The organism is Agromyces sp. CCNWLW203, assembly GCF_036576125.1.
In the GTDB taxonomy this organism is placed as follows: Bacteria; Actinomycetota; Actinomycetes; order Actinomycetales; family Microbacteriaceae; genus Agromyces.
Window position 1 is genome coordinate 568,661 of record NZ_JAZHYX010000001.1, and the last position, 56,513, is coordinate 625,173.

Annotated in this window: 54 protein-coding genes and 3 tRNA genes (2 of these 57 running past the window's edge); 16 read left to right on the forward strand and 41 right to left on the reverse strand. The window is 68.7% G+C overall.

All coding sequences use genetic code 11. The features are described from left to right. Positions 1-34, forward strand: the 3' end of a protein-coding gene (locus tag VPH61_RS02560) for a magnesium and cobalt transport protein CorA (protein WP_332061952.1). Its footprint begins 971 nt before the window's first position; only the last 34 of its 1,005 coding nucleotides appear in the window; its start codon lies off the left edge, out of view; its stop codon occupies positions 32-34. Positions 35-49: 15 nt separating this feature from the next. Here the strand turns inward: VPH61_RS02560 and VPH61_RS02565 are convergent, their stop codons facing one another. The 3 genes from VPH61_RS02565 to VPH61_RS02575 all read right to left on the reverse strand — a co-directional run bounded on the left by VPH61_RS02565 (position 50) and on the right by VPH61_RS02575 (position 2,940). After that, positions 50-538, reverse strand: a complete 489-nt coding sequence (locus VPH61_RS02565) for a hypothetical protein (protein ID WP_332061953.1) — start codon at positions 536-538, stop codon at positions 50-52. 102 nt (positions 539-640) lie between these two features. After that, positions 641-1,063 carry a DUF2809 domain-containing protein gene (locus tag VPH61_RS02570; protein WP_332061954.1) on the reverse strand — a complete coding sequence of 141 codons (423 nt, stop codon included), beginning with the start codon at positions 1,061-1,063 and terminating at the stop codon, positions 641-643. An 8-nt stretch (positions 1,064-1,071) separates the two neighbouring features. Further along, positions 1,072-2,940, reverse strand: a complete 1,869-nt coding sequence (locus tag VPH61_RS02575) for a DEAD/DEAH box helicase (protein ID WP_332061955.1) — start codon at positions 2,938-2,940, stop codon at positions 1,072-1,074. Positions 2,941-3,037: 97 nt separating this feature from the next. Between VPH61_RS02575 and VPH61_RS02580 the strand changes: the two genes are divergently transcribed. From VPH61_RS02580 to VPH61_RS02600, 5 genes are all read left to right on the forward strand, one after another. Continuing rightward, the gene (locus tag VPH61_RS02580) at positions 3,038-3,220 is read left to right on the forward strand and encodes a hypothetical protein (RefSeq protein WP_332061956.1); all 183 of its coding nucleotides are present in this window, start codon (positions 3,038-3,040) and stop codon (positions 3,218-3,220) included. 112 nt (positions 3,221-3,332) lie between these two features. Then, positions 3,333-3,998, forward strand: coding sequence for a GAP family protein (locus tag VPH61_RS02585; RefSeq protein WP_332061957.1), 666 nt, complete (start codon positions 3,333-3,335; stop codon positions 3,996-3,998). 76 nt (positions 3,999-4,074) lie between these two features. After that, positions 4,075-4,350, forward strand: a complete 276-nt coding sequence (locus VPH61_RS02590) for a hypothetical protein (protein WP_332061958.1) — start codon at positions 4,075-4,077, stop codon at positions 4,348-4,350. Between the two features lie 212 nt (positions 4,351-4,562). Beyond that, on the forward strand, positions 4,563-6,890 hold the full coding sequence (locus VPH61_RS02595; RefSeq protein WP_332061959.1) for a hypothetical protein: 2,328 nt from the start codon (positions 4,563-4,565) through the stop codon (positions 6,888-6,890). A gap of 24 nt (positions 6,891-6,914) precedes the next feature. Beyond that, positions 6,915-7,691, forward strand: coding sequence for a DeoR/GlpR family DNA-binding transcription regulator (locus VPH61_RS02600; RefSeq protein WP_332061960.1), 777 nt, complete (start codon positions 6,915-6,917; stop codon positions 7,689-7,691). On the opposite strand, the gene VPH61_RS02605 is transcribed toward VPH61_RS02600, so the two are convergent. The 6 genes from VPH61_RS02605 to VPH61_RS02630 all read right to left on the reverse strand — a co-directional run bounded on the left by VPH61_RS02605 (position 7,689) and on the right by VPH61_RS02630 (position 14,016). Further along, a tRNA-Met gene (locus VPH61_RS02605) sits at positions 7,689-7,762 on the reverse strand. The genes VPH61_RS02600 and VPH61_RS02605 overlap by 3 nt on opposite strands. Before the next feature lie 48 nt (positions 7,763-7,810). Next, positions 7,811-7,882: transfer RNA gene (locus VPH61_RS02610), tRNA-Thr, on the reverse strand. A gap of 100 nt (positions 7,883-7,982) precedes the next feature. After that, positions 7,983-9,905 (reverse strand): glycoside hydrolase family 13 protein, encoded by a 1,923-nt coding sequence (locus VPH61_RS02615; RefSeq protein ID WP_332061961.1) that lies wholly within the window; start codon positions 9,903-9,905, stop codon positions 7,983-7,985. A 162-nt stretch (positions 9,906-10,067) separates the two neighbouring features. Beyond that, entirely contained in the window at positions 10,068-11,087 is a 1,020-nt protein-coding gene (locus tag VPH61_RS02620; protein ID WP_332061962.1) for a sugar ABC transporter permease, read from the reverse strand. After that, a complete protein-coding gene (locus VPH61_RS02625) occupies positions 11,087-12,706 on the reverse strand; it encodes an ABC transporter permease subunit (protein ID WP_332061963.1) in 1,620 nt (539 codons plus the stop codon). Before VPH61_RS02625 ends, VPH61_RS02620 begins: the two co-directional genes overlap by 1 nt. A 77-nt stretch (positions 12,707-12,783) precedes the next feature. Beyond that, positions 12,784-14,016 (reverse strand): sugar ABC transporter substrate-binding protein, encoded by a 1,233-nt coding sequence (locus tag VPH61_RS02630; RefSeq protein ID WP_332061964.1) that lies wholly within the window; start codon positions 14,014-14,016, stop codon positions 12,784-12,786. A 262-nt stretch (positions 14,017-14,278) separates the two neighbouring features. On the opposite strand from VPH61_RS02630, the gene VPH61_RS02635 reads away from it, so the two are divergent. Then, on the forward strand, positions 14,279-15,970 hold the full coding sequence (locus VPH61_RS02635) for a glycoside hydrolase family 13 protein (protein ID WP_332061965.1): 1,692 nt from the start codon (positions 14,279-14,281) through the stop codon (positions 15,968-15,970). Between the two features lie 272 nt (positions 15,971-16,242). Here the strand turns inward: VPH61_RS02635 and VPH61_RS02640 are convergent, their stop codons facing one another. From VPH61_RS02640 to VPH61_RS02670, 7 genes are all read right to left on the reverse strand, one after another. Then, positions 16,243-17,232 (reverse strand): endonuclease domain-containing protein, encoded by a 990-nt coding sequence (locus VPH61_RS02640; RefSeq protein ID WP_332061966.1) that lies wholly within the window; start codon positions 17,230-17,232, stop codon positions 16,243-16,245. A gap of 86 nt (positions 17,233-17,318) precedes the next feature. Then, positions 17,319-17,636, reverse strand: a complete 318-nt coding sequence (locus tag VPH61_RS02645) for a CHY zinc finger protein (protein WP_332061967.1) — start codon at positions 17,634-17,636, stop codon at positions 17,319-17,321. Between the two features lies 1 nt (position 17,637). Continuing rightward, positions 17,638-18,942 carry a M23 family metallopeptidase gene (locus VPH61_RS02650; protein WP_332061968.1) on the reverse strand — a complete coding sequence of 435 codons (1,305 nt, stop codon included), beginning with the start codon at positions 18,940-18,942 and terminating at the stop codon, positions 17,638-17,640. 898 nt (positions 18,943-19,840) lie between these two features. Continuing rightward, positions 19,841-20,656, reverse strand: a complete 816-nt coding sequence (locus VPH61_RS02655; RefSeq protein ID WP_332061969.1) for an inositol monophosphatase family protein — start codon at positions 20,654-20,656, stop codon at positions 19,841-19,843. A 96-nt stretch (positions 20,657-20,752) separates the two neighbouring features. Beyond that, positions 20,753-20,837 (reverse strand) — tRNA-Tyr (locus tag VPH61_RS02660). An 80-nt stretch (positions 20,838-20,917) separates the two neighbouring features. Further along, on the reverse strand, positions 20,918-21,583 hold the full coding sequence (locus tag VPH61_RS02665; RefSeq protein ID WP_332061970.1) for a PH domain-containing protein: 666 nt from the start codon (positions 21,581-21,583) through the stop codon (positions 20,918-20,920). 12 nt (positions 21,584-21,595) lie between these two features. Further along, positions 21,596-21,760 (reverse strand): hypothetical protein, encoded by a 165-nt coding sequence (locus VPH61_RS02670; protein WP_332061971.1) that lies wholly within the window; start codon positions 21,758-21,760, stop codon positions 21,596-21,598. A gap of 211 nt (positions 21,761-21,971) precedes the next feature. Here VPH61_RS02670 and VPH61_RS02675 point away from each other — a divergent pair, with 211 nt between their 5' ends. Together VPH61_RS02675 and VPH61_RS02680 are read left to right on the forward strand one after the other, a co-directional pair. Further along, a complete protein-coding gene (locus VPH61_RS02675; RefSeq protein ID WP_332061972.1) occupies positions 21,972-22,991 on the forward strand; it encodes a LacI family DNA-binding transcriptional regulator in 1,020 nt (339 codons plus the stop codon). Between the two features lie 72 nt (positions 22,992-23,063). Next, positions 23,064-23,552, forward strand: coding sequence for a YajQ family cyclic di-GMP-binding protein (locus VPH61_RS02680; protein WP_022891219.1), 489 nt, complete (start codon positions 23,064-23,066; stop codon positions 23,550-23,552). A 49-nt stretch (positions 23,553-23,601) separates the two neighbouring features. Here the strand turns inward: VPH61_RS02680 and VPH61_RS02685 are convergent, their stop codons facing one another. The 4 genes from VPH61_RS02685 to VPH61_RS02700 are packed head-to-tail and all read right to left on the reverse strand — an operon-like array spanning position 23,602 to position 25,840. After that, positions 23,602-23,997 (reverse strand): type II toxin-antitoxin system VapC family toxin, encoded by a 396-nt coding sequence (locus VPH61_RS02685; RefSeq protein WP_332061973.1) that lies wholly within the window; start codon positions 23,995-23,997, stop codon positions 23,602-23,604. Continuing rightward, entirely contained in the window at positions 23,994-24,257 is a 264-nt protein-coding gene (locus VPH61_RS02690) for a type II toxin-antitoxin system Phd/YefM family antitoxin (protein WP_332061974.1), read from the reverse strand. Before VPH61_RS02690 ends, VPH61_RS02685 begins: the two co-directional genes overlap by 4 nt. 60 nt (positions 24,258-24,317) lie before the next feature. Beyond that, entirely contained in the window at positions 24,318-24,782 is a 465-nt protein-coding gene (locus VPH61_RS02695; protein WP_332061975.1) for a hypothetical protein, read from the reverse strand. Continuing rightward, positions 24,779-25,840 carry an alpha/beta hydrolase gene (locus tag VPH61_RS02700; RefSeq protein WP_332061976.1) on the reverse strand — a complete coding sequence of 354 codons (1,062 nt, stop codon included), beginning with the start codon at positions 25,838-25,840 and terminating at the stop codon, positions 24,779-24,781. The genes VPH61_RS02695 and VPH61_RS02700 overlap by 4 nt, the downstream gene beginning before the upstream one ends. A gap of 177 nt (positions 25,841-26,017) precedes the next feature. Between VPH61_RS02700 and VPH61_RS02705 the strand changes: the two genes are divergently transcribed. Then, a complete protein-coding gene (locus tag VPH61_RS02705; protein ID WP_332061977.1) occupies positions 26,018-26,407 on the forward strand; it encodes a hypothetical protein in 390 nt (129 codons plus the stop codon). Beyond that, positions 26,398-27,201: an HTTM domain-containing protein gene (locus VPH61_RS02710; RefSeq protein WP_332061978.1), complete on the forward strand. Its 804-nt coding sequence runs from the start codon at positions 26,398-26,400 to the stop codon at positions 27,199-27,201. The genes VPH61_RS02705 and VPH61_RS02710 overlap by 10 nt, the downstream gene beginning before the upstream one ends. Before the next feature lies 1 nt (position 27,202). Here VPH61_RS02710 and VPH61_RS02715 read toward each other — a convergent pair whose 3' ends face one another. From VPH61_RS02715 to VPH61_RS02770, 12 genes are all read right to left on the reverse strand, one after another. Further along, a complete protein-coding gene (locus VPH61_RS02715; protein WP_332061979.1) occupies positions 27,203-28,075 on the reverse strand; it encodes a type II secretion system F family protein in 873 nt (290 codons plus the stop codon). Next, positions 28,075-29,013: a type II secretion system F family protein gene (locus VPH61_RS02720; RefSeq protein WP_332061980.1), complete on the reverse strand. Its 939-nt coding sequence runs from the start codon at positions 29,011-29,013 to the stop codon at positions 28,075-28,077. Before VPH61_RS02720 ends, VPH61_RS02715 begins: the two co-directional genes overlap by 1 nt. Positions 29,014-29,027: 14 nt before the next feature. After that, entirely contained in the window at positions 29,028-30,551 is a 1,524-nt protein-coding gene (locus VPH61_RS02725; RefSeq protein ID WP_332061981.1) for a CpaF family protein, read from the reverse strand. Next, positions 30,538-31,881 carry an AAA family ATPase gene (locus VPH61_RS02730; RefSeq protein WP_332061982.1) on the reverse strand — a complete coding sequence of 448 codons (1,344 nt, stop codon included), beginning with the start codon at positions 31,879-31,881 and terminating at the stop codon, positions 30,538-30,540. Before VPH61_RS02730 ends, VPH61_RS02725 begins: the two co-directional genes overlap by 14 nt. Further along, the gene (locus tag VPH61_RS02735) at positions 31,881-32,603 is read right to left on the reverse strand and encodes a Flp pilus assembly protein CpaB (protein WP_332061983.1); all 723 of its coding nucleotides are present in this window, start codon (positions 32,601-32,603) and stop codon (positions 31,881-31,883) included. Before VPH61_RS02735 ends, VPH61_RS02730 begins: the two co-directional genes overlap by 1 nt. A gap of 25 nt (positions 32,604-32,628) precedes the next feature. Further along, a complete protein-coding gene (locus tag VPH61_RS02740) occupies positions 32,629-33,645 on the reverse strand; it encodes a pilus assembly protein TadG-related protein (RefSeq protein ID WP_332061984.1) in 1,017 nt (338 codons plus the stop codon). Between the two features lie 26 nt (positions 33,646-33,671). Continuing rightward, a complete protein-coding gene (locus VPH61_RS02745) occupies positions 33,672-34,082 on the reverse strand; it encodes a TadE family protein (protein WP_332061985.1) in 411 nt (136 codons plus the stop codon). A 66-nt stretch (positions 34,083-34,148) separates the two neighbouring features. After that, positions 34,149-34,358 carry a Flp family type IVb pilin gene (locus tag VPH61_RS02750; RefSeq protein WP_332061986.1) on the reverse strand — a complete coding sequence of 70 codons (210 nt, stop codon included), beginning with the start codon at positions 34,356-34,358 and terminating at the stop codon, positions 34,149-34,151. 298 nt (positions 34,359-34,656) lie between these two features. After that, entirely contained in the window at positions 34,657-35,331 is a 675-nt protein-coding gene (locus VPH61_RS02755; protein WP_332061987.1) for a prepilin peptidase, read from the reverse strand. A gap of 103 nt (positions 35,332-35,434) precedes the next feature. Continuing rightward, entirely contained in the window at positions 35,435-36,814 is a 1,380-nt protein-coding gene (locus VPH61_RS02760) for an FAD-dependent oxidoreductase (protein WP_332061988.1), read from the reverse strand. Positions 36,815-36,830: 16 nt separating this feature from the next. Beyond that, complete coding sequence (locus VPH61_RS02765) at positions 36,831-37,955, reverse strand: polyprenyl synthetase family protein (RefSeq protein ID WP_332061989.1); 1,125 nt, start codon at positions 37,953-37,955, stop codon at positions 36,831-36,833. Between the two features lie 75 nt (positions 37,956-38,030). Continuing rightward, positions 38,031-38,738 carry a class I SAM-dependent methyltransferase gene (locus tag VPH61_RS02770; RefSeq protein ID WP_332061990.1) on the reverse strand — a complete coding sequence of 236 codons (708 nt, stop codon included), beginning with the start codon at positions 38,736-38,738 and terminating at the stop codon, positions 38,031-38,033. A 41-nt stretch (positions 38,739-38,779) separates the two neighbouring features. On the opposite strand from VPH61_RS02770, the gene VPH61_RS02775 reads away from it, so the two are divergent. Then, entirely contained in the window at positions 38,780-40,072 is a 1,293-nt protein-coding gene (locus VPH61_RS02775) for an isochorismate synthase (RefSeq protein ID WP_332061991.1), read from the forward strand. Here the strand turns inward: VPH61_RS02775 and VPH61_RS02780 are convergent. The 3 genes from VPH61_RS02780 to VPH61_RS02790 are packed head-to-tail and all read right to left on the reverse strand — an operon-like array spanning position 40,069 to position 43,306. Continuing rightward, entirely contained in the window at positions 40,069-40,923 is an 855-nt protein-coding gene (locus VPH61_RS02780) for a polyphosphate kinase 2 family protein (protein WP_332061992.1), read from the reverse strand. The genes VPH61_RS02775 and VPH61_RS02780 overlap by 4 nt on opposite strands. 39 nt (positions 40,924-40,962) lie before the next feature. Next, positions 40,963-42,876: a 2-succinyl-5-enolpyruvyl-6-hydroxy-3-cyclohexene-1-carboxylic-acid synthase gene (gene menD / locus VPH61_RS02785; RefSeq protein WP_332061993.1), complete on the reverse strand. Its 1,914-nt coding sequence runs from the start codon at positions 42,874-42,876 to the stop codon at positions 40,963-40,965. Then, positions 42,869-43,306: a PLD nuclease N-terminal domain-containing protein gene (locus tag VPH61_RS02790; RefSeq protein ID WP_332061994.1), complete on the reverse strand. Its 438-nt coding sequence runs from the start codon at positions 43,304-43,306 to the stop codon at positions 42,869-42,871. The genes menD and VPH61_RS02790 overlap by 8 nt, the downstream gene beginning before the upstream one ends. Before the next feature lie 73 nt (positions 43,307-43,379). Between VPH61_RS02790 and VPH61_RS02795 the strand changes: the two genes are divergently transcribed. Further along, complete coding sequence (locus VPH61_RS02795; protein WP_332061995.1) at positions 43,380-43,655, forward strand: DUF4229 domain-containing protein; 276 nt, start codon at positions 43,380-43,382, stop codon at positions 43,653-43,655. 20 nt (positions 43,656-43,675) lie between these two features. On the opposite strand, the gene VPH61_RS02800 is transcribed toward VPH61_RS02795, so the two are convergent. From VPH61_RS02800 to VPH61_RS02815, 4 genes are read right to left on the reverse strand one after another with little or no spacing between them, the layout of a single operon-like run. Further along, on the reverse strand, positions 43,676-44,701 hold the full coding sequence (locus VPH61_RS02800) for a 1,4-dihydroxy-2-naphthoate polyprenyltransferase (protein ID WP_442879042.1): 1,026 nt from the start codon (positions 44,699-44,701) through the stop codon (positions 43,676-43,678). 9 nt (positions 44,702-44,710) lie between these two features. Then, a complete protein-coding gene (locus VPH61_RS02805; RefSeq protein ID WP_332061996.1) occupies positions 44,711-45,925 on the reverse strand; it encodes an AMP-binding protein in 1,215 nt (404 codons plus the stop codon). A 43-nt stretch (positions 45,926-45,968) separates the two neighbouring features. Continuing rightward, a complete protein-coding gene (locus VPH61_RS02810; RefSeq protein WP_332061997.1) occupies positions 45,969-46,919 on the reverse strand; it encodes a 1,4-dihydroxy-2-naphthoyl-CoA synthase in 951 nt (316 codons plus the stop codon). Positions 46,920-46,946: 27 nt separating this feature from the next. Continuing rightward, positions 46,947-47,132, reverse strand: a complete 186-nt coding sequence (locus tag VPH61_RS02815) for a hypothetical protein (RefSeq protein ID WP_332061998.1) — start codon at positions 47,130-47,132, stop codon at positions 46,947-46,949. Positions 47,133-47,202: 70 nt separating this feature from the next. On the opposite strand from VPH61_RS02815, the gene VPH61_RS02820 reads away from it, so the two are divergent. Next, positions 47,203-48,210 carry an o-succinylbenzoate synthase gene (locus VPH61_RS02820; RefSeq protein ID WP_332061999.1) on the forward strand — a complete coding sequence of 336 codons (1,008 nt, stop codon included), beginning with the start codon at positions 47,203-47,205 and terminating at the stop codon, positions 48,208-48,210. Here VPH61_RS02820 and VPH61_RS02825 read toward each other — a convergent pair. Next, complete coding sequence (locus tag VPH61_RS02825) at positions 48,200-48,562, reverse strand: MerR family transcriptional regulator (protein WP_332062000.1); 363 nt, start codon at positions 48,560-48,562, stop codon at positions 48,200-48,202. The genes VPH61_RS02820 and VPH61_RS02825 overlap by 11 nt on opposite strands. 95 nt (positions 48,563-48,657) lie before the next feature. Here VPH61_RS02825 and VPH61_RS02830 point away from each other — a divergent pair, with 95 nt between their 5' ends. Both VPH61_RS02830 and VPH61_RS02835 read left to right on the forward strand, forming a co-directional pair. After that, entirely contained in the window at positions 48,658-49,893 is a 1,236-nt protein-coding gene (locus VPH61_RS02830) for an MFS transporter (RefSeq protein WP_332062001.1), read from the forward strand. Positions 49,894-50,046: 153 nt separating this feature from the next. Then, on the forward strand, positions 50,047-50,472 hold the full coding sequence (locus VPH61_RS02835; RefSeq protein WP_332062002.1) for a hypothetical protein: 426 nt from the start codon (positions 50,047-50,049) through the stop codon (positions 50,470-50,472). 82 nt (positions 50,473-50,554) lie between these two features. Here the strand turns inward: VPH61_RS02835 and pulA are convergent, their stop codons facing one another. Then, a protein-coding gene (pulA, locus tag VPH61_RS02840; RefSeq protein ID WP_332062003.1) for a pullulanase-type alpha-1,6-glucosidase crosses the window boundary here: on the reverse strand, positions 50,555-56,513 show its 3' portion. It continues 119 nt past the right edge of the window; 5,959 of the gene's 6,078 nt are visible here — the last part of the coding sequence; its start codon lies beyond the right edge, outside the window; the stop codon is at positions 50,555-50,557.

Below are 56,513 nucleotides of genomic sequence, written 5' to 3' on the forward strand. Positions count from 1 at the left end.
CTACACGGTCTTCAAGTTCAAGCGGTGGCTCTGACGGTCTTCGGACGCGTCATCCCCTGGGCTTCTTCGGCCCCTTGCCCTGCCCGGGGTGGTCATCGGGCTCCTCGGGCGTCGCCGTCGGTTCCGTGAGCCCGTCGTCGTCGGCCGGGGGCTCGACGATCTCGTCGGGCGCAGGCGTCGGCGTCGGCGTCGCGATCGGCTTCGGCGGGGCCGGGGTCGGCAGCACCGGGCCGTAGTGGCTGGGCGCTGCAGGCGTCGTCGAGGTCGGTCGAGGTTCGTCGATCGACGTCGACGCCTCGTTGCCGGGCGCCCCGCCGACGGAGGACTGCATGAGAGCGATGCCCGCTGCACCCATGCCGACGACGGCGAGACTCGTGATCGCGATCACGGCGCCGAGCCGATGACGAGTGAGCCACGCGACCGAGGCCGCGACATACGGCAGCACGGGTTCGAGCAGCGCGCCGACGCGCGAGGCGGGTGCCGCACGTCGCCCGCGAGGGCGGCGCGGAGTGTCGCCCGGCTCATCGTGTTCGGACATGTTCACCTGCCTCTCCGTCGCGTTCGATGGAACGATCCGTCAACGACAGTACCCAACCGAGCCGGTCGAATCGAGACGGGGCGAGCAGTCGGCAGCCGGTGATCACCGATCGGCGGCCGGCGCAGCGGCGACGCGCGCGGCGCCGATCAGCACCACCTGCACGACGATCGCGAGCACCGCGCCGCCCGCGTAGGCGAACACGTCGATCAGGTCGAACGCGCTGCCGAGCAGCAGGCGCGACGGCGGAACGGCGTCGACTACGAGCTGCGGCAGCGCGGTCAGCTGCAGCAGCTCGAGCGCCGTCGCGAACCCGAACGCCGTCGCCGCGCTGCCCACGGCGCCGAGCGGCGGCCAGATCGCACGCAGCAGGCAGGCGACGAACACGATGTAGACGACGCTGCCGAGCACGTCGATGAGCGGCGTGCGATCGAGGAGCTGCAGGCCGAGCCCGAGCGCGAGAGCGACGGCCGAGGCCAGCATGCTTCGCACCCGGATGCCGCGGGGCGCGGCCGTCGGCGTCGCCATCTGCCGGATCAGCCCTTGTGACGCGGCTTCCGGTACGACGTGTCGCCGCCGCCATCGCCGTCACGGCCGGCGTCGCGACCCCGGTCGCGGTCGTTCGGCCGGCGCGTCGGACCGCCACGGTCGGGACGCAGCTCGATGAGCCGGCCCGAGATGCGGGTGCCGTCGAGCTTCTCGAGCGTCTCCCTGGGCAGGTCTGCCGGCAGCTCGACGAGCGAGAACTCGGGCCGGATCTGGATCGCGCCGAAGTCTTCACGGCTGAGGCCGCCCTCGTTCGCGAGTGCGCCGACGATCTGGCGCGGCTCGACCTTGTGGCGCTTGCCGACCGCGATGCGGTAGGTCGCCATCGGGCCGCTGCTCGGGCGCTGGCGTCGCTCGGGCCGGTCGCCCCGGTCGCCGCCGCGATCGAAGCGATCACCGCGATCGCGGTCGCCGCGGCTGCTCCGGTCGCCGCGCTCGGGCTTGTCGCCGCGGGCCGGGCGATCCGCCCACTCACGGTCGGCACGTCGACGCTCGGCCTCGGGCTCCAGCAGCAGCGGGGCCTCGCCCTGCGCGACGACGGCGAGAGCCGCAGCGACATCCGCTTCGGGCACGTCGTGGTTGCGCACGTAGTGGGCGATGATGTCGCGGAAGCCGTCGATGCGCTCGTTCTGGCCGAGTGCAGCGGTGATGCGGTCGTCGAAGCGCGCGAGGCGCGTGACGTTGACGTCGTCGACGCTCGGCAGCTGCATCTGCACGATCGGCTGGCGCGTGGCCTTCTCGATGCGGGCGAGGAGGCTGCGCTCGCGCGGCGTGACGAAGCTGATGGCGTCGCCGGTGCGGCCGGCGCGGCCCGTGCGGCCGATGCGGTGCACGTAGGGCTCGCTGTCGGTCGGGATGTCGAAGTTCACCACGTGGCTGATGCGCTCGACGTCGAGGCCGCGAGCCGCGACATCCGTGGCGACCAGGATGTCGAGCTTGCCCGACTTCAACTGGTTGACCGTGCGCTCGCGCTGCACCTGGGCGATGTCGCCGTTGATCGCGGCGGCGGAGTATCCGCGGGCACGGAGCTTCTCGGCGAGCTCCTCGGTGACGCTCTTCGTGCGCACGAAGACGATCATGCCCTCGAAGTTCTCGACCTCGAGGATGCGCGTGAGGGCGTCGACCTTCTGCTGGTACGACACCACCAGGTAGCGCTGCGAGATCGTGGCCGAGGTCTGCGTCTTCGTCTTGACCGTGATCTCTTCGGGGTCGTGCAGGTACTGCTTCGACATGCGGCGGATCGCCGCGGGCATGGTCGCCGAGAACAGGGCGACCTGCTTGGTGTCGGGAGTGTCAGCGAGGATCGTCTCGACGTCTTCGGCGAAGCCCATCTTCAGCATCTCGTCGGCCTCGTCGAGCACGAGGTACTTGAGCTCCGAGAGATCGAGCGTGCGCTTCTCGAGGTGGTCCATGATGCGGCCGGGTGTGCCGACCACGATGTGCACGCCGCGGCGCAGCGCCGAGAGCTGCACGCCGTAGCCCTGACCGCCGTAGACGGGCAGGATGTGCACGCCCTTCAGGTGTGAGGCGTACTTCTCGAACGCCTCGCAGACCTGCAGCGCGAGCTCGCGGGTCGGGGCGAGCACGAGGGCCTGCGGGGTCTTCTGGGAGAGGTCGAGGCGGGCGAGGATCGGCAGCGCGAACGCGGCCGTCTTGCCGGTGCCGGTCTGGGCCAGGCCCACCACGTCGCGTCCGGCGAGGAGGGACGGAATCGTCGCGGCCTGAATGGCGGAGGGGGTCTCGTAGCCGACATCGGAGAGCGCCTTCAGCACAGCACCTTCGAGCCCGAGGTCGGAGAATGTCGTCGCGGCGGGCTCAGTAGGAGCCTCCACCTCGACCGGAGCTTCGTCAGCAGTCACGCTTCAGGGTAGACCTTCTGGCTGTGAGAACGCAGCTGAGCCGCTCCGCGTCATGAATCGGCGCCTCCGGCGTCTCTTCAGTGAAGGGGGCAGAAACATGTGGGGTAGGCGCAAGCAGCAGGGTCCGGTCGAGCACGTCGAGTTCGTGACCTCCGTCGACGGCGGGCGGATGCCGGTGCGCTGCAGCTGCCCGCGCGATCACGACCATGACCGGCCGACGTCGGCGGCGCTCGCGGCATCGGGGCTCGTCGTCGTCGACGCGTACGCGTTCGCCGCCTGAGCTTTGAGCCCTGAGCTCTGAACTCTCGGCGCTGCAGCCGGTCGCCTCCGATATCGTGTGGTCAGCGGCGCTGCGAGCGTCGCCGATTGCCACCAGTCAGGGGGTGCGGCCGTTGCTGCAGGCGATAGGGCACATCCTTCCGATCGCGCTCGCGGTCGCGCTCAGCTCGGTGCCGCTCATGGCGACGATCGTGATCCTGCTCTCGCCGAAGCGCGAGTCGGCTGCGCCGTACCTCATCGGGTGGGTGCTCGGCATGGCGGCGCTGGTCTTCATCTGCACGATCTCGACGCAGGCGGTGCCGACGCCTCGTTCATCGCGGCAGCCCGACACCGCGGTCGGCGTCGCCGAGATGCTCGTCGGTGCCGCGCTCATCGTCATCGGCATCGTCTCGTGGCGCCGGGCCCGCAAGAATCCGGTCGAGGGCATGCCCGCCTGGCTCGGCAAGTTGGACTCGATCGGCCCGTGGAGCGCGTTCGGGCTCGGGGTGGCGCTGAACATCCGCCCCAAAGAGATCCTGCTCGCACTCGCCGCGGGCCTGGCCGTGCGGGGCGCGGGGCTGTCGGCTGCCGAGGCCGCGATCGTGATCCTCGTCTACACGATCATCGGGGCATCGACCGTCGGCGTGCCGGTCATCGCGACGCTCGTCGATGCGAAGGGAATGCAGCCGAAGCTCGTGGCGACGAAGGAGTGGCTGAGCCGCAACAACCGCGTCGTGACCGCCCTCATCCTGCTGATGGTCGGCGTGTTCATCATCGGCAGCGGCCTCGCGCGATTGTGACGGCGGCAGCCTGCTCGACGCCCTCTCGCCTGTCAAGCCACTGCCCACACGGACGACGCCGGCGTAGCCTGCCGGCATGCGAGTCAACGACGAGAACCAGGCGCCGGAGAATCCGGAAGGCACGAAGTCCGAGCCCGCGCCACTGAACGACAGCGAGCAGACGCGGAAGGATGTCGCCTACAGCCCGTCGAGCGAGGCCGAGACGGCGGCGAAGCAGAGCGACGTCGACCCCGCCGAGCTCGACGACGACATCGATCCCGACGACGTGCGCGCCGTTCCGGGAACGGGCGGGCCCGACGATGCGGGCGATGTCGACGTCGACCCCGACGACCTGAACCTTCCGCAGCGATAGTTGGCGATGCCTCGGGCCCGACCAGGCAGCAGCACCGCTCCGTGACCAAACGGCATGCACACAGCCGCATCCGATGATCACCCGACGCCTCCCGATGATCACAGGCCGGCGGCGTCCCGATCATCGATAGTCTCGCGCCCAGTTCATAATGACGTGACGGGAGACACTCGATGACGAGGACACCTGGCGGCCGAGCAACGATTTGGTCGGCGATGGCTGCGATAGCGACGGCGGCACTGCTCGCGTCCGGGCTGACGCCCGCAGCGGCCGCGGATGCCCCACCGCTGGTGCCGCTCGCGGGCAGCGACACCTTCGACGGCGAGGCGCTCGATGTCGCGAAGTGGCAGCGTGTGCGCCCTGTCGATTCGGCCCTCAGCGTGGGCGGCGGCGCCCTCACCATCACCGGGCTCGCGGGCGACCTCTATGGTGGCACGAACACCGCGAAGAACCTGGTGCTGCAGGATGCCCCTGGCTGGGGTAGCTGGGAGGCCTCGACGACGATCGACTTCGCGCCGACGGCGTGCTGCCAGCAGGCGGGCCTGATCCTCTACACCGACGACTCGAACTACGCGTCCCTCGCCTTCTCGGGGCGCGCGAACGGGCTCGGCCGACTGTTCTTCCTGCGGGAGGTGGGCGGCACGCCTTCCGTGCCATCGCCGATCGATAAACCGATCGCCCAGTGGCCCACGCACTACTCGCTGAAGGTCGTGAGCGACGGAACGCAGATCACCGCGCACTACTCCGCCGATAACGGCGCGACATGGAACCAGATCGGCACGCCCCTCGCGGCGGGGCAGTTCCTGAAGGTCGGTCTCTTCGCGATGGCCGGCTCGAACGGGGCCCCGGCGATCCCTGCGCGATTCGAGCACTTCACGCTGCTGCATGACGGCACGCCACCGCCACCGCCACCGCAGCCCGACGCATCAGTGGTGCCGATCGATTGGGACGCGCTCGATGACGCGCCGCTCGCCGGCGTCGCCGCCGTAGCCGGCGAGATCCTGCGGAACTCGAACGAGTACGCCCTCACCACCTGGTGGAAGAACAAGTTCGGCACGCAGGCATCCGGCTACCTGACGTTCGGAGGCACCGGGGAGCATCAGATCCGGCCCGTCGCAGCCGAGGCGGACGCCCTCGCGACCGCCCTCGTCACGGGAACGTACGACGCGTCGGTGACCGGGGTCAGCGAGGAGGAGGCGCGCGCGAAGACGGTGCGGCTGATCGGCTCGCTCGCGAAGGCGCACTACGCGAACACCCGCGGCGGATGGAGCGGCAGTACGTCGTGGCAGGGCGCGCTGTGGGCGGCGCTCGCCGGGCAGGCTGCCTGGCTGTTGTGGGACGATCTCGGCGCGGAGGATCAGCGACTGGTCGGACTCATGGTCGAGACCGAAGCCGACCGGTTCATCGACTACACGGTGCCGTACTGGACCGCCGCCGACGGCACCGTGCTCTCCCCCGGCGATACCAAGGCCGAGGAGAATTCCTGGAACTCGATGCTGCTGCAGGTGGCGACGGCGATGTTCCCCGAACACCCTCGCCACGACGCCTGGATGACGAAGAACGTCGAGCTGCTGCTCTCGGCGCACGCGAAACCGAGCGACGTGCAGGATGCCACACCGATCAACGGCCGGCCGCTCGACGAGTGGATCGACGGCTGGAACGTCGAGGAGGACGGCCGGGCCTTCAACCACAACCTGCTCCACCCCGACTACATGGCGACCATGGTGCAGCAGCTCTACGCCGGCGCGACGTCGACCCTCGCCGGCCGCCCGACGCCTGTGGCAGCGCTGCACAACATGGAGCTGCTCTACGGCAACTTCGTCGACCGTGACTATCCGATGCCGCCCTACGAGGCGCCCGGCGGCACGATCTACCGCGAGGGTTCGGGCTCCGTCTATTACCCCGAGGGCACCGACTGGGGTTCCTCGCGGCGGCTGCAGTTCGTCGCGGTCGACGCCATCTCGGCGGCGTTCGGCGTCGATCAGGAGGCGAGCCGCGATGGCCGCTACTGGCTCGAGTTGCACGGCGGCGACGCCCTCGCGATGCAGGCGCGATCGACCGACGGCCGCACGTACCTCGCCTCCGATGACGACAATTACAACGGCCGCGAGGAATGGGTCGCGATGCATGCCGCGTGGTCGGTGCTGTCACTCTGGGCTGTGCAGAACGGCGAGTTCCGGGTGTCGGATGCCGCCGCCGAGTCGCTCGATGACACGGTGGCTCCGGTGATCTCGGCGTCGGTCGATGGGGAGTCCGCACCTGCAGGCGCGTACCGTTCACCTGCGCACCTGGTGCTGAACGTGACGGATGACTCCGCCGGCGTGGCATTCGTCGAATACCGCACACAGCGCGGCGAGTGGACCGCATACACCGAGCCGATGCGGCTTCGGCCCGGCGTGTGGGACGTCGAGGTGCGCGCGGTGGATGTGAATGGCAACGCGGTGGCGCAGCAGCTCGACCGCATCCGGGTGATCGGCGCAGCGGTCGGACTGCCGGAAGCAGCAGCTCCCACCGCCCAGCCCGAGTCGGTCGTGCAAGAGTAGGAGGAAGTGAGGGAGCGGTGGCCGGTGGACAAGGCGGAACGACAACAACGGATCGTCGAATTGGTGCAGGAGCGCGGTGAAGCGCGCCTCTCCGATCTCGGGGCCGGTGTCGCGACATCCGCGGTCACCCTCCGCCGCGACCTCCGTGAGCTCGCTGCACGCGGACGCATCTCGTACGCGCGCGGTATCGCCCGCGCCAGGAGCCGGCACACGCTCGAGCCGAGCTTCCACGACAAGTCGCGCATCGCGATGACTGAGAAGACGTTGATCGGACGGGCGGCCGCCGAGCTCGTGACGGATGGGGACGCCGTGATCGTCGGTGCCGGCACCACGACGCTGGAGTTCGCGAACCAGCTCATCGGCAAGCAGATCCAAGTGTGGACGAACTCACTGCTCGTCGCCGACGCGCTCGCCGACGCCGCCACGATCGACGTGCACCTCGCGGGCGGTGAGGTGCGCGGCAGCACTCGGGCACTCGTCGGATCTCGCGCGGAGCGGTTCTTCACCGGGCTGCGGGCGCCGTTCGCCTTCCTCTCGGGCAATGGCTTCACCATCGAGCGCGGACTGACCACGCCGAACGCCCACGTCGCCGAGATTGACCGGGCGATGGCCGCTGCAGCGGCAGAGGTCGTTGCGCTCGTCGACCACACGAAGATGGGCGCCGAGTCGCTCATCACGACGGTGCCGACGTCGCGCGTGTCCCGACTCATCACGGACGATGCGGCAGGCAGTGCACTCGTGGAGCGCTGCCGCCGTGCTGGGCTCGTGGTCGACGTGGCCGACCAGGAATTCTTCCAGTAGCGAGGGCGGGACTCGAACCCGCGACACCACGATTATGAGCCGTGTGCTCTAACCACCTGAGCTACCCCGCCGGGTAGGCTTCCCCCGCCCAGCCGAATGGCCGAACCGAAGAGAACCAGAGCCCCGAGTCAGGATTGAACTGACGACCCCTTCCTTACCATGGAAGTGCTCTACCACTGAGCTATCGGGGCGCGTTGCCGCACTTGGCAACCGTACGAGGATATCACCTCTCGGCGGCACCTCCGAACCGAGACGACAACCGCTCACGAGCGGCTTCGGGGCACGCGTCGATCACGGCGATTCCCCCGACCACGACGGTGCCGAGATGCCCGGCAGGGCCCACGCGGCGAAGCCGGCTTCGTTGGTTTCGAGCGTCACCAGACCAGCGGATGCCGCGACTCGCGCCGTGCCGTACAGGGGCGCCGCGGCATCCGCTGCACTGCCTTCACCAAGCTCGACGCCGAGCGATGCCGCATCGAATGCGAGTGTCGCGGCCGCACGCGCGGCGAACACGAGCACCGACTCGTCGGCCGACTCGCGCACGAAGGCCACCGCGTCGTCGCCGACGGCGAGCCAGCGGATGCCGCCGCTCGCGAGCACCAGGTGCTCGCGGCGCAGCCGGAGCAGTGAGCGATAGGTCTCGAGCACGGGTGCGACCTCGGGCGAGGTCTCGCTCCCCCACGGCATGGGCGTGCGCGAGGCCTCGCCGTCGACGCCGGTCAGCCCGAACTCGTCGCCGGCCCAGACCACCGGGATGCCCGGCAGCGTCACCGCGAGGCCGAGTGCCGCGGGCAGCACGCCTGGCCGTGCGTGCGTCGCGAAGCGCGGGGTGTCGTGGGTGTCGAGCGCGTTCATGGTCGCGAGACGGGTGCGCCATGGGAAGCCCGCGGCGAACCGGAGGTGGGCGGCGAGGAAGTCGCCGCCGGTGAACGACGGCACCTGCCCCAGCGCGAAGCCGAGACCGCCGCCGGCCGGGCTGCCCGGCTCGAGCAGCCAGCTCCAGAGCGGCCGGGTGAACGGCGTGTACGTCATCGCGCCGTGCCACGCGTCGCCCTGGAAGTCGCTCGCGGCGTCGTTCGTCGACTCCCCCAGCAGCAGCGTGTCGGGCTTCACCTCGAGCATCGTGCGGCGGATCGTCTGCCGTACCTCGGCGTTCAGGTCGGCCGAGCCGAGCCGGCCCGTCATGTTCGCGACATCGATGCGCCAGCCGTCGAGATGGAACGGCGCTCCGAGAAACCGTGCGACGACCGAGTCGGGGCCCTCGACGAAGCGACGGCGGAGCTCGGCAGAGCTCCAGTCGAACTTCGGCAGGCTCGGCACTCCGAGCCACGACTCGTAGCCTCCGCCGTCGGCCTGGTCGCGGAAGAAGTAGAACTCGCGCTCTGGCGCCTCTTCGCCTGCCTGCGCCGCGCGGAACCACTCGTGCGCATCGCCCGAATGGTTCGAGGTCAGGTCGCCGATGACGCGGATGCCGCGGGCATGCGCCGCCTCGACGAGCCGCACGAGCGCCTCGTCGCCGCCGAGGAGCGGGTCGACGAGGTCGAAGGTCGTCGCGTCGTAGCGGTGGTTCGAGCGCGCCGGGAAGACGGGAGTCAGGTAGAGCAGGTCGACGCCGAGCGAGGCGAGGTGGTCGAGCTGCTCGCGCACGCCGTCGAGGTCGCCGCCGAACAGCTGCTTCGAGCGGCCGGGGTACTCAGGGTCGACCGGGTCGCTCCAGTCGGCCGCGATCGCCCATTCGGGCAGCTCGCCACGCGCGCGAAGTTCGTCGAATGGAGCGTCACGCGACTTCGCGAAGCGGTCGGGGAACACCTGGTACATGACGCTCGACGCCGCCCAGTCGGGCGCGGGCTCGTGCGCCACGAGCCTGAAGTCGTCGTGGTCGCGGGTCTCGACCGACGACAGGCCGAGCTGGTTCAGCCAGTGCTGTCGACCGTCACTGCCGACGAGCAGCCAGCGGTAGCCGTGCACGGGGTTTTCGACCTCGACGGCCGCCTCCCACCACTGCCAACCCTCGGCAGTGCCGGTCGACGGGAGCAGCACGGCCTCGTTGAACCGCGGCTCGCGGTCGGGGTTCGACCGGGTGCCCACCCACGACAGCGACCCGAACGACTCGGGCACGCGCAGGCGAACGCGCACGGTCTCACCGAGCGCGGGCGTCTGCGTCGAGACGTGCAGCGGGGATCCGTCGTGGTGCGGAGTCAGGGCTTCTGGCATGGGTCCACCTTTCCATCACCCACCCACGGCACCTGCAGCAATTCAGGAGCGGAGTGGCGAGTCGCGGTCTGGGTGTGAAATGCGGGGGCGCGACACACCTCCGCTCCTGAATTGCTGCAAGCGTCAGGACGAGATGGGCCGACCGACCTTGCTGCGCGCGGCCTACTTCACGGCGCCGGCGGTCAGCCCGCCGACGATGTACTTCTGCAAGAACAGGAAGAGCGCGACGACCGGCAGCGCCGCGATGACGGCGCCGGCCGAGAAGGCGCTCCAGTCGGCGTAGCGCGGGTTCGAGACGAGCTTCGTGAGGCCGACGGCGAGGGTCTGCTTGTCGGTGTCGATGAGCAGCACGGATGCCACGACGAACTCGTTGACCGAGGCGATGAACGAGAGCAGCGCGACGACCGCGAGAATGGGCGCGACGAGCCGCAGGATGATCGTGAAGAAGATGCGGGCGTGGCCTGCACCGTCGAGCTTCGCGGCCTCGTCGATCGACGCGGGCACCGTGTTGAAGAAGCCGTACATGAGGTAGGTGTTCACGCCGAGCGCGCCGCCGAGGTAGACCATGATCAGGCCGATGTGCGTGTTCAGGCCGATCGCGGGGAACCAGTCGCCGATCGCGCTCATGAGCAGGAAGATCGCGACGACGGCGAGCAGCTGCGGGAACATCTGCACGACGACGATCGAGATGAGGCCGAAGCGACGGCCCGTGAACCGCATGCGCGAGAACGAGTACGCGGCGAGCGCCCCCAGGAACACCGTCAGCACGGCGGTGATGCCGGCGATCATGAGCGTGTTGCCGAACCAGGTCAGGAACGGCACCTGCGGGTCGGTGAGAATTCGCACATAGCTGTCGAGGCCGATCTTCGAGAAGAGGGCGTTCGATCCGGTGAGCGTGCCCTGCGGGTTCAGCGACGACGAGATCACGAAGACGATCGGGAACAGCGAGAAGATCACCATGACGACGCCGACGACGTGACGCCATCCGGTCGCGAAGAACCAGCGACGCAGGTTGAACGGCTTGCGGGCGATCTCACGGCCGGCACCACCGGCACCGCCGTCAGCGCCACCGCCGGCGCCTGCGATCGAGACGCTCGCGCGGGTCGAGGCATCCGCGAACTCGTCGATCTCACCGGCGATGAGGCCGGTCGGGGTTCCGGGAACGGGCTGCTGGGCGGCCATCAGTTCAGCTCCTCGAGCGACTTGGTGCGGCGGAAGGCGATGACCGAGATCACGGCCACGATGATGAAGATGATGATCGAGTAGGCGCTCGCGAGACCGTAGTCGCGCGTCTGCCCGGTGAACGCCACCTTGTAGACCATCGAGATCAGGATGTCGGTGAACCCGACGGGGATCGGAGCGTTCGAGTCGCGCGGCCCGCCGTCGGTGAGCATGTAGATCACGTTGAAGTTGTTGAAGTTGAACGCGAACGACGCGATGAGCAGCGGCGCGACCGAGACGAGCAGCAGCGGCAGCTTGATGAGCCGGAACACCGCCCACGGTTTCGCGCCGTCGACCGTCGCGGCCTCCTGCAACTCTTCGGGGATCGACTGCAGGGCGCCCGTGCACACGAGGAACATGTACGGGAAGCCGAGCCAGAGATTCACCAGGATCACCGAGAATTTGGCCAGCACGGGGTCGGTCAGCCAGGGGATGGAGGCCCCGCCGAACAGCACCTGGTTGATGAAGCCGAAGCTCTCGTTCATCATGCCGGCCCAGATCAGCGCCGAGAGGAACGAGGGCACCGCGTAGGGGAGGATCATGAGCACGCGGTAGTACTTGCGGCCCTTCATGCGCATGTCGTTGAAGACGATCGCGAGGAAGAGGCCGAGGAAGAACGTCGTCGCGACCGAGATGAGCGCGAACGCGAAGGTCCAGAGCGTGACGTACACGAGCGGGCCGGCGAGCCGCTCGTCGGTGACGGCGCGCACGAAGTTGTCGAAGCCGACGACGATCTGCCAGCCGGGCAGCAGCTCCTCGCCGTCATCGGAGGTGAACGCGCCCGTGCCGATGTCGGAGTAGACGGTGCCGGTGTCGAGGTTCGTCATCGTGCCGGCGGCCTCGTCGTACTCGAGGTTCGAGAGGTAGAGGTAGGCGCTCGAGCCGTCTGGCGTTCGCAGCGCCCCGTCGTTCGGGTCGTCGGAGAACGGCACGGCGAGGGCGGTGATCTCGTCGGTGCGGGAGATGACGTCGGCGAACTGCAGCGTCGTCCAGCCGTCGACGGCGACCGCCTTGTCGCCGTCCATCTCGGCGTCGACGGGGGCGAGCGGCTGGTCGTTGGTACCGAGCAGCGCTTCACCGTCGGGGTCCGTCGCGAGCAGGCCGAGCGTGCCGCCCTGGTCGACGACGGTGACGGGGTAGGTCGGCGAGTCCTCGACGCGCTGCAGCGACGAGGCCATGAGCGACGAGACCGCCTGCTCCTTCGAGCCGTTGTGGCCCGTGCCGTAGTTCGTGAAGGCGATGTAGCCCGTATAGACGAGCACGAACACCTGGAAGACGACGAGGAAGATCACGCCAGGCGTGAGGTACTTCGCCGGGAGCTTGCGACGGGAGAAGTAGATCCAGTTGACGACCACGGCGACGACGGCCACGATCGCGGCGATGAACCACTGCCCGGCGCTCGCGAGGATGATGACGCCGTAGATCGCGATCGCGTCGACGAGGCCGAGCATCAGCAGCTTCAGGAGGAGCATCTTCAGCCCACCGGATGCCGCGTCGGCGATGTTCGCGGCACGCCGCTGCTTCTTCGTCGGCTTCTGCGGCGTCGCCGCCGAGACCTCGTCGTCGATCGTGGTGCTCATCTGCTCGCTCTTCTCGTCGAACGTGAGTGCTCCGGGCCGCATGCCGTGGCGGCATCCGGCCCGGAGCTTCTCAGTCGTTACTTGCTGATCGCGGCCTGCACGTCGGCGGCAAGCTTCTGCCACGTGGCGACCGGGTCGGCACCGTTGATGATGTCGGCCTCGGCGATGCCCCAGTACTGCCACACGGCACCCATCGCGGGGATCGCGGGCATCGGAACGGCCTCGGCGCCGACGGCGGCGAAGCCGGCGACGATCGGGTCTTCGGACGCGGTCTCAGCTGCGGCCGAAAGTGCGGGCAGCACGTTGCCGGCCTTGAAGAGTTCGAGCTGAACGTCTTCGGTGCCGAGGTAGTTGACGAGGAAGTCGTTCGCGGCGACCTTGTTCTTCGACTCGGACGAGACGAAGAAGCCCTTGACGCCGGCGAACGGCGAAGCGACCTCGGCGGTCGGGCTCGGCACGGTGTCGATCGCGACGTTGATGCCGGCGTCGGTGGCAGCGCCGACGTTCCACGGACCGGTCAGCCAGAAGGCCGCGGTGCCGTCGATGAAGGCCTGCTTGGCGATGTCGCCGTCGATGTCGGTGTTGAAGACGCCGGTGCCGTTCTTGCCCTGGCTGCCGAGCCACGTGGCGAACTGCTCGCCGCCCGCGTTGCCGATCTGCAGGTCGCTGGGGTCGTAACCCTCATCGTTCGAGCCGAAGACGGGAGCGCCGAACGCGGTCTGGAAGGGGTACAGGTGGTAGGGGTTGCCCTCTGCGCCCTGCTCGACGACGAACGGCTGGGTGAGGCCGGCGGCCTGGCCCTTGGCGATCATGTCGTCGAAGCTCGTCGCGGCCTCGGGAACGAGGTCGGCGTTGCGGAGCACGGCGATGTTCTCGACCGCGTACGGGAGCATGTAGGTCGTGCCCTCGTACGTCGACGCGTCGATCGCGACGGGGAGGTAGTCGGCAGCCGAGTCGCCGAGCTCGATGGGAGCCACGACGCCGTTGGTCGAGAGCTCGCCGAGCCAGTCGTGGGCGCCCATGGTGACGTCGGGGCCCTTGCCGGTCGGAACCTGCTGGATGAAGTCGTCCTTGATGTCGGCGTTGTCCTTGCCGACGAGCTCGACCTTCACGCCCTTCTCCTCGGAGTAGGCGTCGGCCGCAGCCTGCAGCGCGTCGACGCGCTCGGCGTCGACCCAGACGGTCAGCGTGCCGCTCGACGAGGCCTCGCCTTCGGAGCCGCTGTCGCCGCCTGCGCAGCTCGCGAGACCGAGGGTCGCGATGACTGCGACGGCTCCGGCGGCGAGGAGGCTCTTCTTGTTCACCCTCATTGGTGTGCCCTTCTCAGTGTGCGTGAGATCGGCGCCTTCGCCTGGTGAGAGTCGCCCGTTCCGCTGTGAAACGGGGCACCGCGCCCGAAAGGCCGTTCTTCCGTATGGAATGCTCGCTTGGTGCAAGCGATTACAGGTATACCTTGCCTCGCGCGCTTTACCAAACCGGGTAGCGCGCATTGATACCGGTTCGTAACCATCGTGTGACGTACGGAAACTGCAAGCGTTTCCATCATGTATCGAGATGACGTACAGTTTCCGCATGACTTCCGAATGGTGGCGCACCGCCGCGATCTACCAGATCTACCCCCGGTCGTTCGCCGACGCGAACGGCGACGGCATGGGCGACCTCGCCGGCATCACGTCGCGCCTCGGCGCGCTGCAAGAGCTCGGCATCGACGCGATCTGGCTCTCGCCCTTCTACACCTCGCCGCAACGCGACGCCGGCTACGACGTCGCCGACTACTGCGACGTCGACCCGCGCTTCGGCACCCTCACCGACTTCGACGCGATGATCGCCGAGGCGCATGCCCGCGGCATCCGCGTCATCGTCGACCTCGTGCCGAACCATTCCTCCGATGCGCACGAGTGGTTCCAGGCCGCTCTCGCCGCTGCGCCCGGCAGCGCCGAGCGCGCCCGCTACCTGTTCCGCGACGGCCGCGGCGCCGACGGCTCCGAGGCGCCCAACAACTGGGAGTCGGTCTTCGGCGGGCCCGCATGGACCCGCGTGCTCGAGTCCGACGGCACGCCCGGCCAGTGGTACCTGCACCTCTTCGACAGCTCGCAGCCCGACTTCGACTGGACCAACGACGAGGTGCGGGAGGAGTTCCGCCGCATCCTCCGCTTCTGGCTCGACCGCGGTGTCGACGGCTTCCGCGTCGACGTCGCCCACGGCATGATCAAGGCCGACGGCCTTCCCGACTTCACGCCTCCGGCCGAAGGCGGCAGCATGGGCGGAGCAGCCGGCGTCACGCCCGCGGCATCCGGCGTGCCCCTCGAACCCGAGATCTCGGCGGAACCCGGCGACAACGCGCCCTACTGGGGCCAAGACGGCGTGCACGAGATCTACCGCGACTGGCGCAAGCTCCTGGGCGAATACCCCGACGACCGCGTGCTCGCGGCCGAGGCGTGGGTCGACCCGCTGCCCCGCCTCGCCAGGTGGGTGCGCCCCGACGAGATGCACCAGGCGTTCAACTTCGCCTACCTCGAGACGCCGTGGAACGCCGACGCGCTGCGACACGTCATCGACGACTCGCTCGCCGCCTTCGCCGCGGTCGGCGCCCCGTCGACCTGGGTGCTCTCGAACCACGACGTCGTGCGCCACGCGACCCGGCTCTCGGTCACCGAGGCGAACCCGCAGGGCCACGGCCTCGGGCCGCGCTCGAAGGGCCTGCCCGAGTACGCACCGGGCCTCCGCCGCGCCCGCGCCGCGACCGCGCTCATGCTCGCACTGCCCGGCTCGGTCTACCTCTACCAGGGCGAGGAGCTCGGCCTCCCCGAGGTCATCGACGTGCCCGACGACGCTCGCCAGGACCCGACGTGGTTCCGCACGAACGGCGAGCGCTACGGGCGCGACGGATGCCGCGTTCCCCTGCCCTGGGAAGCGACGGCGCCCTCGTACGGCTTCGGCCCCACGGATGCCTCGTGGCTGCCGCAGCCCGAGCAGTGGGCGTCGTTGGCTCGCGACGTGCAGCAGGGCGACCCCGCCTCGACCCTGTCGCTCTACCGCGACGCCCTCGCGCTGCGCCGTGCGCGCGACCTGGGCGCCGGCACGCTCGAGTGGCTGCCGGGCTACCCCGAGTCGGTCGTGGCGTTCCGCAACGGCGACGTCGTCGTGATCGCGAACGCCGGGGACTCCCCCGTCGAGCTGCCCGAGGGTGATGTGCTGCTCTCGAGCGAGGCGATCGATGGGCGCGCGCTGCCCGCCGACACGACGGTGTGGCTCACGGCGTAGCCGGTCGCGCGCAACTCCACCAGAGTTCACTTTTCAGGACGAGGGCGGCGACACCCGCGTATTTCGAGGCAACGGCCCGCTCGTCCTGAATAGTGCACCAGGTCCCGATACCACCGGCGACAGGCAGGCAGTCAGGCAGGTGGCAGGCAGGCAGGCAGGCAGGCAGGCAGGCGGCACGGTCGCAGGCCGGCGCGATACATCCAGACTCTCGGGACATTGCACTTTTCAGGATCAGCGCCGCGTTACGTCTGTATGGCGGGACAACGTCCTGCTCATCCTGAAAAATGCGGCGACGGCGCGCCGTCGTCCTCGACCTTGAACCGCGGCAGTGCCCGACCAGCGACTCCGTACGCCTGTGCGCGATAGCCCCACCGGTGTTCTCCGCGAGCGACGATGCTGAGCAGTTGCTCACTCAACGCGTCCCAGTGGTCCATGACCATCCGGTAGCTGAGCCGGATCACGAGGTACCCGCGAATCGCAAGCTCGAAGTCGCGTCGCCGATCCTGCTCAAACTCGTCATCGCCCGAGTGGAACTGCGACCCATCCACCTCGAGCACGAGTCGGTCGCCGACGAGCAGGTCGACCCACCCGACACCGCCGACCCGCACCTGGGCACGGTGGCTGATCCGTCGCGAGCGCAACAACGTACGCACTCTCGTCTCGATGCCCGACTCCGATCCGGGGTCGGAACGGTCGATGATCCACCGACGCGATGGCATCGTCAGGTCTCTCAACGCTTCAACGTCGCCCGGCTGCAAGATCACTTTCGACCGCGCTGAGTCGAGCATCGCGATGGCGTCGGTCGGCTCGGCGCACCTGAGCATCTCCGCCAGCGCGAGCGGCAGAGGGTCGAACGCCGACGTCGGGAGGGGATGGTCGCGGTGATGCAGGCAGACCAGGTCGCGCTTTCGATCGAGCGGATGCAGCGCCCCCTCCACCAGGTCAGGAGCGCGAAGGCGCGACGCTCCTCGGCCGACACGCACGTGAAGCCTCGATCTGGATTCGACGGAGCGCGGCATCCAGATGCCATGCGTCCGCAGGACGGTCGTCGCCGTCGCAACGCCGCCGACTCGGACCGCCCGCACCACGTCGCCGTTCGCGCCCGGCGTCGAATACCACCCGCGACGAATCCGATGAATCGTCCCGGTCGCGAACGCGGCGACGATCTCGTCGCGTGCGATGCCGTGCTCCCGAAGCTGTGTGATGGAGCAAACACCTCCGGCGTTCCGGATGGCGGTGGCGACACGGGCGATGGGCGGCATCCATCGAGTCTCACGCGCTCGACCTCTTGATGACGAGTTCCACTCGATCTGTGGACAACCGGGGTCGGCCGGGGCCCATCCCGGCGCTACTCCTCGAAGTAGAGGCCCCAGTGCAAGCGGCAGCGCGGGTTGAAGTCCGCGGCGCAGACCGGGCACGACTCGGTGGCCCGGTACTCGGCCACCGAGAGCTCGGTGCCGCAGACGCCGCAGAGGATGCCGGGCTGATCCCACTCGCCGCGCGGCCGCACGACGACCGGGTGCGATTCGGCCTCGGCATGGCAGGCGTGACACGGGTAGTAGCGGTCGCAGCACGCGAATCGGATCGCGATGACGTCGACCTCGGTGGCGTAGTGCACGCACCGGGTCTGCCCGTCGACCGTGCGTCCGTGCACGTGCGGCCGCATGTCAGTTGGTGTTGGCGTACAGCCATTCGAGCGGGTCGACCTTGGTGCCGCTCATGCCGCCGAGGCGGATCTCGAAGTGCAGGTGCGGGCCGGTCGACATGCCGGTGTCGCCGGTGTTGCCGATCACGTCGCCGACCTTGACGGTGTCGCCGGTCTCGAAGCGGCGGGAGTCGTACTCCATGTGCGCGTAGACGCTCGTGACGAGTTCGCCGTCAATGATGTGGTCGATCATCATGACCACGCCGAGGGATCCGCCGGAGTCGGTCGAGTTGGCGACGACGCCGTCGGCGATGGACTGGATCTCAGCGCCGAGGCCGGGGTTGAAGTCCTGGCCGCCGTGGTCGCTCGAGCAGCCGGCGCAGTCGCGGTAGCCGAACCGGTCGCCGACGTGCACGCCGACGGCGAACGGCCACTGGATCGTGCCCGACGGGTTGTTCGTGAACGTCGCCTCGGGCCGGATGCCGGCTGCACGGGCGTACTCCTCGATGGTCTGCGTCTCGTAGCCGTCGCGCTGCACGGTCTGCGCGAGCGTGCCGCCGTTGATCTCGACGTGCTGGCCGGGCTCGGTGCCGATCGTCGCCCGCTCGAGCGCCATGGCCTGCACGTCGGCGGGCGAGAGCAGCGAGAGCGAGGGCACGGATGTCGCAACCGCGAGCATCGCCGCGAGGCTCATCGCTGCGAGTCCGCTCGACATGCGTGCGATTCGCCCGGCCCGCTTGACCGGGCGCCTGGCGGGGGGCCGGGGCGCTGCGGCCTGGGCCGGGGCCGGGGCCGCAGCAGCGGTCGCACGGCCCTTCGACCGACGAGCACCCGCGGTGTCCGAAGAGGCAGAGCGACGGGGTCGCTGCTCGGCTGCCGCGACGCCGGTCGACGGCTGCCAGACGCCTGCGGGCGCGAACTGCTCCGCCGACAGCGAGTCGGCGGCGGGAGTCGGAGTGCTGTCGGCCAGACGGGCCATCGCGGAGGCCGCGATCACGGCGGCGAAGTCATCGGTCGCCGGAGCGGCCGCGGGCGGTGCAACAGGCACCTGCGGTGCGACGGGCGCGGCCGCGGCGACCGGCGCGGCAGGGCGCTGCACGGCCAGGGGTTGCACGGGTGCGGCGGGCCGCGCCGACTTCGCCGACTTCGCCGACTTCTCGGCCTTCTCCGCCTTGCGCTCGGCGCGCGACGGGCGCTTCGAGCGAGCGGATGCCTCGGCGCGCCGGCTGCTCTGCTGCGCCGGCTCCTGCTCGTCGCCGAGACCCGCGAAGAGCGCATCGAAGCCGATGCCCGACTCGGCGACGACGTCGGCTTCGGCCGGTGACACGGCGAAGGCCGAGTTCCTGTCGACCGAGTGGTCGACCGGCTCGGCCTGAAGGGTCGGAGCGGGGGCGGGAGGTGCAAGGGCGGGAGCCGACGGGGCGGCAGCTGCGGAGGGGATGGAGACTGCGGGAGGTGCGGGCGTTGCCGGTCGTGCGTCGGCGACGGGAAGAGCGGGAGATACCTGAGCTGCCTGAGGTGCGGGCCGTAGGGCCTCTGCGTGCGGCAGATGGTACGCCGTCGGAGTGGGTGACACCGGATCTGCGACAGCAGCGCGCCTCGGCCTCAATGCGCCGGGAGCCGGTGCCGCAGGCGCCGGGCTGAAGACGGGAGACGGAGCGGCGGGAGCCTGCGCAACGGGGGCCGGGCTGAACACGGGAGCCGCAGCCGCAGGCATCGGGTTGAACACCGCAGCCGGCGCCACCGGAGCCGGCGCCGGGCTGAATACGGGAGCCTCACTCGCAGGCGCCGGGCTGTACGCGGGCGCCGGCGCAGCGGCCGGAGTGTGGAGCGGCTGCCACGCGGCATCCGTCGGCCAGGAGGCATCCGTCGACCGCTCGACCGGCGCTGCCATCTGCTGCCCCATCGCCGCGGCATGCTGCGCCGCAGCGTTCTGGGCCGTCTCGCGTTCACGGAGTTCACGACGAGTCAGGGGTCGTTCGGGCCGCGAAAGGGCCTGGGTGCCTGGCGTGGAATCGTCGGGCACGAGGGGGGACTCGAGCACGTGGGGGGAACTCTCGGCTTCGTGGAAACGGACAACGCGGGGAGGTGGACATCCCGACAGCGCCGAGATAACAGGTTGGTAAAGACTAACCGTTCTCAGCCGCTCTCGCCACGTCGAACAGTGATTTCCGCCTGTCAGAAGGCTGCGAGCCCACGACTACCGCGGATCGCCACCCGCAGCGTCAGGCGTCGACCCCGGCGCGTCTCAGGGCGCCGGCGAGTTCCTCGTAGAGCCCGGGCGCCGCGGCGATGGCGAGATCGAACGTGGCGGCTCCCCCGCCTGGGCCGCCGACCCTCGCGCCCGCCTCTTGCGCGATCAGCGCGCCCGCCGCGTGGTCCCAGGCGTTCAGCCCGCGCTCGTAGTACGCGTCGAGGCGACCGGCGGCGACCGCGCACAGGTCGAGGGCCGCCGATCCCATACGGCGGATATCCCGGGCGAGCGGCAGCAGCTCGAGCAGCACCTCGGCCTGGGCGCGTCGCACTTCGGCCTCGTACCCGAACCCGGTGCCGACGAGGGCGTGGCTCAGCGGCACATTCGTGTTCACCTGCAACGGCTGACCGTCGAGCCGGGCGCCGCCGCCAGCGCTGGCCTCGAAGACCTCGCCCGTGCTCGGGTTCACGACGACGGCCGCGAGTGCGGTCCACCGGGCGGGGTCGGCCGACCCCGTGACGACGGCGATGCTGATCGACCAAGCCGGAATACCGTAGAGGAAGTTCACGGTGCCGTCGATCGGGTCGATGACCCAGTCGACGCCGCTCGTGCCGATGCGGGTCTCGTCCTCTTCGCCGATGATGCCGTCGTCGGGTCGCGCCTCGAGCACGAGCCGCCTGATCAGCGCCTCGGTGTCGCGGTCGACCGCCGTGACGATGTCGACGGGCGACGACTTCGTCAGGGCGACGCTCACCCCACCGCGTCGCGCCTCGATCGCGAACTCCGCCGCCTCAAGCGCGATGCGCCGAGCGAGGTCGAGCAGTGCAGCGGATGCGTCTTCACTCATGCCGCCACGCTAGCGGCGTGTGATGAACATCGCACCGCGGCATCCGTCGCTCACTGGGCCTGAAACCACGAAAGCCCCGGCTGACCGGGGCTTCTCTGGTGGCGAGTGAGGGATTCGAACCCCCGAATGCTGAGCAGTCTGATTTACAGTCAGATCCCTTTGGCCGCTTGGGTAACTCGCCATCGCACCCGACCACGTTCTGCACACAACCGGGGGCCTGTCAATGGTACCCGGCGGGGGCCGGTGCGAGAAATCGACGGCCTACGACCGCCACCAGGGCATCTCGGCGGTGTCGTTCGGGTCGCGCTGAGGGGTCGTGTCGTAGCGATCGGGCTGCGGCGCGGGGTCGTAGCGCTGCGGCTCGGGCGCCACCGCCGGTGTCGGCGCCGTGTCGAACTGCTCGCTGCGAACCATCTGCCGGGCGGGGCCGCGGAGGCCCGACCGCTGGATGACGCGCTGGATCGTGGCGCCGCGCTGATCGGGCGACCCGACGAAGCGGATCTCGCGGAGGCCCTGGTCTTGCGCCGCAGACTCGAAGACGAAGTGGCCGTAGCCGAACACCCGACCGATGAGCGGGGTGTGCACCGAGATGTCGAGGATGCGCGAGATCGGCATGGTCGCGATGCGCTGCGACAGGATCCCGTGCACGCGGAACACGCGCATGTTCGTGATGACGAAGCGGTCCATGCGGGCCTGCAGGATGCGCCAGAACCCGTGCAGGAAGAGGAAGAGCGCGAGGAAGAGGGGGAACCAGTACAACGGCTGCGGCACCCACACGAGCAGGATCAGCGCGGGCACGGCCAGGGTCATCTCGAGCATCGCGCCGACGACCGCGGCCCAGTGCTTGCGCACCTCGTCGACGATCACCTCGCCCTCATCGGAGATGAGGTGGCGCTCGACGCGCGGATCGAACCCGAACACGCTCATGGCGTCATGGCCTCATGACGCGAGGGAGGTGAAGAACCTGCCCATCGCCGCGCCGGCCGTGGCCACCGCGTCGACCGCGCCCTGCACTGCGTTGGCAGCATCTTCAGGGCGGCTGATCATGAAGAACAATGCGAACAGCACGACGAGCCCGATGGCGAGCGGCTTGACCCACTTCATGAGCGTGCTCCCTTCGAGTCGGCGAACTGGGGGGTTTGCGCGGTCGATGAGAGCGCCCAGACTCGGCCATTTCTATCGCACCCGCCGCAGCAAGGCAACGCGCCACGCGGAAGGACGACAGCCGGGAGATAGGATTCCACTGTCCCGGCGAGGCCGGGAAGCACCTCGGCGAGGCCGGGGATCGACTCGGCGAGGCCGGGAATGAGGAGCCATGGCCGGCATCGAAGAGGTCGCGAGACTCGCGGGAGTCTCCACCGCGACGGTCTCGCGCGCGCTCAGCGGCCGCGGCCACGTCTCCCCGGGGTCGAAGGCGAAGGTCGAAGAGGCGGCGGCCCGGCTCGGCTACGTCGTCTCCTCGAACGCCTCGAGCCTCGCCTCGGGTCGCACGCGCAACATCGGCGTCGTCGTGCCGTTCCTGAATCGCTGGTTCTTCTCCTCGGTGCTCGAGGGCGCCCAGCAGGCGCTGTTGCGCCGCGGGTACGACCTCACGCTCTACAACCTCTCGGGCGACGGGCAGGAGCGTTCGAGCGTGTTCGAGCACTTCCTGCTGCGCCAACGCGTCGACGCGGTCATCGCCGTCTCCCTTGAACTCACCGAGCCCGAGGTCACACGCCTGCACGAGCTCGGCAAGCCGCTCGTCGGTGTCGGCGGCCCGATCCCGGGAGTGCGCACCCTCACGATCGACGACGTCGCCGTCGCCCGGCTCGCGACCGAGCACCTCATCGGCCTCGGCCACACGCGCATCGCGCACATCGGCGGCGACCTCGAGTTCGACATGGACTTCCACCTGCCGACGAACCGCCGCATCGGGTACGAGGGCGCGCTCCGCGACGCCGGCATCGAGGTCGATTCACGGCTGTTCGCCCCGGCCGACTTCACCATTCGCGGCGGCTACCACGCCGCGAAGCAGCTGCTCGGCGCCCCGCACGACCGGCCGACGGCGATCTTCGCCGCGTCCGACGAGATGGCGATCGGCTCGATGCTCGCCGCGCGCGACCTCGGCCTCGTCGTGCCCCGCGACGTCTCGATCGCCGGCATCGACGACCACGACCTCTCCGACTTCTTCGGCCTCACGACGGTCGCGCAGTTCCCGCGCGTGCAGGGCGAGATGGCGGTCGAGATCCTGATGGACGAGCTCGAGCCGAGCACGACGGATGCCGCGACGCCCGCCGCGACTCCCCTGCCGTACGAGTTGCGGGTGCGCTCGTCGACGGCCCGCCCGCCGCAGTAACCCCCTCTGCCGGGCAACCGCAACCACGCGGCATCCGCTCGCCGTTTCGATCGCGCCGATACACTGGGCGGCATGGCAGATGCAACGTTCGACATCGTTTCCAAGGTCGACCAGATGGAGGCCGACAACGCCCTCCACCAGGCGCAGAAAGAGGTCGCGCAGCGCTACGACTTCAAGAACGTCGGCGCGTCGATCGAGCAGTCCGGTGAGAAGGTGCTGATCAAGGCCAACAGCGAGGAGCGCGCGAAGGCGATCCTCGAGGTCTACGAGGCGAAGCTCATCAAGCGCGGCATCTCGCTGCGCTCGCTCGACGCGGGCGAGCCGTTCCCGTCGGGCAAGGAGTTCCGCATCGAGACCACGATGAAGGCCGGCATCGACTCCGAGAACGCGAAGAAGATCAACAAGATCATCCGCGACGAGGCGCCGAAGAGCGTCAAGAGCCAGACGCAGGGCGACGAGGTGCGCGTCTCGTCGAAGAGCCGCGACGACCTGCAGGCCACGATGGCGCTGCTCAAGGGCAAAGACCTCGAGGTCGCGCTGCAGTTCGTGAACTTCCGCTAGGCGGGTCGCGCAATTGCGCGCGGGTCTCGCACGATAAGCGGATGCCGCGTCAGTCGCCGCGCACGATGTCGACCGCCAAGCCATGGGATGCTGCGGCCAGCCTCGAATCGTTGGTCCAGAGCTCAGCGCACTCTGCGAGCTGGGCGACGGCCAGGTGCAATGCGTCGGGTGTGCGGAGGCCAGTGCGAGCGCGGAGCTCTGCCGCCCGCATGAACTGCGGCACGCCGAGTTCGAGCAGCTCGAACTGCTCGAACGCCCGCAGGTAGTGATCACGAAGCCCGAGGTCGTCGTCGCGCAACGGGCCGACGAGGCACTCCTGCATCACCAGCGGGCTGATCGCGACCCGTGTGCCGCCGGCATCGCCAAGTCCCCGGCGAACGCGGTCGCCACGCTCAGTCTCGTCTTCGATCGCGTAGATGAGGATGCACGAGTCGACGTAGATCACTCGTGCGACTCATCCCACGCCTCGCGCTCCGCGAGGATGCGGGCGTCGAGTGCACCGGCCGAGCGCCCACGCGAGGGCAGGCGATGCGCGAGCATCCATTCGAGAAAGGACTCCGCGGTTCGATCGCGCGCCCCACCGACGGGAACGAGCTTCGCGACCGGTCGGCCCCGTCGCGCGATGACGACCTCGCCGCCGTGCTCAGCTACCGCCACGAGGCGCGACAGGTGGTTTCGCGCATCGAGCACATTGACCGTCTCCATGGCTCCTCCTCGCTCATCCACCATTCTAGCCATGTTTCTGGCTATCTTTCGGGAAGGCGATCATGTCGCCCCAGTGGACGGCCCTGAAGTGCCCGCCCTCGGCGAACCGGAGTCAGGAAAGCGATCAAGCCTCCTGACGGTTGCACTGGTGACTGCCACGGCGCCGAATATCGCGATCCCGACCGTCGGAAGGAACAGCGCGTGTCCGATCAGGGTGTTCGCAACCCCGGTGAACAGTTCGACGGTGACGACGACGATTGCGGGTGCAACGGCGAGAGTCGAGTCCCACCATCGTCCGCCCACGAGGCGTCCGCCGGCGAGCGTGACGATGGAAAGCGCAGCTCCGAGGATCAGCCACGGCATGCCGTTTGCGACTGCGTCGGCCCGCAGCGTGTAGTCCATCAGCCAGAACGACTCCGACAGCCAGATCCCGATGCAGACGGTCGCGAATCCGGCGAGCACCAACCACGCCAACAGCGCTAGGACCAGGCTGCTTTGTCTGATCCGGATTCCGGTCTTGCTCATGTTGGCGCGTACCCGCGCAGCCACTGCGTGATCGCGTCGTACGCGGCCGCTCGCACGGGCGCGCGTGACAGGAACACGTCGTGCAGCGCCCCGTCGATGCGCGCCACGGCGCCGACCGTGCTGAGGCGCAGCGTGCGTTCGGCGATCTCGTCGACCACGAGCACGATGTCGCTCGACGCCATCGCCGGATCCCACCGCGCCTGCAGCGTCGACCGCTTCGACAGCAGCGACAGCACCGGGGCGCCGACGTCGATGCGCGCGGCGACGGTGGCGTGGCCGGCGAGCACGGCGTTCAGCCAGGCCGGATGCACCGTGAACCCGCGATCGGGCCGCCAGTCGTGGTTGTACTCCCACTCGCCGTCGAACTCCTTCGAAACGGTGCGGGTGTAGAAGCCCAGGTCGACGTTCGGCAGAGGCGCGAGCGGGTTGACCTTCGCCCCCCAGCCGATGACGGGCGCGAGCGCCTCGCGCCCCATCTTGCTCGCCTGGAACTCGAGCCACGGGCTGTTCAGCACGAGCGCCGCAGCACGACCCCGATGCCGCGCGGCCCAGAGGCTGAGCGTGAGCCCGCCGGTCGAGTGGCCGAGCAGGATCAGCGGTCGTGCGTTGCTGCGGGTCGCCGCGGCATCCGTGCGCGCCGAACCGTCTGGCGCGCCGTGCCCCATCGCGGCGAGCGCGGCGGCGATGTCGGCGTCGTAGTCGGAGAGGTTCGTGATGAACCCGGGCGTCTGGCCGGGCCGGAGGCTGCGGCCGTACTTGCGCAGGTCGAGCGCGAAGAAGCGCGCGCCGGCGTCGGCCCAGTACTCGGCGAGGCCGGGATTGAAGAAGTAGTCGCTCCAGCCGTGCACGTAGAGCACGTCGGCTCCGGATGCCGCGCCTCGCGTGAGCCGCAGGCGCCACGGCGGCCGGTACCGCACGAGGGTCGCCACGACCTCGCCCTCGTTGTCGGTGCCGAGCGGGAGGGTGAGCTGCTCGAAGCCCGGGCCGAGGACGTCGGGGCGCCAGGTCTCGGGGGTGCGGGGTTCGGGGCCGGGGTCGGCGTGCTCAAGCTCCGCCATGCCGCCTCCCCTCGGTCTGAGGTCAGCCTAGCGAGGGATGCCACGAACGCAGGGAGGGCGAGTCTGGTCGGAGTATCGGGCAGCATCTCGACCGTGGCATCCGCCTCGCTCGCCTTCTCGACGTGGCCCACCAATGCGGGCGTTGGAGCCGGACTGGTTAAGCCCTAGCTTGAGAGCGTGGGCAACCCGAACGACGTAACCGACACCGGTGAAGCCGGTCGCGCGGCGGTGTCCTCTCGTCGGCATCTGCTTGGCACGATCGGCACCGCCGCGATCTGCGCCGTGATCGGCCTCCAGATTGCAGTCCCGCTCGTCGCGCTATTCCAACCACCTCCGCAGAAGTTCGGCTTCCAGATGTACTCGGCGCTCGGCGGCATTACGGCGGTCACCGTCGACGCCGGCGGACTCGAACATCCAGTCGACGACTTCGAGCGGATCGTGGCGAAGAATCGGCCAGAGATCGACTGGCTGCCATCGCTGCCGGAGGCCCTCTGCGAAGCAGATGCTTCTGCGGTGAGCGTGCGGGTGGAACAGTCGGGTCAAGTTCGGAGCATCGAATGCGACTGATCGACATCCGAACAGATGCGCGTCCGGTCGCCATCGCAAGAATCGGGCTCGGCATCGCCACAGTCCTCAATGCGATCGAGGCGTTCACCATTCTGGAACGCGTCTCAGCGGGCTACCTCGCCGCGCCCGTGTTCATAGGGCTGCCCGCCCTCGAACTGCCATGGCTGATCGCGAGCCTCGCCCTTGCCATTGCGGCGGGAGTCGCTGTGGCCGTCGGATGGATGACGACGCCTGCGGCCATCGTGACCGTGGTTCTGAATGCCACGATTCTGCTCTCGGACCAACAGGTCTACAGCAGCCACCGGTGGCTCGCCACCCTGTTGATGGCGTATCTCGTATTCGCACGATCAGACGCGGCCTGGTCTCTCACTCGGCGCCACGCGCCTGTCACCGTGCCATGGTGGCCGCAGTTGCTCATGATGAGTCAGCTCTCCGTGCTTTATTTCTTCTCAGCGGTCAGCAAGATGAACCGGACGTTCGTCTCAGGTACACCGCTCTCGAACTGGGTCTGGCTCGATCTCCCATGGCAGTTGTCCCTCATAGCCGCTGTGCTCACCATCGTCGTCGAACTCATCATTTCGATCGGCCTTTGGTTCCGCGCAAGTCGCCGGATCGCAGCCTTGCTCGGTGTCGGCCTCCACATCTCGATCGTGGCGCTCATGAACAGCGAGACATTCGCACTCATCTCCTTCGCGATCATGTGCGTCTCGTTGTATCCGCTCTTCCTTTGGCGGCCTCGCCTTCGAGACTATGAAGCTCCGAGTCGACCTCCCGCCGAACGAACTCGCCTTTAGCTCACGGGCCAGCGAAAGTCTGAACCGCGCTGATGACCGCAGGAGTGAGGATGACGATGAACATCACGGGCAGCAGGCAAAAGACCAGTGGAAACAAGATCTTCACTGCGATCTTCTGCGCTTGTAGCTCTGCCCGCTGACGACGCTTCAGGCGCATCTCACCGGCCTGGACCCTCAATACGTTGGCGATGGCGATGCCGTATGCATCCGCCTGAATGACGGCGCGAGCGAAACGACGAAGGTCTTCTGAGGACGTTCGCCGTTCGAGCTCCGAGAACCCATCGCGACGAGTCCTGCCGAGGCTCATGTCCTGAAGGACTCGGATGAGCTCGGTTGCGAGGGGGCCATCGTTCCCACGCGCCGCCTTCGCCATTGCCGCGTCGAATCCCAAGCCTGCTTCAACCGCAATCGTCATCTGGTCGAGAGTGTCTGGCAGCGCCAGGGTGATCGCCTGCTGGCGCTCGGTCGCTCGACTATGAAGCATGACGTCTGGGAGGAAGAAGAGGAGCGTCGCGCCGCCGATAGCCAGAACCACCTTGATGGCGGTCGCTCCTCCGACACTGACGAACACGACCCCAAGGAGAACTCCTACGACCGCGAGCACCACCTTCCAGATGAAGAATCCAGAGACATTCCAACCGGCGGGCCGACCGGCAAGGACGAGCTGGCGATCCACCCAGCTCACAAAGCCACGCGGCGACGCCGCCACGAGCGAGACTCCAATCGTTCCGCGCTGAACCGGAACGCCGACGGGCTCCTGGTCGTCGCTCGGGCCTTCATTTGCTCTACGCTTCCCCGCAACGAGGAGGAATACCGCAGTGCCGAGCGCCAACGCTGTCAGCCCCGCAGTCAGGTAGATCAGTGCCTCCGGCATCAGAACTTCACCCTCACCACGGCGGCCACCCAGACGCTCCCGACGATCATGAGGATACTCGCGAGGATCAGCGCAAGAATCCCGATGATGCTCCCGAAGAACGTCGGCAAGTACGTCGGCTGCATGAACGCAAACAACAAGAACAGTGCGATTGGAAGCACGATGAGGATGATTCCGGACAGGCGACCCTCCGCGCTCAGACCGGCGACGAGTCGACGTATTTCATTGCGGGCGCGGATGGTCGTGCTGATCTGCAGGAGGATCTCAGAGAGATTTCCACCGGTCTCGGTGTTGATGGCGACGGCCTGAGCCACCCAATCGAACTCATCGCTCTTCATGCGCTTCGCTGCGAGCGCCATGCCATCGGCAAGGCTCCTACCGAGCCGTGCTTCGTTCGCGACACGGGTGAGTTCCTCACCCATCGGCGCCTCTGCTTCGCGGGCGACAGCTCCAACTGCCGTAGTGAGCCCATGTCCAGCTCGAAGCGAACCTGCGATCAGCTGAAGCGTGTCGTCGATCTGGTCGGCAAATTTCGCCTGTCTGCGCCCAGTGCGCACGGAAAGCACAAACTTTGCGATGACAGGCGTTGCGACAAGGAACAGGAGACCGAGAAAGACCGATGCGCCGTTGCTTAGCCCAAGAACGACGCCCACGAGGGCGGCTACGCTCGCCGCCGATCCGACAACCACGATGAATTGGGACGGCGACGAATGAATGCCGGCGAGTTCGAGCGCCTCCTGGCCGAAGATCCTGCCTCGCCCGCGCGAGACAGCCGAGTCGACCGCCGCTGTCGTGCGTTCCGTGACCTTTGTGAGTGCCGACACGTGTTCCGTCCCCGGCGCAAGGCGGCGATCGCGCGCGACCCGTGGGGCGGGTGGCGCAATCACGAAGAACAGAAGAACGAGCAGCGCGAGCAGCCCAGTAGCCACTCCGAACACGAGCGCAAGTGGACTCATCGGACCTCACCCAACATCTCGCGAAGATCGGGCTGAAACAGCGACACCGGCAATGCAATTCCGTGATCAGCGATTCGCTCCGCGAATCGAGGGCGCACACCGGTCGGCTCGATTCGCCCGAGCAGTCGTCCCTCGTTGTCGAAGCCCGCCGAGTAGTCGAACGTGAAGGCGTCTTGCAGAGTGATGATGTCGCCCTCCATTCCGTGGACTTCGGTGATATGGGTGAGCCTGCGGACGCCGTCCTTGTGACGGCCGATCTGCACAATGATGTCGATCGCCGACGCGATCTGCTCCCGGATGGCGCGCAGCGGCAAGTCCATGCCTGCCATGAGCACAAGGGTTTCCATGCGAGAGATCGCGTCACGCGGCGAGTTCGCATGCACCGTTGAGATCGACCCTTCATGGCCGGTGTTCATCGCCTGCAGCATGTCGAGAGATTCCGCACCGCGAACTTCACCAACGACGATCCGGTCGGGCCGCATTCGCAGCGAGTTGCGTACGAGATCACGAATAGTGATCTCGCCCCTGCCCTCGATGTTCGATGGACGGGACTCGAGTCTGACTACGTGCTCCTGTTGGAGTTGGAGTTCGACTGCGTCCTCGATGGTGATGATGCGCTCATCTCCTGGGATGAACGCCGAGAGCACGTTGAGAAGCGTGGTCTTACCAGTACCGGTTCCGCCCGACACGAGAATGTTGAGCTTGGCACGGACTGCTGCGTCAAGCACAGTCGCCGCCTCGCGAGTCATACTGCCGAAATCGATCAGATCATTGACGGTGTACGGCGTACCTGCGAACTTTCGGATCGTGAGCGATGCACCGTCGACTGCAAGGGGCGGAATAATCGCGTTCACACGAGAACCGTCTTCCAGACGCGCGTCGACGAGCGGCGACGACTCATCGATACGGCGCCCGACTTTTGACACGATTCTCTCGATCACACGTCGGAGCTGCGGTTCGCCTGTAAAACGATGAGACGTCTCCTGCAACCGACCGTTTCGCTCCACGTAGAGCCGATCGAAGCGATTGACCATGATCTCGCTCACAGTCGGGTCGGCGAGCAACGGCTCGAGCGGGCCGTATCCGAGTACATCGGCGCCGATGTCGTCGATCAAACGATTTCGCTGTGCAGTCGAAAGCGCAAGTTGCTCGCCCGCCACGATGTCCGCAAGCTCTGCGCGAGCAAGCTGGTGCAACTGTTCTTCGGTGAGCGAGGCATCGTTCAGCCGACTCCCGATACGTCCGAAGAGTTCCTCGGCAGCCTTCTCCTTGATAGCAGCGAGCGGATCCGCGACGCCCGCCGGTCGTTGCTGCGGCTCCCGGGAGGTCAAATCGACCTGACTCGGTTTCGAGGATGTCTCACCGGGCATCGCCGCTGGCGCGGCAAACGACATCGCGGATGCCCGGACTGTCTCCTCTCCAACTTCCGGAGGAACGGGAGACGTCGCCGTCGATGACTGTGCATCGTCTGGGCTTGTCTCCTGTGCGCGAAGGGCATTCAGCCGATCATTCAGGTTCATTCGATCGCCGCCTTCTTTGGATTTTGCTGCGCTTCGGGAACGCCTCAGGCGCAATGCGAAGCACGATCGAGCGGATCGCTCTCGCTGCGGGATCGCGCACATCATCATGGATGAGTGGCACCCCGCGATTCGACGCAAGCAGAACCGCCGACGACTTCGGAACTTCGACATCGATCGGTGCACCGATGATGTTCTCGACGTCCCGAATGCTAAGGCCACTGTTCTTGTCAGTCTGATTGACAACGATGTGCCGGTTGCTCGGCATGAGGCCGAGTTTCGTGAGTATCTCGAACTCGGTCCGCATCGCGCGGAGGCTCGGTACTCCCATGTTGGTGACGAAGATCGCGTCGGTGACGTGCTCGAGCGCGATGAGCGTGTGCTCCCCCAGCCCTGGAGTCGTGTCCACGACGACGTATCGGAAGCTCGCCCTCAATTGGTCGATGAGGCGTGCAAGTGAAAGCGGCGACACCCGATCACCAAGTTCCGGTGAGGGCGCGCTCGCGACAACGAAGAAGCCGTCCTCATGGTGGGTCAGTGTCGTCTTCAGCACAAGTTCATCGGTCGCGGCTTCGTCCACCGCATCAACAATCGTTCGGGTGGGCGACAGCGAGAGTGCGGCAGTGATGTCACCGAACTGCAGGTCAGCATCAACGAGCACGACCGAGTTCGGAGCGACCTCGGCAAGCCCCGTCGCAAGGTTGATCGCGATGGTGGTCTTTCCCTGCCCACCTTTCGGCGCGATCACGGCGATTGCGTCGGTGGGTGAACCAGCCTGGATCGGCGGGAACTCCCATTCCGGGACGTCGGGGTCTGTTGCGACCTCAACGTCGTTCGAATCGGAAACTGTGGCGACTGAGACGAGCGCTGATTCCGCATCCAATCGGGCAGACTCGATAAACGGCATGTCGTCGATTTCCAGCGCCAACGGCGCGTCGAAGTCGTGTTCATCCGCTCGCCCGTTGGCGATGAGCCACATCGCCAGACGGTCGAGCAGCCCCATTGTGGTCTCATCGCTGGCCTCGGGGCTCAGAACTGCATGCAACTCGAGCTCGTCGACCCAGTCTTCGAGGTCCGAGCGCTGCTCGCGCACCACAATTACGCCCAGCCCTCGGTGCCTTGCTGTCAGCGCCTCGACGAGACCCTTGGTCTCCTCATAGTTCAGCACCGGTCCGAGCAACGCGACGCGCGTGTCCTCCGGTACTCGGTCCATCACGGCCTCCGGGCCGAAGGTGAGAAACTCCCCCGGTACCACAGAGAGCCGCTCGCCGAGCAGGCCCCGGAGCCGGGTCTCGAACTCGGCTGAGCGGCTAACTAGTACGTAGGCGGTCACTAGAACGCGTTGCTTCCAGTCACCGGCGATGTCCCGCTATTGTCGGTCGTCTCGTTCTCCAGCGTGAGCCACATCTGAGCGTAGTTTCCAGCCTCACCCTCGGTGAACCAGACCCAGCGCTCAATGTCGTGAGCGCTGAGCGCAATCGTCAACATGATGTTGTCGCCCGCACCCTGCTCTACTGGTTGTGAATCGGCATCGGCCACCGCGCGAACTGCGCCCTGAACTTTGGTGACAAGCACGCCATGGAACGCGAACTTCGTTGTCGCATCGACGGTGCCCACCAAGCCGATCTTGTCGCCCGCACGAACTTGTCCGCCCACGACTCTGTCCGCCGGGAGCGTGAATGCAACAAGCTGCATCCCATCTGGAACAGCGACATCGCCGCGCGCAGCAAGATCTGCGGGATCCGCAAATCGCGCTTCCAGTAGTTGCTCACCTGGGAGCAGCTCGGCATCGGCGACCAGACCGATTAGTTCGTCGAGGTCGGTCACCGCTCCATCTGCGACGTTTCGCTTCGGCATCGTGCCAACGTCGACGAATTCGCCAACCGTGTCCCCGAGCGTCCCCTTCGGAATGGTCTCCGTGACGACGTAGATCTCAGTCAAGTCAGCGCCCTCAGCTGCACGGGCATCCGCGCTGCGGACATACGTGACGAGAACCAGCGCGCCGATCGCAGCAATGAGGAGAGCGATGATCGCGCCAATAATGCGGGTCTTCATAGGGTTCGGGTCCTTGCTTCTGCAATCAGTCGATGACTCGAACGGCTACCAAGCCGCCATCCGGGCCACCTTCTCCAAGCTCAAAGTCGTCGCCGATCGCAACGTAGCGCTCGAAATAGCCTTGAAGTCCAAATTCGCCGCCTTTGAAACCGGGCGATTTCGACGCCCCTGACAGGTAGCAGTCTGATCCGGACTTGGCGCCGGGCGGATCGCATTTCGCGCTCGCAACGTGGTAGCCCGTGACGAAGAACGCAGCAAAGCGACTGATGTTGTAACTACCCTGATTTCCAGTGCTGTCGGGCGTATATGAGTCGTAGATCGGGATGAGGACCGTCGTACCGATGAGCTTCGTGATGTAGTCGTCGGGGCAGCCGCCTGCCTTTGTGTCGGACTTTCCCGGAACTCCATCCTCAGGAACACCGACCTCCACGAGAACCTGGCAATCAGCGTCGCCGTCATTGTCGACATCATCGCCAGCCAACCATCCGAATCCGCCAGGATACCCGGGCGCGCATTCATCCGGCTTCTTGTCGCCGTTGCCAGGTCCGATCAAGAGCAAAATGAATGGTTCACCTTGTTCTTCTGTCCCAGGGTTGAAATGGCGCGTGAGTTCACACTGAGCAACTGCCAGCGGGATCGTTGTTCCACTCTCGGGGACACCCCACTTCACGGTCGCATCTGCCGTCAACCTAGAGTCGGCCTGAGGATCAAGCAGCGAAGCGAACGGGTGAGGTACGCCGTTGCCGGCGGGTGAGACCGCATCAACGGTCACATTTCCGCTTCGCGTGTTCGCCGTGATCGTTCGGATCACGCCGTCGCTCTTCGTGTCGTTCGCGTTCTTTCCGGCGATGCCAGTCGCGACAGCTCCGGCATTGCCGACACAGCCACCGGAGGTAGAGATGCACTCATCAGCGACGGCGAGCGCTGCAGCATCCGCCCCGTTCTGAAGCTGCGTCTTCTCCCAATATAGGAGCCCGCTATCGACCACGAATGCCAAGCACACGAGCAGCGGCACGGCGAGAACCGCAATGACCACGGCCATAGCGCCGCGCTCATCCTGCGTCTTCCTCAACCGCCGCATCGCATCGTTCCCGTCGCGGACAATTTCGTGCTTCCGGCCAATGCCACCACGAGTCCCGTCAGATCGGTGATCGGTTTCTTCACAACAACGCTCGCTTCAGCCCCCGGCACATTCGAGCATGCTGTCCACGCGAATGTGACCGTCGTCGGTTCTGGGATCAAGTCCTTGGCGCGAGTCTCGGCAGTCGCTCGCGCGGCAGCTTCAGCGACAGGATCTGTGTCGCTATGGTGCACGGTGTAGTACCGGACGGCTTCGCGCGACGCGCTCGTCACGGCGAGCTGTTGGTTGAACACCCAACCGAGATCAGCCAGAACGAACACAATGAAGAGCAGCATCGGCAGGAGCAGGGCGAACTCGACGGCAGCAGCTCCACGATCTCTAGACCTGTTGGGCTTCATTGATGACTCAATTCGGTGCACGATGTCCCGGTCAGCTTTCGCCGACCGGGACCTCGATTAGAAAACTCAGGGGGTGGTGGGCGTGCCGGCGCCACCGAGCTTGTCGACGATCTCCGAGTCGATGAAGTCGCTGATCGGCTGGACCATGAGGACCAGCGCACCGATGATCAGCAGCGAGAGCAAGCCGATGATCAGCGCGTACTCGGTCGCGGTGGCGCCATCTTCGGTACGGAGTGAGTTGATGCGCGCCTGAATGCGCGAGTATGCCTTGAGCATGTCGGGTTCCTTCGGGTTCAGGGAGTTGCTGTGACCGAATGGGTACGTTTCGGTCAGTTGAAGGTATCCGTGCGTACGTATGCAGAGAATGCCCCCCTTCGGGGGCGGATTGCGCCTCTCACGCCGATAACCGCCCAGATCGGCCGGATTTCGCGCACGATGATTCAGCGTGTACCCCACTCTGGGGGTACCGGCCGTACCCCGCGGTGGGGTAGGACGTACCCCGAATTCGGGGTACAACCGGGGTACGCACGCAGGTTTCGACGAGCTCAACCAGCAAGCAAAGGTTTCGACAGGCTCAACCCACAGGGGGGCCGACAAGCACCACCGCAACGAGAGCCCCCACGAGCATCGACGGCCCGAACGGTATCGACCCGCGGAGCGTCACCCGTTTCAGCGCGAGCGCCACGAGAGCGATCACTCCCCCGACGACGAACGCCGCGAGCAACCCGACCAGCCACGCCGACATTCCGAACCAGCCGAGCAGCAGCCCGATCACGAGCGCGAGCTTCACGTCACCCATGCCCATCGCCGCGGGCGAGATGAGGGCCAGCACGAAGTACACGGCGAACATGGCGGCAGAGCCGACGAGCGCCCACACGAGCGACATCCAGTGGCCCGTCGCCCAGGTCGCCGGCACGAGCAACACGGCGACCGCGCCGAGCGCAGGAAAGACGACGGCGTTCGGCAGGCGCTTCTCGGCGAGGTCGACGATCGACAACACCGTCGCGCATGCGGCGAAGGCGAGCAGGGCGGGGAGGATCCAGGTGAGGCCGAACCGCAGGGCGAGGAGGCCGAATACGCCGGCCGTTGTGATCGCGGACGCAAGTCGCAGCGAGCGGAGGGAGGGCCGCGGCATCCGCTCGCTCTTCATCGACCGTTCGGCCCAGGCAGCGAGCGGCCACCAGCCGAGCGCGAAGCCGAGCAGCGTCGCGACGAGAGTCACGACGAGGCTCGGCCAGGCGAAGGGCATGGGTTGGAGCGTAGCGGGTCGCGGGTTTCGAGACGGCCGCGGACGGCCTCCTCAACCCACGAAGTTCGCCTCAACCCACGAAAGCTCACCCACGAAAAAGCGACTACGCGTCGTCGCGCGAGATGTCGACCATCTCGTCGCGGGGCACGACCTTCACGCGCACGCGACCCTCGGCCGAGCCGAGCGCCTGCTCGTGCTCGTCGAGTCGGTGCCAGCCATCGAGGTCGGTCCAGCGGATGCCGCGCGACTCGAGCATTTCGATGACCGACTCCTCTGACGGGGACTCGGGGTCCCACCAGTTGCCGAGGTCGTTGATGAGGTGCTTGATGGTCTCCATGGCATCGGACTTGGTGTGCCCGATGAGGCCGACGGGGCCGCGCTTGATCCAGCCGGTCGCGTAGACGCCGTACATCTGGCGCGCTTCGCCCGTCTGCTTGTCGCGCGTGAGCACCTGGCCCTCGTGGTTCGGAATGACGCCGAACTTCTTGTCGAAGGGGATGCCGGGCAGCGGCGAGCCGAAGTAGCCGACGGCGCGGTAGACGGCTTGCACGGGCAGCTCGCGGATCTCGCCGGTGCCGACCACGCCGCCCTCGCCGTCGGGCGCGGTGCGCTCCCAGCGGATGGCGCCCACGCGGCCCGAGCCGTCGTCGACGAATTCGAGCGGCTTCGCGAAGAAGTGCAGGTGCAGCCGGCGCGACGCCTGGCCGACCTCGCGCTGGCGCCACTGGTTCAGCACCTTGTCGATGACGAAGACCTGCTTGTTGCCCGAGACGGCCGCGCGTGCGGCGTCGTCGTAGTCGAAGTCTTCATCGTGGAGGATCATGTCGACGTCGCGCAGCTCGCCGAGCTCGCGCAGCTCGAGCGGCGTGAACTTCACCGAGGTCGGGCCGCGACGGCCGAACACGTGCACGTCGGTGATGGGCGAGGCCGCGAGGCCGGCCGCGACGTTCGCGGGGATCTCGGTCGACATGAGGTCTTCGACGTGCTTGGCGAGGATGCGCGCCACGTCGAGTGCGACGTTGCCGTTGCCGATGACTGCGGCCGACTCGGCCTCGAGCGGCCACGTGCGCGGGAAGTCGGGGTGCCCGTCGAACCAGCTGACGAACTCGGCCGCGCCGTACGAGCCCTCGAGCTCGGCTCCCGGGATGTTCAGCGAAGCGTCCTTCACGGCGCCGGTCGCGAAGATCACGGCGTTGTAGTGCTTCTTCAGGTCTTCGAGCGTGATGTCTTCGCCGAACTTCACGTTGCCGAAGATGCGGATGTCGCCGCGGTCGAGCACCTCGCGAAGGGCCGTGATGATGCCCTTGATGCGCGGGTGGTCGGGCGCGACGCCGTAGCGCACGAGCCCGTAGGGCGCGGGCAGGTGATCGAAGAGGTCGATCGAGACGTCGAAGTTGCGTTCGGCCTTCAGCAGGATGTCTGCGGCGTAGATGCCGGCGGGGCCTGCCCCGACGATCGCCAGTCTCAGCTTGTTCCTCGTCACGTGCGTGGTCTCTCCATCAGCTCTCGCGCTCGACGACCGTCTCTGCGAATCGTGTGAGCGCCTTCTTCACGCTGCCCTCTGGCAGCGGCGCGAGTGCGTCGACCGCCTCGCGCGCCCAACGGTGGGCCTCAGCGAGCGTAGCGCGCGTGGCTTCGTGTTCCCGGAGTTCGGCGACGATCGCGTCGATCGTCTCCTTCGAGGGCACGATGCGCGACGCCATCGTGTTGGTGTCGATCGGGTCGGCGGCAGCAGCCGGTCCGGTGGTGATGACCACGTCGCGCTCGATGCGCTCGAGCAGTGCAGCGGATGCCGCGTCGGTGGCGGCGTGCTCGGCGAGCCGGAGCATCGGCAGCGTCACGACGCCCGCGCGCAGGTCGGTGCCGGGCACCTTGCCGGTCTCGGCGGGCTGCGGCGAGAGGTCGATGACGTCGTCGACGAGCTGGAACGCCACGCCGATCTTCTCGCCGAACTCGATGATCGGTTCTTCGAAGCCGGGGTCGGCGCCCGAGAAGATGATGCCCGACTGCGCGGCGGCGGCGATGAGCGAACCGGTCTTGTCGGCAAGCACCTGGATGTAGTGCGCGATGGGGTCGTCGCCCGGCTGCGGGCCGACGGTCTCGTGCAGCTGCCCGAGCACGAGTCGCTCGAAGGTGCGCGCCTGCATGCGGATGGCGCCCTCGCCGAGGCCTGCCATCAGCTGGCTGGCGCGTGCGAACAGCAGGTCACCCGTGAGGATCGCGACCGAGTTGCCCCACACCGCTTGCGCGCTCGGCACTCCGCGGCGCCGGTCGGCGTCGTCCATGACGTCGTCGTGGTACAGGCTCGCGAGGTGCGTGATCTCGATGGCTTCGGCCGCGATCACGACGTCGTCGGTGACGCCGGCGCCGAGCTGCGCGGTGAGCAGCGTCAGCATGGGGCGCACGCGCTTGCCGCCCGCCTGGAGCAGGTAGCGCGTCGAGACATCCGCGATGGTGTCGGCGAAACGCACCTCTTGCAGGAGGCCGGCCTCGACGCGATCGAGCCCCGCGTCGATCGCCTTCACCATGGCCTTGTCGGCCGAGGTCGCGAAGACGCGCTCGCTGAGCCCGAGATTGGCGGCGAGCGATGAGCCTCGACGGGCGACCGGGTGACTCGGTTTCACGCTCACTAGCCTATCGGGGTCGATATGCACGGCCGTGCGTCGGCCATGGCGAATCGAACGGGCGCCGATCGCCGCTCAGGCGACGGGCTTCGTCGCGCGGTGCAGGGCCACGACGCCGAGGGTGAGGTTGCGCCACGCGACATCCGCATAGCCGGCCTCGCGAATCCACCCGGCGAGGGTGCGCTGGTCGGGCCAGGCGTTGATCGACTCGTTGAGGTAGTCGTAGGCGGTGTCGTTCGAGCTCGAGAGCTTCACGAGCGGCGGCATGACGTAGCGCTGGTAGATGCCGTAGCCCGTGCGCACGAGCGGCACGGGCGGGGTGGAGAACTCGCAGATGACGAGTCGGCCGCCGGGCTTCGTCACGCGGAAGAATTCGGCGAGCGCCTTCTTGGGCTCGTTGACGTTGCGCAGACCGAACGAGATGGTGACGGCGTCGAACTCGTCGTCGCCGAAGGGCAGCTTCGTGGCGTCGGCCTCGACGAACACGAGGTTCTGAACGCCGGCCTGCCGCTTGCGGCCGACCTCGATCATGCCGGGCGAGAAGTCGGCGGCGACGACGGATGCCCCCGACTTCGCGAGGCTCGCACTCGAGGTGCCGGTGCCGGCGGCGACGTCGAGGATGCGCTGGCCCGGCTTCGGGTCGACCGCCCGGGTCGTCGCGACGCGCCAGAGCGGCGCGTTGCCCACCGAGAGCACGTTGTTGGTGCGGTCGTAGCTCGCGGCGACGCGATCGAACATCGCCGACACCTGGCCGGGCTGCTTGCCGAGATCTGCGCGGGTCATGCCTCGATCCTACGGCGCGCGGCCGGGCGTAGGCTGGGGCGGTGAGTCAGACGGATGGCGCGGCACAGGCCGTGAATGCTCGGCTCGTCGTTCGCACCGTGGCCGTCGATGAGACGGAGCCGCTGATTCCGCGCGCCGATCCGCGGCATCCGCTCGTCTGGATGCGCCGCGGCGAGGGCATCGTGGGGCTCGGCGAGGTCGTTCGCATCGAGACGACCGGCGCGACCCGCGTCGAAGACGCCGCCGCAGCATGGACCTCGCTCGCCGCCCTCGCCGAGATCGACGACCGCGTGGGCCTGCCCGGCACCGGGCTCGTGGCATTCGGCGCCATCGCGTTCGCCGACGAGTCCGAGGCGACGAGCGTGCTCATCGTGCCCGAGCTCGTCATGGGCCGCCGCGACGGGCGAGCCTGGGTCACGCGCATCTCGCTCGACCCGGTCGACGAGGCGACGGATGCCTCCGGCTCCGCCGACGCCGTCGCCGTGCTGCCCGAACCCGCGCCGAAGCGACAGGTGCCCCGCGTGGCGTTCACGCCGGGCTCGCTGCCGCCCGATGCGTACGAGTCCGCCGTGGCCGAGGCCGTGCGCCGCATCGACGCCGACGAGCTCGAGAAGGTGGTTCTCGCCCGCCAGCTCGTCGGCGAACTGCATGAGGACGCCGGGCTGCGGGCCACGATCAACCGCCTCGCAGAGGATTACCCCGACACGTGGGTCTTCGCCGTCGACGGGCTCATCGGCGCGAGCCCCGAGACGCTCGTGCGCGTCGACCACGGCACCGTCTCGGCGCGCGTGCTGGCAGGCACCGCGTCGCGCGGCGCCGGCGAAGCCTCCGACCGGGAGCGGGCGCTCGCCCTCGCGGCTTCGGAGAAGGACCGCGCCGAGCACGCCCTCGCCGTCGAGAGCGCCGTGAAGCGGCTCGCCCCGCACACGGCCCGCCTCGACACGAGCCCCGAGCCCTTCACGCTGCAGCTGCCGAACCTCTGGCATCTCGCGACCGACCTCAAGGGCACGCTCGGCGACGGCTCGAGTTCGCTCGACCTCGTGCGGGCCGTGCATCCGACGGCCGCGGTCGCCGGCACCCCGCGGCGCATCGCGCTGCGGGCGATCGCCGAGCTCGAGGGCTTCGACCGCGGTCGGTACGCCGGCCCGGTGGGCTGGATCGACGGCGACGGCGACGGCGAGTGGGCGATCGCGCTGCGCTGCGCACAGGTCGACGCCGACGGCACCGTCACCGCATATGCCGGTTGCGGCATCGTGCACGACTCGGTGCCGGCCGACGAGCTGGCTGAGACCGTGATGAAGTTCCGCCCGATCGTCGAGGCCTTCGGCGGCTAACTGGCGGCGAGGCGCGCCTGCTGTTCGGCGACGTCGTAGTCGGCCTTCGGCCACTCGAGCCGCATGCCCTCGAGCGCGTCGATCAGCAGGTGCTGCACGGCCAGCCGCGCGTACCACTTGCGATCGGCGGGCACGACGAACCACGGGGCATCCGTCGTCGCCGTTCGTTCGAAGACGAGCTGGTACGCCTTCGCGTACTCGTCCCACAGCAGTCGCTCGTCGACGTCGCCGGGGTTGAACTTCCAGTGCTTGTCGGGTCGGGCGAGCCGCTCGGTGAGGCGCGCCTTCTGCTCGTCGCGCGAGATGTGGAGCATGACCTTGATGATCGTCGTGCCGGTGGCGGTCAGCTCGGCCTCGAACTCGTTGATCGCTCCGTAGCGCCGCTCGATCTCGTCGGGCGAGGCGAACTCGCGCACCCGGCCGATGAGCACGTCTTCGTAGTGCGAGCGGTCGAAGACGCCGAGCATGCCGGGACCCGGCGTCTGCTTGTGTACGCGCCAGAGGAAGTCGTGCTCCAGCTCTTCGGGTGTCGGCTTCTTGAACGCGGCGAGCTGCACACCCTGCGGGTCGACGGCGCCCATGACGTGCTTGACGATGCCGCCCTTGCCCGCCGTGTCCATGGCCTGCAGCACCAGCAGGATGCGCCGCTCGTCGCCCATGCGGCTCATCGCGAAGAGCTGCTCCTGCAGCTCGGCGAGGATCTCGGCACCTTCGGCGAGCGCCTTCTGCCCGTCGGCCTTGTCGCCGTCGAAGCCTGGATTCGCCCGCGTGCCGGTCTTCGACAACTCGAACCCCTCGCCGACGCGCAGCAGGTCGGCGGGATCGGCGGTCCAGTACGTCTCGCGGCTCATGGGTCCATGATGCCGAGCGAGCGGATGCCGCGGCAAGGGTCAGCGCGGAAGCGGAACCTCGAGGATCGACGGCCCGTCGACCCGGGTGCCGAGCGCGTCATGCAGCTCGGAACGCGTCGTCGCCCGCGTATACGCCCAGCCGTATGCGCCGGCGAGCGCCGCGAGATCGACATGCTGCGGCGTGAACTGCACGCGGTCGAAGGCCTCAGCCGGCGCGGATGCCGCGACCTCGAGCGAATCGAAGATGGTGCCGCCGCCGTCGTTGCCGACGATGAGCTGCACTCGGGGTCGATGCTCACCGTCGCCGAGGAGCATCGAGCCGACGTCGTGCAACAGGGTGAGATCGCCGATGACGGCGCGGGTCACGCCGCCCCGGGCTGCGTTCGGCGCCGGTGCGGCGAGCGCCGCGGCATCCGCTTCGCCCGAGCCCGAGCCTGAGCCTGAGCCCGCTCCCGACGACGGCGACGGCGAGGCCTCGCCGGTCTCCCCCGGAAGGGCCGACTGGCTTGCGATCGCGATGCCGACGGCCGTCGCGACCGTGCCGTCGATGCCCGCGAGCCCGCGATTGGCGTGCACGGGGATGCGGCGACCGGGCACCGCTCGGTCGGCGTCGCGGATGAGTCGAGAGGCGCCGAAGAGGAGCCGGTCGTGCGGCCAGGTCGCCGACCACACGGCGTCGACGAGCATGCGCCGGGTGACCGGTGCCCGCATCGCGGCGAGCTGCGCCTTCATGTACTCGCGCTGGGCCTCGAAGTCCGACGCGTGCCCGGTCTCGTCGACGCCGTCGCGCTGCAGCGGCATCGTCGGTAGCCCGGCGTCGACGAGCATGCGACTCGCCCGCACCCAGCGGCCGGTCCATGCGCGCTCCTCACTGCTCTGCTGGCGCGACTCCGTGTGCACCGCGCGTTCGAACCGGGCGACGCGGCGGCCGGGATTGAACCACTCGATGCCCCACGGAGCCACGACGATCGTCTCGACGCCGTCGCGCTGCACGAGGGCGGGCACCTCGCGCGAGAGGGTCGGGTGTCCGAAGACGACGACACGCTCGATCTCGTCGCCGAAGCCCGGCTCGGCCATCAGCTCGCGATAAGCGACGACGAGGTTCGGCCCGAAGTGGGCGCCGCTCGAGACCTCGGCGATGAGCGGCCATCCGCCGTCGCGGGCGAACTCCTCCGCGCCCGGGCCGGCTCCGGCACCGGCCACGACGATCGTGCGGGGGCCGGGCTCGATGAGGGCGCTATGCGATGCCGGTGGTCGAGCAGCGAGCGCAGCGAGCGTCTCGAGACCATCACCTGGGGCGGGTCTCGAGACGCGCTCTCCTCCGTCGGGCGCTCCTCGACCCGCGAACGAGATGGCCGCAGACAGCGGCTCCCGCAGCTGGAGGTTCAGGTGCACGGGGCCGGGGCCGGGATGCGGCACGAGCTGCCCGTCGCCGTCGCGACCGAGTGCGGCGGCGACGGCCTCGCGAGCGAGGCGCGCCGCGGCATCCGCTTCACCGGGTGCACCTTCGGGAGCGGCGACGTCGCGCTCGAGCCGCACCGCGCCGGCGAAGATGCCGGGCTGCATGGTCGTCTGGTTCGAGCGGATGCCGCGGAGTTCTGCCGGGCGATCGGCCGAGAGCACGATCAGCGGCACGCCCGAGTGATGCGCCTCGAGCACTGCGGGGTGCAGGTTCGCGACGGCCGTTCCCGACGTCGTGATGACCGGCACCGGGCGACCCGACTCGACCGCGAGGCCCAAGGCGAGGAACGCGGCGCCGCGCTCGTCGATGCGCACGTGCAGGCGCACGGCGCCCGCACGCTCGAGTTCGGCGGCGGCGAGGGCGAGCGCCTGCGACCGTGAACCCGGCGCGACGACGAGATCGACGACGCCCTCACGCACGAACGCCGTGAGCAGGGCCAGCGCGCTGTCGCTCGCGGGGCTCGCTACGGGTGACCGGTCGGGCTCAGCCATTCGGCCGGCCGGACGGACCGGGCTCACCCGGCGTCTCGGGGGTGTCGGGCCGCTTGCGTTCGGTGCCGGCGGTGCCGTCGGGCTGCGCGTCGTCGCCGGACGCGGCGTCGCGGTCGAGTTCGGCGAGCTCCTGCTCCATGCGGCGGATGCGCTCGGCCTGCTCGGCCTCGCTGCCGAGACGGCGCAGGAAGTCGGCGTCGTCGTCGGGAGCCACGGTGCGGTTGCGACCGCTGGGAACGCGGCCGGCACGACCCCGCCCGATGATGAACCAGAGCAGTCCGCCGATGATCGGCACGAAGAGGATGACGACGATCCACCAGCCGCGGCTCAGCCCGCGAACCCGTGAACGGTCGAAGAAGGCGCAGTCGGCGACGGCGTAGATGGAGAAGACCACCGCGGCCACGATCAGCACCACGTACAACCGCACCATGGCCCCAGTCTAGGCGTGCGGGCGGGGTTCCCGGCTGTGAGTGCGCTCAGCCGGGCCGACCTAGACTGGTCGGGTGAAATCCGTGCCCGTCTGGATCTGGTACACCGCGCTGCGGGTGCTGCTGTTCGCCGTACCGCTCGCAGTGCTCCTGATCGCGGGCGTCGACGTCTGGGTCTCGGCGGCGGTCGCCGCACTGTTCGGGCTGAGCGCGTCGCTCATCTTCCTGCGCCGGGCGCGCGATGCCATGTCGAGCGACCTCTACGCCGCCCGCCACCGCGAGACGCCCGTCGTGAACACCGACGACGAGGCCGAAGACGCCGCGATCGAGCACCGCGCCGACGAGCGCTGAGCCTCTCCCGGACGACCTGATCAGAGCGCGAACGCCAACCCGAGCCCGATGCCGTAGACGAGGGCCGTGAGGCTCGCGAGCTGCAGCGCGAGGATCAGCTCTCGCGGAGTCTTCGCCGTGAGCACGATGAGGCAGGCCGGCAGCGCCGCGAGCAGGCCGAACATGACGAGCCACGCCGTCGGGTAGAGCAGTGCGAAGAACGCGACGATCCCGAACGGCACGAGCATGAAGACCGTGAAGAGGATGCGCCCCGCGAGCGGGCCGACGAGCACGGCGAGCGTGCGCTTGCCCGCCACCTTGTCTTGCACGACGTCGCGCAGGTTGTTGGCCATGAGCACCGCGCACGCGATGAGGCCCACGCCCACGCCGCCCACCCAGGCCTCGAAGTTCACGGTGAGCGCCTGCACGAACGCAGACCCGGCCGTCGCGACGAGCCCGAAGAACACGAAGACGAACAGTTCGCCGAGACCGTAGTAGCCATACGGATGCTTGCCGCCCGTGTAGAACCAGGCGGCGACGATCGCCACCGCACCGACGGCGAGCAGCCACCACTGGCCCGTCACGATCGTGAGGGCGAGGCCGGCGATCGCCGCGAGCGCGAAGAAGCTCAGCGCGACGGCGAGCACCTGCTTCGGCCGCGCGGCGCCCGAGCCGGTGAGACGAGCGGGGCCGACCCGGTGCTCGTCGGTGCCGCGCACCCCGTCGGAGTAGTCGTTGGCGTAGTTGACGCCGATCTGCAGCGCGAGCGCGACGACGAGCGCGAGCAGCGCCCGCGCGGGGTGCCACGGCCCGTCGGGGATCGCGACGATGCCCGCGCCGGTGCCGAGGGCGACGGGTGCGATGGCGAGCGGCAGCGTGCGCAGCCGCGCGCCCGACACCCAGTCAGCCGCCGTGGCGCGGTCGCGCACGCCGGGCGTGGTGCCGGGCTTCGCCGGCGTCGCCGCTCCGCGAGCGGCCTTCGCCGGGTTGCCGCTGCGACCGGGCGGGCGGGACTTCCCGGCGAGGTCGGCGGCGGGGTTCAGTCGTTCGGGTTTCGGGCGGGCCACACGAACATGCTAGTTCGCGCGCCGCGCCGAATCCTCGGTGCCGGGCGTGCTCGCCGTGCCCGCCGACTCGGCGAGCAGTGACGCGAGACGTCGCCGGTCGGGCTTGCCCGAGGCGAGCTGCGGCAGGGTGTCGAGTCGCAACAGCCACACGGGCCTGGCGGCGGGCACGAGCCCCGCGGCATCCGTCGCTGCCGCCAACTCGACAAGACCAGCGGATGCTGCGGCATCCGCCACCGTGACCGCCGGGCGCTGGCCCCACTCCGCGTCGTCGACGGCGACCACGACGGCCCCGGCGAAGCCCGGGATGGCGCGCACGGCGCGTTCGACCTCGCCGAGCACGACCTTGACCCCGCCCGAGATGATCACGTCATCCGCACGCCCCGAGATGCGCAGGCGACCGTCGGCAGCGAGTTCGCCGAGGTCTCCCGTGCGATACCAGCGCGTGCCCCGCCGATCGGTCGGGAAGGTCACGGCCGTGCGCTCGGGGTCGCCGAGGTACCCCTCGGCGAGCATCGGTCCCGAGAGTTCGACGAGGCCGTCGACGATGCGGACCCCGACGCCGTCGAGCGGACGACCGTCGTAGACGCACCCGCCGGCGGTCTCGCTCGAACCGTAGGTGCGCACGATCCGTGCGCCGAGCTCCTCGGCCCTGGCCGCGAGCTCGGGGGCGAGCGCCTGTCCGCCGACGAGCACGGCGTCGAAGCCGCGGAGCGCCGCAGCCACGAACGCGTCCCGATCGGCGCGGTCGACGATGCGGGCGAGCTGTACGGGCACGAGCGAGGTGTAGCGCGGTGCGTCGGCACCGAGTCGGGCGGATGCCGCGGCGAACGCCTCCGCGCTGAACGGCCCGTCGGCCGCGAGCACGGGTGACCCGCCGCCGAGGATGGAACGGACGAGCACCTGCACACCCGCGATGTAGTGCCCCGGCAGCGCGAGCACCCAGCGCCCGTGACCGTCGAGGCGGTCAGCCGTCGCGTCGGCGCTCGCGATCAGCGCGTCGGCCGAGAGCATCACCCGCTTCGGGGCATCCGTCGACCCGCTCGTCTCGACGACGAGGGCCACATCGTCGTCGACTTCACCGGGTTGAGGAGGGCGCCCAGCGCCCGTCTCGACACCCGGCGCATCGGGAACCGGCCAGACGGCGTCGCCGCCGCCGAGCGCTTCGCGGAGGGCCGAGGTCAGCTCCGCGACATCCGCTGCTCGAACCCGACGAAGTGGTTTCACGGGCGCCACCCGCACCGCATGAGCCGGTGACCCGTAACCGGCATCAGTAGTGCCACGGGTAGGGACCCCAGTCGGGGTCGCGCTTCTCGAGGAACGCGTCTCGGCCCTCGACGGCCTCGTCGGTGCCGTAGGCGAGGCGCGTCGCCTCACCGGCGAAGACCTGCTGGCCGACCATGCCGTCGTCGACCGCGTTGAACGCGAACTTCAGCATGCGCACAGCGGTCGGCGACTTCGTGAGGATCGTGCGGGCCATCGCGATCGCCTCGCGCTCGAGCTCGGCGTGCGGCACGACCCGGTTCACGGCGCCCATCTCGTACGCGCGGTCGGCCGAATACTCCTCGGCGAGGAAGAAGACCTCGCGGGCGAACTTCTGCCCGATCTGGCGGGCGAAGTACGCGCTGCCGTAGCCGGCGTCGAAGCTGCCCACGTCGGCATCCGTCTGCTTGAAACGGCCGTGCTCGCGGCTCGCGATCGTCAGGTCGCAGACGACGTGCAGGGAGTGCCCGCCGCCCGCCGCCCAGCCGGGCACGACCGCGATGACGACCTTCGGCATGAAGCGGATGAGCCGCTGCACCTCGAGGATGTGGAGGCGCCCGACCGCCGCGTGCCCGTGCGGATCCGCAGAGCCCCCAGCGCCGTCGACGATCGCCGTCTCGGCGTCGGAGTACTTGTACCCGTCGCGCCCGCGGATGCGCTGGTCGCCGCCCGAGCAGAACGCCCAACCGCCGTCTTTCGCGCTCGGCCCGTTGCCGGTCAGCAGCACCACACCGATGCGCGGGTTCGTGCGCGCGTCTTCGAGGGCGCGGTAGAGCTCATCGACGGTGTGCGGCCGGAAGGCATTGCGCACCTCGGGCCGGTGGAAGGCGATGCGCGCGATGCGCCCGTCGTTCGAGTGATGGTAGGTGATGTCGGTCAGGCCGCCAGCACCGGCGACAGCGGATGCCGCGTCGGTCCACTCGCTCGCATCGAACAGGTCAGACACCGCTGCGCTCATGCCCCAAGCCTATTCCGCGCGTGCACGCTAGAAGCCGAGCAGCGCCCCGCCGTAACTCGCGACGACGACCACGACCGTGATCACCGCAGCGGTGATGGGAATCAGCGCCGCGATCACGAGCATCACTCCCCCGACGCCGATGAGCACGTTCTTCGCGACCGGCTCCTCGGCGACCTCGACACCCTCGATGCCGAGCTGCTGCAATCCGTCCATTCGCACCCCTTCGTGGGCGTTCACCATAACAGGCCGACATCCCGGCGACCCGGGATGCGAGACTGGGCACATGCTGCCCGAGCCGAACGAACTGCTCGCCACCGCCAGAGTCGTGGCCCTCCCCCTCGTGACGCGCTTCCGCGGCATCGACGTGCGTGAGGCCGTGCTCTTCGAGGGGCCAGAGGGGTGGACCGAGTTCTCGCCTTTCGTCGAGTACGACGACGACGAGGCATCCGCTTGGCTCGCCGCAGCGATCGACTTCGGCTGGACGCCCACGCCGCCTGCGCTCCGCGACCGTATCCCGGTCAACGCGACCGTGCCCGCCGTCGACCCCGACAGCGTCGCCGCCGTGCTCGCGCGTTTCCCCGGATGCCGTACGGCGAAGGTGAAGGTCGCGAGCCCCGACCAGACGCTCGCGCAGGATGTCGCCCGCGTGCGGGCGGTGCGCGAGGCGCTCGGCCCCGAGGGCCGCATCCGCATCGACGCCAACGCCGGGTGGAACGTCGACGAGGCCGAGCACGCGATCCACGCGCTCGCGCCGTTCGACCTCGAGTACGTCGAGCAGCCCTGCCCGAGCGTCGAGGAGCTCGCCGAGATCCGCCGCCGCACGAAGTACATGGGCGTGCCGATCGCCGCCGACGAGAGCGTGCGCCGCGCCGACGACCCGCTCGCCGTGGCGGAGGCCGGCGCCGCCGACCTGCTCGTGATCAAGGCGCAGCCGCTCGGCGGCATCCACCGCGCGCTCGAGCTCATCGGCCGCACCGGCCTGCCCGTGGTGGTCTCGAGTGCCCTCGACACGAGCATCGGCCTGTCGATGGGCGCGCACCTCGCGGCATCCGTGCCCTCGCTCGAATTCGACTGCGGTCTCGGCACCGCCTCTTTGCTGGCAGCGGATGTCACGCGGTCGCCGCTCATCCCCAGCGACGGGTCGATCCCGGTGCGGCGCGTGCTGCCCCACCTCGACCTGCTCGAGCGCTATGCCGCCTCGCCCGAGCGCACCGAGTGGTGGTTCGAGCGCTTGGGGCGCTGCCATGCGGTGCTCGCGGCCGACGCGGCCGACGCCGGCATCATCCCGTGACGGTCGCGCGCTCCAGGTAGCTCGTGATGGCGTCGCGGTTCTTCGCGAGGCATCCGATGCGCTGATCGAGCTGGGCGCGGCGTTCGGCGAGTGTCTCGGCGAGATCGCGCTGGATGACCGGCGCAATGGCGTTCGAGGTGCTCGCGAGACACGGCAGCATGTCGCGGATCACCGCGGTCGGGATGCCCGCTTCGATGAGGCCGCGCACCTGATTCACCCGCTCGATCGCGGAGTCGGCGTACTCGCGGTAGCCGTTGTGCTCACGGGTCGAGCTCACGAGGCCCTGTTCCTCGTAGTAGCGGAGCAGTCGCGTCGCCACGCCCGTTCGCGTCGAGAGTTCGCCGATGCGCATGCCGCCTCCTGAGTCGTCGTGTTCGTCGCCGAGCGCCCGCGTCTGGCGCTCGCCACTTGACCTTCACATTAGTGTCAAGGTTCGACACTGTCGACATGGCATCACCGATCACCGACTCCCTGACCCTGCCGACGCGAGCGGCGTCCGCTGCACCCTCGCGCGGCACAGGCCGCACCCGCCTTCCACTGAACGGCCTGCTCGCCCTCGCCGCCGTCGTCTTCACCGGCGTCGTCACCGAGATCCTCCCCGCCGGGCTCCTGCCGCAGATGAGCGCAGACCTCGGGGCATCCGAGTCCCAGATCGGCCAGCTCGTTGCGATCTACGCGGTCACGACCGCGATCACGGCGATCCCGCTCACCGCCCTCACCCGCAGCCTGCCCCGCAAGCCGCTCCTGGTCGCGCTCGTGCTCGGCTTCGCCCTCGTGAACGGCGTCACGGCGATCGCCGACTCGTACGCGCTCATCCTCATCGCCCGCGTGTTCGGCGGCATGCTCGCCGGCTTGCTCTGGGCGATGGCGGCCGGTTACGCCATGCGCACCGTCGAACCGGAGCACTCGGGCCGGGCACTCTCGATCGCCATGGTCGGCACGCCGCTCGCGTTCGCCTTCGGCCTGCCGATCGCGACCACGCTCGGCGGCGCCATCGGCTGGCGCGCCGCGTTCGGCGTGATCGCGATCGTCGGGGTCGGGCTCGCGATCTGGGCGGCGGCGGCACTCCCCTCGTTCTCGGGCGAGCGCTCCGGCCAGCGACCGAGCCTGTCATCGGTGCTGCGGATGCCGGGACTCGTGCCCGTGCTCGCCACGACCGCGCTGTTCGTGCTCGCCCACAACATCGCGTACACCTACATCGCCCCGATCACCGTCGCCTCGGGCATCGACCGGCACCTCGACCTGGCCCTGCTCGTCTTCGGCGTGCTGGCGGTCGTCGGCGTCATCGGCGCGGGCGTGCTCGTCGATCGCTGGATGCGTTCGATGGTGCTCGTCGCGACGGCCCTGCTCGGCCTCGCGATGATCGTCATCGGCCTGTTCGCGGCCCAGCCCGTCGTCGTCTTCGTGGCACTCGCGGTGTGGGGTGTCGCCTATGGCAGCGCGCCGACCCTGCTGCAGGCCGCGCCGGCGCGCATCGCGGGCGACGCAGCGGATGTCGCGCAGTCGATGGTCGTCGCGACGTGGAACGGCGCGATCGCGGCCGGCGCCTTCCTCGGCGGACTCGCCCTCGACGGTGCAGGGGTCGAGGTGCTGCCGTGGCTGGCGCTGGCACTGCTCGCGGTCGCCGCCGTCATCGCCGCAACCGCACGGGCGGCGTTCCGCCCGGTCGGAGCCGGGGAATGACCTCCACCGGGGCACCCCCACCTTTGGGGAGGGAAACGTGAGCCATACTCCGCTATTCAGGGAGAGCACGGATGCCTCGCGCCGAACCAGGCGCGACCGTGGGGTTCGTGCGCGCATCGGCTTGCGCACCTCACCAACCCGAAGGAACCACACATGTTCAAGCGAACTCTGACCAACATCGGCGCGGGCGTCGCGCTCGCCGCCGCCGTCGCGCTCGGCACCGGCGCGGCCGCCTACGCGCACGAGTGTTTCAACCCGAACCGCTCCGACGCGGGAAACGCGGGCGCATCGAACTCGCAGGCCTGGTTCACCGTTCACGTCGAAGAGCTGACGGCCGGCCTGTCCGAGGAGGACGCGGCGTGCGTGCTCAACGCCTATGCGGCGACCGGCGCACCCACGTCGTTCACCATCCACGTGAAGGGTGCGAACGGCCAGGACGGTGTCGTCGCCGGCAACAACCCGCACGAGGACAAGGCCGGCGACGGCCAGGGGATCGATGAGATCTTCGCCGCGCACGGAGCCGACATCGCCGGCAGCTTCGCGAGCTGCGGCGTCGAACTGCCGTTCCCGCCGGCCTGATCGGCACAAGGAGGCGTATCGAGGCCCCTTCCGAGGTCTCGACACGCCTCCTTCGTCGGCTACTCGACCGACGAATACCCGATCACCAGAGCAGGATCGGCACCGGGAACGACTGCGAGTCGGCGAAGCCCTCGCCACCGTCGAACTCGGTGCGCAGCACGTGCAGGCCGCGGGGCAGCTTCGGCAGCTTGACCTCGAAGCGTCCGCGGTCACCCACCACGAGTTCGACCTCGGCGATGACGGTGCCGCCGTCGAACACCTGCACGGTGCCCTCCGGTGCGTTGCCGTCGATGGCGAACACCTGACCCTGCATCCGAACGGCCGAGCCGGCCTTCGCGAGCAGCTTGTTCGGCGCAGCGACCGTGAACGTGGCGACCGCCGGCGGCGGCTGCTCGTCGACGAGCACGGCGACGCTACGGGCGGGCACGGTGACCGTGCCCGTCGCGGCATCCCACGTCGTCGTCTTCACGACCGCATCGGAACCGTTCGCCTGCGCCTCGGCGAGCGCGAACTCGCGACCGGCGAGCCCTGCGAGCGTCTCGGTGACCGGCTCGGGCGAGGCGTTGAACACGACGAGTGCGCCGTCGAGCTCGGGGTCGACGTCGTCGCCCACGAGGTCGTCGATCTGCATCGCGATCACGCCGGGCGTCGCGCCCTCTCCGCTGTTCGGGAACGTCACCTTCTCATCGATGAGCTCGGCAGACCCGAGCTGCAGCAGGTCGACCGACGAGCGCACGCGCAGCAGGTCGAGAGCGGATGCCTCGGCCGCGGCGATGTCCGCTGCACCCGGCTTGAGGGCCGGGTCGGCGAGGAGCGGCGCCATGACCGACCACTTCTCACCGTTGTCGGCCTCGCCGGGCAAGCCGGAGCCGAAGGTCGACTCCTGCCCCGTCCAGTCGATGCGGTTGAACCAGTCGCCCGAGTTGTAGCTGTTGCGGTCGAGCGACTTCGAGCGCAACAGCTCGGTGCCGGCGTGCCAGAACGACGGCGACTGCGACAGGGTCACGGTCGCGAGCTCGAGCGTGTTCATGCGCACCCGGTCGGCCATCGAGGTGCCGACGGGCAGCTTGAACACCGAGAGGTCGTAGAGCGTCTCGTTGTCGTGGGCGTCGACGTAGTTGATGACCTCGTCGGGCTGATCGGCGTAGCCGGCCGGCGCACCGCGGTAGTCGAGCGCGTCGCCGCGCACGGTCTGCCCCGAGGCATCCGTCAGCTCGTAGGCCCGCAGGTTGCCCGCGAGGCCGAGCTTCACCAGGTCGGTCTGGTGGCCGAGGTCGGCGAGCTGGTCGGCCTGCGACGGCGTGCCCGGCTGACCGTTGGGGTCGGTGCCGAGGCCGGTGCCGAAGCCCTGCTGGAACGTCGACGAGGCGTCGACCGGGCTGCCGCCGTGCACGGCGTCGCGCAGCCGGTCGTTGAAGGTGCCGATGCCCGTGCCGCCGAGCTGGCCCTGCGTGGCCTGCTCGAAGAGGGAATTGTTCGCGACCTCGCCGAAGTTCCAGCCCTCGCCGTACAGGTAGACGGATGACCCGTCGACCCCGTCCTCCTCGAGCGTGAGCTCGTCGAGGGCGGCACGCACGGCCAGCATGTTGACCTTCGAGTGGTGGCCCATGAGGTCGAAGCGGAAGCCGTCGACCTTGTACTCCTTCGCCCAGAGCACGACCGAGTCGACCATGAGCTTCTGCGCCACGTCGTGCTCGGTCGCCACGTTCTGGCAGCACGTCGAGGTCTCGACGTTGCCCGCCGCGTTCAGGCGCTGGTAGTAGCCCGGCACGATCTTGTCGAGCACCGACTTGCCGCCCTGGCCGGCTTCCGCCGTGTGGTTGTAGACCTCGTCGAGCACGACCTGGAGGCCCGTGGAGTGCAGCGCGCCGACCATCTCGCGGAACTCGGCGACCCGTGCGCCGCCGTCGGGCTCGACGGCGTACGAGCCCTCGGGCGCCTGGAAGTGGAACGGGTCGTAGCCCCAGTTGAAGCCGTCGAGGTCGCGGATCGCGTTGAGGCACGCCTGCTGCTCGGGGGAGGCGGGCCCGAACGACGCGAGGTCGCAGTCGGGGGTCGCCTGCGCCGCGCGGTGCTCTTCGATCGTGGCGATGTCGAACGTCGGCAGCAGGTGCACGGTGTTGATGCCGGCCTCGGCGAGCTGCTCGAGTTGCGCGGTGCCGGCGGAGTCCCGGGTGAACGCGCGGTAGGTGCCGCGCTCGGCCTCGGGCACGGTCTCGTCGCCGATCGAGAAGTCGCGCACGTGCAGTTCGTAGATCGCACGGTCGACCGGGCGCTCGACGACGGGTGCCGGGGTCTCCTCCCACTGCGTGGGGCGCAGCGACTCGTCGTCGAGGTCGACGACGACCGAGCGCACCGAGTTGGCCGTCAGTGCGACCGAGTACGGGTCGGTGACCGAGTTCGTCTCGATCGCGCCGGTCGTCGGCGCGTAGACCTCGACCGACCAGCGGTACTCGTCCCCGGCGGTGAGGCCGTCGGCGCTCCAGGTGCCGTCGGCCGGGTCGAAGGTCGCCTCGATCAGCTCAGGGTCACCGGATGCCCCGGCGCTCCACCGCTCGAGCGACACCGACTGCGCAGTCGGCGCCCAGAGTGCGAGGCTCGCGTCGTCACCTTCCCACGTGACACCGAGCGGCACGGATGCCACGGCGTCGCCGTAGAGCGCGTCGAGCACGCCGGGCAGCTGCACGCCGGTGAATGCGGTCAGCTCGTCATCACTGGTCGAGCCGGTCGAGACGCGCTGCGCGACCGCGAGCTGTTCGGTGAGGAGCCTCTGCACCTCAGCGCGGTCGAGGCCGACCGGCCGCAGGGCGAGGTACCCCTCGAGCGCGGGGAACGCCGCGAGTTGCTCGTCGGAGAGGCCCGCCGGGTCGAGTTCGAGCACGACGACGTCGCCGCCGCCCGTGACCTCGCCATCGGCCACCACGAGCGAGGCGTCGCCCGAGTGCTCCAGGGTCCACGAGGCATCCGTCGCCTCTGCGCCGGCCAGCAGTTCGGCGGGCCACGCGAGCGTGGTCTCGTCGACCCAGTGCGCGCGCGCCTCCCCCGTGCCAGCGAGGGGCGGGTCGGTCACGACGATCTCGAGCACGTGCGTGGCGAGGGTGTAGCGGAACTCGACGAGCTTGCCCGTCGTGGCCGTGAACGAGTAGTTCGCTCCGCCGGGGGCGCCGCCGACGCCGTAGTTCTCGTCCCACGACTGGCCGTGCGCGACCTTCGTCTCGTAGGCGCCGTCGGTGATCTCGTCGGTCGCGAACGTGAAGACGCCGTCCTTGTCGCCGTCCTGCACGAGCGAGGCGAGGCAGTCGGGCTGCCAGTCGCCGGGGCATCCGACCTCCGACTGGAAGCTGCCGGGCAGCGTCACGACGGGGCCCTCGGCGGTCGAGGAGACGACCTTCGTGTCGGGGTTCCAGAAGAACGTGATCGGCCCGCCCGCGTGCGAGTAGGTGACGTTGCCGCCGTTCGGCTCGCCGTTCGCGCCGTAGTTGACGTCCCAGCTGCCGTTGATCGCGACCTTGTACTCGTAGTCGCCGGGCGCCACGTCGAAGGTGCCGGAGTAGATGCCGTCGGCGCGGAGCGTCAGCTTCGCAGCCTCGCAGCCCGGAGCCCAGTCGCCCGCGCAGCCCATCTCGGAGTTGTGCGAGCCGGGCACCGTCACGAGGTCGATCGGCTGCTCGGGCTCCTCCTCGTCGACCAGGTTCACGGCGTTGCCGACCGAGGCGTAGGTGCTCGCCGCGGCACGGTTGCCCGCGGCATCCGTCGAGATCGCGCGGTACTCGAGCAGGGTGCCCGCGTCGAGGCCCGCCGTGTCGTGGAACACGCGGGGACTCGTGTCTTCTGCCGTGCCGAGCGCGTGCCAGGCGTCATCGCCCGTGGCACCGGCGACGCGCCAGGCGAAGCTCGTCTCCTGCCAGGTCGCGTCGTCGATGTCGGCGACGACGGGGGTGATGCCGGTCACGCCCGCACCGGCGACCGGCGTCGACACCGAGATGGCGGATGCCGCGTCGGGCGCGCTCACCGCACGGTCGGCCTTCCAGACGACCGCGCTGAGCGGCGGCACGGTGATCGAGGCGACGCCGTCGGCGTTCGCGGTGACGGCCGCGCCGTCGCCCGACAACACCGAGAAGGCGCCGTCCTTCGTGAGCGTCGACACGTCGACGGTGCGCGGTTCGTTCGCGTTGTTCGCGGCCACGAGGTACTCGACCTGCTCGGTGCGGTCGACGCGGCTGAAGGCGTAGACGCCCGCGCCGTTGTCGACGTAGCGCTCGATCTGCGCGCCCGTCGCGAGAGCCGGGTGCGCCGCGCGCAGGGCGGCGAGCTCGGAGATGTGCGCGTAGAGCGGGGCATCCGTGCCGAAGCGGTCGACGTTGCCCGCCGTCTCACCCGTGACGAGCGGCTGGTTCTGGTACTCGGCCACCTGGCTCGCGAAGAGCGTCTGCCGGGCGTCCTTGTCGCCGCCCGTGCCCGCGAAGCCCTGCTCGTCGCCGTAGTAGACGACCGGCTGGCCGCGAGTGAGGAAGAGCAGCTCGTGCGCGAGCTCGTCACGTGCGAGCGGAGCATCCGTCGACTGCAGGAAGTAGCCGACGCGACCCATGTCGTGGTTGCCGAGGAAGGTCGGCAACGCCGTCGCCGAGGAGCCCGGCGTCGTGTAGTAGTCGTCACCGGCGAAGAGCGACTGCAGGTTCTTGGCCGAGTTGCCGGCCGCGAAGCTCACCGCCTGGGACTGGAAGGTGAAGTCGAGCACCGAGTTCATGTCGGTGTTGCGCACATACGGGCTGAGCTTCTGCGGGTCGGCGTCGTAGACCTCGCCGAACATGAAGAAGTCGGGCTTGCCGGCCGCGTGCGCGTAGTCGAGCACCTCGGTCGACCACTGCTCCCAGAACTCGAAGTTGACGTGCTTGGCGGTGTCGATGCGGAAGCCGTCGATGCCGAGATCGACCCACTGCTGGTACACGTCGACGAAGCCGTTCACGACGGTCGGGTGCTCGGTCATGAGGTCGTCGAGGCCCGAGAAATCGCCGTAGGTGACCGACTCGCCCTCCCACGTCGAGTCGCCGCGGTTGTGGTACAGCGTGGGGTCGTTGAGCCAGGCCGGCACCTTGAGCTCGGCGTCGTCTGCCGTGAGGCTCGGCGTGTACGGGAAGCTCGACGCGGCGTCGAGCGCCGGGAAGTCGGCACCGGTGTCGGCGTCGGCGAAGTCGGCCGGGTCGAAGGCGGCGCCGTCGGCGTCGAGGTAGGGACTCGTCGCCTGGTCGATGTAGGAGTACTGCTGCTCCTCGTAGTCGATGACGTCGGCCGTGTGGTTCGTGATGATGTCGAAGTAGACCTTGATGCCCTTGTCGTGGGCCTCGGCGATGAGCGCCTCGAGCTCGGCGTTCGTGCCGAGGTGCGGGTCGATCTGGGTGAAGTCGGTGATCCAGTAGCCGTGGTAGCCGGCGCTCACGTTCGCGCCTTCGCCCTGCACCGGGCGGTTCTTGAAGCTCGGGGTGAGCCAGATCGCCGTCGTGCCGAGGCCGTCGATGTAGTCGAGCTGCTGCCGCAGGCCCGCGAGGTCGCCGCCGTTGTAGAAGCCCTTGTCAGTGGGGTCGTAGCCCGTTGCGAGCCGGTCGCCGGCCAGGCCGCCCGTGTCGTTCGACGGGTCGCCGTTGGCGAAGCGGTCGGTCATGACGAAGTAGAACACCTCGTCGCTGCCGGCCTGGCGCACGGGGTCGGCCACCAGTTCGGCATCGGATGCCGCGTCGTAGGCGCCGCGCAGCGTGGCATCGGTCGCCTCGAGCCCGACCTTCTTGAGGTTGTCGTCGAAGACCACGCGCACGGCGGTGTCGCCCGCGACCGTGAGCGGGATGTTGTCGCCGCCGCCGTTCAGCCCGTAGGCCTCGTCCCAGCCGTCGTTCACGGCGACCTTGTACTCCCATGTGCCGGCGGGGATCGTGAAGTCGGCCGCGAAGACACCCGGGGTGCCGGTGGCGGTCAGCTCGGTCTCGGCGCAGGCCGGATCCCAGTCGCCGGCGCAGCCGAGCTCGCTCTGCAGCGAGCCGACGAGGGCG

Coding starts and splice junctions, on each gene's coding strand:
- VPH61_RS02790 (WP_332061994.1), bottom strand. CDS start 43,306: ATGGTGCGGTTGTACGTGGTGCTGATCGTGGCCGCGGTGGTCTTCTCC.
- VPH61_RS02725 (WP_332061981.1), bottom strand. CDS start 30,551: ATGAACCTGAATGATCGGCTGAATGCCCTTCGCGCACAGGAGACAAGC.
- VPH61_RS02690 (WP_332061974.1), bottom strand. CDS start 24,257: ATGGAGACGGTCAATGTGCTCGATGCGCGAAACCACCTGTCGCGCCTC.
- VPH61_RS02675 (WP_332061972.1), top strand. CDS start 21,972: ATGGCCGGCATCGAAGAGGTCGCGAGACTCGCGGGAGTCTCCACCGCG.
- VPH61_RS02770 (WP_332061990.1), bottom strand. CDS start 38,738: ATGACCCGCGCAGATCTCGGCAAGCAGCCCGGCCAGGTGTCGGCGATG.
- VPH61_RS02640 (WP_332061966.1), bottom strand. CDS start 17,232: ATGCCGCCCATCGCCCGTGTCGCCACCGCCATCCGGAACGCCGGAGGT.
- VPH61_RS02710 (WP_332061978.1), top strand. CDS start 26,398: ATGCGACTGATCGACATCCGAACAGATGCGCGTCCGGTCGCCATCGCA.
- VPH61_RS02635 (WP_332061965.1), top strand. CDS start 14,279: ATGACTTCCGAATGGTGGCGCACCGCCGCGATCTACCAGATCTACCCC.
- VPH61_RS02700 (WP_332061976.1), bottom strand. CDS start 25,840: ATGGCGGAGCTTGAGCACGCCGACCCCGGCCCCGAACCCCGCACCCCC.
- VPH61_RS02745 (WP_332061985.1), bottom strand. CDS start 34,082: ATGAAGCCCAACAGGTCTAGAGATCGTGGAGCTGCTGCCGTCGAGTTC.
- VPH61_RS02645 (WP_332061967.1), bottom strand. CDS start 17,636: ATGCGGCCGCACGTGCACGGACGCACGGTCGACGGGCAGACCCGGTGC.
- VPH61_RS02655 (WP_332061969.1), bottom strand. CDS start 20,656: ATGAGTGAAGACGCATCCGCTGCACTGCTCGACCTCGCTCGGCGCATC.
- VPH61_RS02630 (WP_332061964.1), bottom strand. CDS start 14,016: ATGAGGGTGAACAAGAAGAGCCTCCTCGCCGCCGGAGCCGTCGCAGTC.
- VPH61_RS02820 (WP_332061999.1), top strand. CDS start 47,203: ATGCTGCCCGAGCCGAACGAACTGCTCGCCACCGCCAGAGTCGTGGCC.
- VPH61_RS02740 (WP_332061984.1), bottom strand. CDS start 33,645: ATGGCCGTGGTCATTGCGGTTCTCGCCGTGCCGCTGCTCGTGTGCTTG.
- VPH61_RS02595 (WP_332061959.1), top strand. CDS start 4,563: ATGGCTGCGATAGCGACGGCGGCACTGCTCGCGTCCGGGCTGACGCCC.
- VPH61_RS02625 (WP_332061963.1), bottom strand. CDS start 12,706: ATGAGCACCACGATCGACGACGAGGTCTCGGCGGCGACGCCGCAGAAG.
- menD (WP_332061993.1), bottom strand. CDS start 42,876: ATGGCTGAGCCCGACCGGTCACCCGTAGCGAGCCCCGCGAGCGACAGC.
- VPH61_RS02835 (WP_332062002.1), top strand. CDS start 50,047: ATGTTCAAGCGAACTCTGACCAACATCGGCGCGGGCGTCGCGCTCGCC.
- VPH61_RS02715 (WP_332061979.1), bottom strand. CDS start 28,075: ATGCCGGAGGCACTGATCTACCTGACTGCGGGGCTGACAGCGTTGGCG.
- VPH61_RS02695 (WP_332061975.1), bottom strand. CDS start 24,782: ATGAGCAAGACCGGAATCCGGATCAGACAAAGCAGCCTGGTCCTAGCG.
- VPH61_RS02750 (WP_332061986.1), bottom strand. CDS start 34,358: ATGCTCAAGGCATACTCGCGCATTCAGGCGCGCATCAACTCACTCCGT.
- VPH61_RS02580 (WP_332061956.1), top strand. CDS start 3,038: ATGTGGGGTAGGCGCAAGCAGCAGGGTCCGGTCGAGCACGTCGAGTTC.
- VPH61_RS02590 (WP_332061958.1), top strand. CDS start 4,075: ATGCGAGTCAACGACGAGAACCAGGCGCCGGAGAATCCGGAAGGCACG.
- VPH61_RS02570 (WP_332061954.1), bottom strand. CDS start 1,063: ATGGCGACGCCGACGGCCGCGCCCCGCGGCATCCGGGTGCGAAGCATG.
- VPH61_RS02620 (WP_332061962.1), bottom strand. CDS start 11,087: ATGGCCGCCCAGCAGCCCGTTCCCGGAACCCCGACCGGCCTCATCGCC.
- VPH61_RS02815 (WP_332061998.1), bottom strand. CDS start 47,132: ATGGACGGATTGCAGCAGCTCGGCATCGAGGGTGTCGAGGTCGCCGAG.
- VPH61_RS02810 (WP_332061997.1), bottom strand. CDS start 46,919: ATGAGCGCAGCGGTGTCTGACCTGTTCGATGCGAGCGAGTGGACCGAC.
- VPH61_RS02735 (WP_332061983.1), bottom strand. CDS start 32,603: ATGAAGACCCGCATTATTGGCGCGATCATCGCTCTCCTCATTGCTGCG.
- VPH61_RS02755 (WP_332061987.1), bottom strand. CDS start 35,331: ATGCCCTTCGCCTGGCCGAGCCTCGTCGTGACTCTCGTCGCGACGCTG.
- VPH61_RS02780 (WP_332061992.1), bottom strand. CDS start 40,923: ATGAGCCGCGAGACGTACTGGACCGCCGATCCCGCCGACCTGCTGCGC.
- VPH61_RS02565 (WP_332061953.1), bottom strand. CDS start 538: ATGTCCGAACACGATGAGCCGGGCGACACTCCGCGCCGCCCTCGCGGG.
- VPH61_RS02670 (WP_332061971.1), bottom strand. CDS start 21,760: ATGAAGTGGGTCAAGCCGCTCGCCATCGGGCTCGTCGTGCTGTTCGCA.
- VPH61_RS02615 (WP_332061961.1), bottom strand. CDS start 9,905: ATGCCAGAAGCCCTGACTCCGCACCACGACGGATCCCCGCTGCACGTC.
- VPH61_RS02665 (WP_332061970.1), bottom strand. CDS start 21,583: ATGAGCGTGTTCGGGTTCGATCCGCGCGTCGAGCGCCACCTCATCTCC.
- VPH61_RS02830 (WP_332062001.1), top strand. CDS start 48,658: ATGGCATCACCGATCACCGACTCCCTGACCCTGCCGACGCGAGCGGCG.
- VPH61_RS02825 (WP_332062000.1), bottom strand. CDS start 48,562: ATGCGCATCGGCGAACTCTCGACGCGAACGGGCGTGGCGACGCGACTG.
- VPH61_RS02680 (WP_022891219.1), top strand. CDS start 23,064: ATGGCAGATGCAACGTTCGACATCGTTTCCAAGGTCGACCAGATGGAG.